Raw genomic sequence first — 57,671 nt, 5'->3', positions numbered from 1 at the left:
CTTTGTAAGTATTTTCTGCTTCAACAAGAGTGCGTTCACTTACGTTATTACTTCCTAGTTTTTTCGCTCGCTTCCAATTAGAAGAGGCAATTAAAAAGTCAGCTTGAGTTTGCGCCATTGTTTCGCTGAATAAAGTAACCAGCTTTTGTCCAGATTTTACGTGATCTCCTAAGCTCGCATGGCGATTAATCACCACAGAATCTGTACGAGGCGAAACAATATAACTCTTATAGCCGTTTGCTTTCACTTCTCCGGGAGCATAAACCGTGTTTAAGTATTTCTTTGGAAAAACAGCATCTGCTCCAATGCCTGCTACTTTAATTTTTTGAGTGCTTAAAGTAACCCCTTCTTCATGATCCTCTTCTTTAAAAGAGCTCTTGCTTTCTTGTTCTTCACCTTCTGAATGGTTATGTTCATGCGAAAGTTCATCGCGCTGTGTATTATTTTGACTTTTGTTAGCCAGTGCTGTGTTTATTGAAAACACAGCAAGAATGACTACTAACCCTACGCCAGTAGTTCGAAGAATATTGTTCATAATGACTCTTAACTTTTATTAAACCAAATTGTGTTTGCGCAAAAACGCACTTAATGGAGGAAAAGTTAAGCGATAGGTGGTCGATAGAGCCTAGTTGAAATACCCAAAGGCAACAAAGTTAATTTGTTGAATTTATGTGAATGATTTAAAGACAGGTTTGGAGTACTCGCTTCAACCAAAATCCAACTGGTATGATTGCCACTACAGTGACCGCAATGGTGGCAATCTTCCGTATCATGTTCGTTGTCACTATCTAAATGAAGAAAAAGATCTGCTTCGTGGTCGTGAATGGTTTGTAGATGCTCAACGTCTAACTGATGAGTTTCCATGCTTTCGGATACAGCGACGAAAGATTGCAAAACAATCAATATAATCAGCAGTATTTTTAAAGCTATGTTGGTGTTCAATATTCTATTCTCTTCGTTAGACGTAGCGAATATAACAAATCTCTGAGTACAAATCTAAGCAAGTTAACAGGTTATAATGTTACGCATATCGGCAAATTTCATTGGGAAATTCAAACTCAATGGTGGTATGCGACAAATCAAAACTGCGTAAGTCTTCAGAAATTACTTGTTTGAGTGATTGTAACTTAGGTACATCGTACAGAGCACTTAAAACAAGGTGCACCGTTAGCACATGACTCTCGCCATCTAAAGACCAATAGTGCAAGTGGTGCACTTCTCTCAATTCAGGTTTAGAAAGTAAGGCTTCAGTTATCTTAGCTTGTGTTTCTTTATCAGGTGACGCTTGTAAAAATAATGCCAACGTAGACCTTAAATTTTTTAGGACGTTGAACAGAATAAACAGCGTAAAAGCGATAGATAACAACGGATCTAAAATAGGCCAGTCCACAAACATTAAGATAATTGATACGATTAGGACAGCAACCCAGCCAAGAACATCTTCTAATAGATGCCACGTAAGTACTTTTTCGTTTAATGTGGTTCCCGCTTTAAGTTTATATACGGCATAACCGTTTACCGAAACCCCAAGTAACGCCAATCCTAACATTCCCTCTACCATTGGCATTTCTGGGTTAAGTAACCGAGGAATGGCCTCAACCAAAATAAAGATTGAGCCAGCAATTAAAACAACGCTATTTATTAAAGCACCAAACAGTGACAATCGCTTATAACCGTAGCTGTAAGTCGAAGATGCTTGTTTATCTGAAAAGTGACTCAACAACCAAGCAAAACCGATAGATATGCTGTCACCTAAATCATGGACTGCGTCAGCCATAATTGCTGTACTATTCGTTAGCCAGCCACCGATGAATTCAATGATGGTAAAAGTAATATTTAGAAAAAATGTCCAACCAATGCGTTCATTTTTATCGTGTGAATGGTGGTGACTATGATTGTGGCTGTGCATTTTCACCTCTACTTTGCTTGCTAGCATTTCTCAGGCGATTCACATTTATATTAATGAGATGTCGAATCACCGATTCATATAGCCAGCGTTTTACTCCTGACAAGTTAGTGCCTTTCTCGCTGTAAAATTCATCTGGAGAGTCGTATAAACCAAAGTCATCATGTATGCCTTCCTTCTGAATATAGGTATCTTTTCCAGTCCATTCTGTCTGAGGGTTATCCAAACAGGTTGTTGCGATACCATATCCACAGAAACTACCTTTATCCTTACTAAATTTAGCTTGAACTGAGTTCAGGTAATTGTGGTCGAGGATAAAACCTTCTAAGTTGATCCATTCACCATCAAACAAGACTTCAACCCAGCTATGAATAATATATTTAGGTGCAAGCCAAAACACGTAAACGGGAATAGCACCTCTTTGGAGCTGTTGGTCAATAGTGAACCCATGAAATCGACATTGAATACCGAGCGCCCGCAGTAGAGCCATTAACAAGTTACCCTTAGTATTGCACTGACCATAGCCATCAGCCAAAACTTTACTTGCTGCTATATCATCACTGCGATTATATCCGAACTGAATTTCATCTTTCACAAATGAGTATGCAGCACCTATCTTGTTGAAATCATCTAAAGCTTGCCAATTACGCTCATTAATCAATCGTTGGATAGCCTCATGATTGAAGTCTAGTATTGTTGTTTCAGATAGATAGCTCTCTTTCATAATATCGTCGCCTCACGCAGTTTGACTTTGTATAACACAACTATAAAGTCTATAGTTACTATAGGGTCAAGCGAGAATTGAAATTAATATGAAAATAGGCCAACTAGCCAAGGTATCAGATTGTTCAATACAAACGATAAGGTATTACGAGAGGGAAGGTTTATTGAGTCCGCCAAGCCGCAGCGGAGGAAATTTTCGACTATATGATGAAAAAGCGCTTAAAGAGTTAGAGTTCGTAAAGCTTTGTCGAAGCCTAGATATTTCTTTGTCAGATATCAAAACTTTACTTGAGCTTAAAAAAAGGCCTGAAGAAAGTTGTTCCTCAATAAATGATTTGATTGCAAGACAGCTCGATTTAGTCAACAAGCGCATTAAAGAATTGAAAGCATTAAAGTCTGAGCTTCAAATAATGAAGAAAGCTTGCTCGTCAGACAATACCGTTGAAAGTTGCGGGATTATTAAAACGCTAACAGTGTAATTATTAGCTTCTATTCTCGCTTTTAGTTCATTAGTGCCATTCATAGAGAAGGAATAGCTTCAACCGGAACATTTATCAGACACACCCTCTCATCATTTCAAACGCTCTTAGCATCCAATAATTTGAGCTTCTATACGTTAAGTCTGGTCGATTCAGAGAGCACAGTAACAGGTAGTTGAGTTTAGATAGACATTTTGACTCGTTAAGCTCTATTGATCGCGTTGAATTACAACCGTCATTCACAACAATTGCCTTGGCATCTAACTTAGCTTTGGGGAAGGTTGCCATAAAGTGATCCGCAATTCGCCAATGTGTAGTACACACTTTGTTATCTAGAAAGCCCCTCTTTGCAAGTATAAATGCACCCACGCAAGCAGACGCGAGCATTGCGCCATGTGACTGCATGGTTTTCATGTAGCCGATGAGAGGTGTGAAGTCATGTTTAAAAAATGTTTCGCTTATACTCGGTGGCAAGATGACAACATCAACCAATGCGTTTGAATTTAGCTGTTCCACTTTATAAATTTCAGCGTTGAAAGACACGCCAGCGTTGAGTTGCTCACACATAGTATTTGCCAAATCTAACATTTCAACAATGCCGTAAAGCGAAGATTGGCTTGCGGTAGCATAGTTTATTACGACTATTTTTACGTCTTTCATTGTTTCACTCTGCACCTTAAAAAGCTGTCGTAATTGACGTGCATTTTGTCATTATCGTCACTCTTTATTACACGTGGAAATCGGCAAAATAGTCAACATCTAGTGAACACTCCTGAAGTGTTGCTACGGGATAATTTCATAGAACACAGAGGGCAAGACAATGGCTAAACAAGCACTTATCGTTATAGATATTCAAAACGACTACTTTCCAGAGGGGAAGTACCCTTTGCATAAACCTGAGCTTGCGATGCAAGAAACACTTAAAGCCATGGCTATTGCACAGGAGAAACACATTCCGATAATTCACATACAGCACCATGTGCCTGTCGCCGCTGGAGAAGGGCTATTTTTCTACGAAGGCTCTCGTGGCGCTGAAATTCATAAAGATGTGATGGCCGCTGCCCTCGATGCTCCAATTATTACAAAACAACATGCCGATTGTTTTGAGAAAACCAATTTGGAAGAAACGCTACAATCATTGGGCGTGGAAGAAATTCTTATTGCCGGTATGATGACACACAACTGCGTAACTCACACAGCGTTATCGCCTTCGGCAGCCAAGTATACTCCCAAAGTTATTGAACCTTGCACCTGCACTCGCGACGCCATAGGCCACCTATTGGCACTGGATTCTATGCAAGTACGCGGTATTGAAATTGTGTCAATAGAAACGGCATTTTCTTAACACCATTTTATGGCGCTCATGAAATTTTGCCTTTCTTGATGAGCGCCAACATTTTTCTGAATGTCGTAAAATGGCCTCTACGCAAATCGCAACACTAGGGAAATAATAACGCCCGTCACGATTAACTGAACTAAGCAGAACCCCATAATGTCTTTTGCTTTAAGCCCTGCAATGGCAAGCACAGGCAGTGCCCAAAACGGCTGAATTAAGTTAGTCCATGCATCTCCCCATGCCACAGCCATTGCAACACGGTTAACTTCAGCACCTAGCTCGGCAGCTGCTGGTAATATTACTGGCGCTTGGACCGCCCACTGACCTCCCCCAGACGGTACGAAAATATTCACAATGCCTGCACTTATGAAACTCCACACGGGTAAAGAGTCGGCTGTTGCGAAACTAATAAGCCATTCGGACATTGTTTGCGCTAAACCAGATTGCACCATTACCGCCATTATTCCTGCGTAAAATGGAAACTGAATAACAATACCGCTTCCCCCTTGCACAGCCTGCTGCAGGCTATGTAATACATTTCGCGGCGTTCCATGGAGCACAATGGCAAGAAATAGGAATAGCGTGTTCACGATATTTAGGTTTAACCCACCGCCGGTTAAAAAGTAGTGCGTGAGGTAAGCCAAGCCCGCAAAGCCGACAAGTAAACCAAGCGTTTTGCTGTTTTCAAGTTTATCGGCAGGCCGCTCGTTGATAATTGAAGGCAGTTCATCGTCTTTTAACTTGGCACTATTAACGATGACGCTTTCAGACTTAGGCGGCAACATTAGTCTGTTAACAAGAGGAATGACGACAAACATTATAGCCAGCAGTAACAAGTTGAAACTGCTAAATATGGTATTTTCAGTGGTAATTACGCCAATTTGCGCCTCGGAAAAATGCCCTGGAGTAGCGATAGTCAATGGCACCGAGCCTGCTAACCCACCGTGCCACACGATAAAGCCCGAATAAGCACTGGCGACCAAAAGCCGATAATCTACCTTCACCTTCCGTGCCAAGGCTTTGGCAAATAGCGCCCCGACAACAAGCCCGAACCCCCAGTTTATCCAGCTTGCTATCAGCGATACCACGGTAACGAGTACGATGGCACTGCCAGGGCTTTTTGCTAAGCTCGCAAGTCGCTCAAGTAACGCTTTAACTAATGGCGTGCATGCCAACATAAACCCTGTTACAAGAACAAGCAGCATTTGCATTGAAAAGGTCAACAACCCCCAAAAACCGTCCCCCCACTGCTGCACTGTTGTTAAGGGCGATTGGTTTTGCACAATGCCCGCAAATAGAAAAGTTACGAGTGTAAGTAACAAAACGAAAATATAGGGATCGGGAAGGTATCGCTCGACAAGTTTTACGAAAGGTTTAGAAGCACGGCTTAGCATTAACGCCCTCACAACATGTTAAAAACTTGTTGCATATTAACGTATTTTTATAAGTAAGCGAGACTCTAGTTTGTTTTATTCACCCACTTTTGCAGCGTTGCATTCACTTTCTCAGGCTCAATTGGTTTAGTAAGAAAGTCACTCATTCCCGCTTTCATGCACTTTTCTTTATCACCTTGCATGGCATTTGCCGTCATGGCAATAATAGGCGCTTTCTGATAGTGGTCTCCCGCTGCCCCCTTGCGAATAAGCGCTGTCGCCTCAAACCCATCCATTTCAGGCATTTGACAATCCATCACTATCGCATCATAGCAATTTTGCTGCTCTGTATTTTTCAAAAGCGAAATAGCTTCAACGCCGTTGCTTGCAACATCTACCACATAACCTTCACTTTCAAGCACATTAGTTGCGACTATCTGATTGATGGCGTTGTCTTCTACTAACAAAATGCGCGCAGCATTCGAAGTAAATGATTTAGTTGGGCCTTCCCCCCTGCTTTCAGTGGGCACAGGCTTCGCTTGTACGTCACGCTTTTGAGATTGAATGTTGAAAGCAAAGCCACGAGAGCTTGAGCCGGCCTGCTCTAACGCATTCATCATATCTAACGTGGTAAGCGGTTTGGGAAAGCTTGCTGCAACACCTAGGTCGGCAACCTGTTCAGGGCTTGCCATGTCGCTTAGCTGGGTCATCATCACAACGTGGGTGTGGCGAGTCTTTTCATTGCTGAGAAGCTTTTTGCAAAAGTACGCGATGCGGTCGCTTTCTGTTTTTTTATCAAGAAACACAATATTGACCGATCGCGCGCTGGTGTTATTTGAATAATCGTCTAACTCTAGAATTGAGAGTGCATCGTCGATGGAAGACGCTGTTAGTGTTATTACTCCCCATCGCGAAAACTGCTTTTCCATTGCGCTTCTCGTAGAGGCGTTGTCGTCAATGATCAAACAGTACGAATTACTCTCGTCCACGTGTGGCTGATTCTTTTCATGTTCTTGTGAAAGGCCTACCAGTACGTTTACGTCAAAACAACTCCCCTTTCCAAGCTGCGTTGAGACACTAATATCGCCGCCCAGCAGTTGGCAAAGCTTTTTCGTAATACTTAACCCAAGACCCGTTCCACCGTAGCGCCGCGTGGTTGAGGCATCTACCTGAGTAAATGCTTGAAACAAGTGAGAGAGTTTAGATTCTGTGATACCTATTCCTGTATCAGAAACTGCTATGTGCAATTGCGCCGTTTCTTCGTTATCGCCAGGCATTAGCTCTGCAAAAACTCGTATCTCTCCATTCTCGGTAAATTTTACTGCGTTGCTTAACAGGTTAGACACGATTTGCTGAAGTCGACTTGGGTCTGAGTTTATTCGTGACACGTCTATATCAGATAAATCAAGAACAACCTCTAAGCCTTTTTCCTGTGCCGTGTGGGCAATGGATTGCGCTATCCCCTCAATTAAACCTCTTACATCAAAATCCACATACTCAATCTCAAGTTTACCTGCTTCAATCTTTGAAAAATCTAATATGTCATTTATCAGTACTAATAATGAACTTGCACTTGAGCTTGCAATATTGACTCGCTGAGCTTGCTCTACCGTCAGCTGACTTTTCTTTAATAGATTCAGCATACCAATCACGCCGTTCATCGGCGTGCGGATTTCATGACTCATATTAGCGAGAAAGTCTGATTTTAACTTTGTTGCTTCTTCTGCTTTTTCTAACGCATTTTTTAAATCGTTTGCTTGCGCTTTAAGTGACGCTGTTTTCTCTGAAACCTGATGCTCAAGGGCCTGCACAAATCTTTTTTGCCGTATAATTTCCGCTTGCTGAAAACGCGTTCTCAAATAAATAGCCATGAAAACAAGGCTTAGAATAACAATTCCATATATGCTGTAAGCCCACCACGTATTCCAAGGCGCAGACGCTACGTGCAAGTTTAGCGACAACGTTTCAGTACCCCAGGTTCCGCTGGGATTCTTCGCACGTATCAACAAGGTGTAAGTACCGCCATTTAAATTGGTGAATGAAACGTTGTTGAGGTTGCCAATGTCAATCCACTGTTCATCGTAACCTTCTAATTTGTAAGCGAAATGAGTTTGTTTAGGCGCTGAAAAATCCAAAAGCGCAAATTCAAGAGAAAAGAAGTAGTCTTCATAAGACAGATAGATATCATTTACATAAGATAATGGCTTAGTCAGGCGAACCGCCTTTCCCATTTTCTTAAAACCAGTAAGCACTAATTTCGAGTCGACGGCGTCAGTTAATCCTTCGCCATACTGAAAGTACTCAATCCCTCTTTGACTGCTAGTAAAGAACGTATTTTGCGAGGCTTTTAGCAGGCTATTCGAATAAAAATTTTTACCCGCCAATTCACTATCATTGTTGAAATTAACGGCGCTTTGAGATGCAGGGTCGAAAAGAAATATTCCTTTGTTTGTAGTAAGCCAAAGCTGCCCGTCATCACCATCAGCAATTGCCCTAACCAATGTGGCAGGTAAGCCTTTTCGCTCGTCGAACCTCTCGAATGTCCGTGTCTCTGGTGAATATCGGTTAAGTCCTCTTTGTGTGGCAATCCAAATTTGGCCATTCTGTGCTTCGTGAATGTCCTCGACAATATCGCCAAGCAAAGTTTTTTGTGGGTTGGCTTCAAAATCAAATTGATGGAAAGATTCGCTTTCAGGCGACCACAAATTTACCCCGCCGCCAGTGCCAACCCACATGTTTTCATTAGAATCTTTAACAATGACGTGTATTTCTGGGTGCGACAACCCATCACTCACTAATAAATGTCGAAAACTGCGTGTATTTTTGTTGTAGATATAAATGCCGTGTTTGTATGTCCCTATCCACACGTTACCTTTGTTGTCCAATTCAAGAGCCCTAAACTCTCCAAATTGGCGGAAATTACCGTCTAATTTTGGGTACGCTATGCGCTCAATTGTTCCATTATTGGTGTCTACCCGAGCAAGAAAATCGTCTTGCGCTACCCAAAGGGTACCATTTTCATCTGGTGCGACGACCGGTCGCTCAATCACCCCGCGGTCGGAATATGCTTTTAAATCAGAGAAAATAGACCCATGTAGACGGGTAAGTAGCTGCTCTTCAACTTTCCATGTGTAAATTTCAGCATTCGCCGTGACAATGAGAACGTCTCCGTTTTCATCGAGCTCTATTGCGTTTGGGGCTGAAAGCAAATCACTATTTATTTGCTTTATTTTACGACGAGGTGAAAGTTTGAATATGCCGTGAACTTCGCTGGTTATCCACTTCGTTCTTGTATGATCTTCATAAATAATACGAAGTCCATTGTCATAACCAAAGTCCATTTTTTCTACATAATTTTGCTCACCGGTGTGCCTGTAAAGCCCTTTATTGGTAACAAACCAAATACCGCCTTCATGATCTTCAATCATTGAATTGACTTGCCCTAACGCTTCACCGGCTCGCGTGGTTTGAGGCAGAAACACCCCTGTACTTGGGAAGAACAAAAACGGGCCATTCTGAGTAGCAACATAAAACTGGTTAGCGGATGTGCGAAGCAAGCTTCTTATCTCATTAGCACCTGTAGCGGTATTGTTGTTGGGGTTTGGAAAGAAATGTTGCGAGGTTAGTGTGCGCTTGTTGAATAAGTTCAAGCCAAAACTGGTTGCTACCCAAAGACTGTGTTCATCGTTATCAATAATGTCCCAAATTCTATTGTGAGATAAACCTTGCTCGTTGCGTGCTGATTTTTGAATTCTCTGGAATTGCCCCTCTCCTAGAAAACGATTCAAACCTTGGTCGTAAGAACCAAACCAATACTCTCCAGTCTGGTCATGGAAAAGTGACTGAATACGATTTGATGAGAGAGAGTTTTTGTCTAATGGGTCATTTAAGTAACGAGTAAGCTGGCCTGTTTTGGGGTTGTACTTGTTTACACCGCCACCCCATGTACCAACCCAAATATTGCCATTATTGTCTAGCATTAGGTTGCCAGCATCGTTATGAGAAAGGCCTTGGCCATATTCACCGCCAGACTCTAAAAGCGTGACTTTACTTCCGTCGTAGCGCATTACGCCATTTTCTGCAGTTCCAAACCACAAGAACCCTTGACGATCCTGAATAATGGAATAAATTTCTGACGACACAAAGCCATCATCTGAAGTTAAAAGCTCAATGGAATATTCATTCATGAGCTTGTCAGAACCCGCTGCTAGAGCACTCGGCAAAAAGAAAGAACTTACAAACGCAATCGCAAGCAAACGAAGATACAACAAAAGACAACAATTTATGTTCGGCAAAATAGCGTTCTTCAAGTATATGAAATGCAGAATTACTCTTTAATAACCATAGAGTATCTCTTATTGCTTATCTATTCTACCAAAGGCGCAATTGTCGTAAAAACAAGCATCTTCTCTTAAATCATGACGTTTCGATTTGCTTTGGACCTAGAGGTAACAGCTTAAAGCGCAGGCCGAAAAGGGGGAAGAGGCATAATTAATGCCTCCATAGAAGGGCAGCATGCCTTTAGTAAGTGGTCTAAAAAAGTGGAACGAAGTCGCAATTACATTGTGACTAAACGTGCCCAAAGCGCTTTTACTTGTTGAGCATCTTCACTTTCTAATTCGTTATTAGCGAAAGCGCTATCCAGGCTTTCCAGCATTTTCTGGTTCAATTTATCAACGGTAGCATCTTCTTGCATCTCCATTTGACGAGCTTCAACCGCAAAGTGGCCTTGCAGATAGCTAGCAATGAACAATTCATCGTCACTACCATGATTTACGACATCGTCTAACGACGTTTCAATTTTTGCGATAGCTGTCACGACTTCTTCTGATGCTGCAGCAGGTGGTAACACTTCATACTCCTTTCTAATTAAGGTTCTATTATCTTTAGTAAATTAAACCGAGTTTGGCTTCAAGCTATGCATTTAACTTGCTTAACTTTTTCAATTGTTCGGCGTCTTTGCGTAGCGTTTAGCGCGCATTACATAACACTTTGTCTTTATAACCGGTAATAACGGTGAATGCGCCAGCAAGCTCGGCATCAAGTGCGGCGTCACTGGTATCTAAACGCAGCGGCTTGCCTTGTAGTGCTTGAAGCTTTTGTTTGGTGGCAACGACTAACATGTTTTGTTTGCCAATTTGACGAATAAATTCAGGGCTAAGCTGCTGATTTCCGCGGCCCAAAATATGACCTTGCCCACCAATTACGGTCACTATCACTTTGGTGGGTTTGTCTTTGGTCAATGTAAGTAAATCCGGGGCTGTCACATCACTTGCCACCAGCTCGCCTTGCCTTACAACATCAACCCCTAACAAGGTATTTTCTAAACCAAGAAACTCCATCACCGCACCTACGGTGGAGCCCGAACCCATTACAAAATAGGTATCTGGTTCATCATCCATTAACTCACTGACGTACGCGGCTATATCGTCAAGCACCAAGGCTTCGTCTTCTTTACCGCCCATTTTTACGGCTTGTACGTAGGTTAATTCAGCAGGTACGCGCATTTCACCGTAATGCTTGGCAATAACTTTGCCTTCGCGAAAGGCATTTTCATCGATATCACGCACTTCAGCGTCCATTTCGCTTACCAATTCACCCGCAATCATCTGACTTACTACTTGCCCCGCTGCCGACGGTGAAACGCAATAAACACCAGAGTGAATTTTACAGCCGGCTGGCACACCTAGCACAGGAACCTGAGTGCCAACAACACTGCAAATGTTTCGTGCGGTGCCATCGCCGCCGGCGAATAGAAGTAAATCGACATTAGCTTCGACCATGGCTTTCGCAGCAGCTTCTGAGTCTTCGCCTTCGGTTTGCGTAGCCTTCGGGAAGTAAATAACTTCAAATGGAATACCGAGCGAATCACATACTGACGCGCCCATATCACCCGCCGCAGTTACCACGGTAAATTGACCAGACAGTGCTTCAAGAATACTTAACGCTTTGGCCATTTTTTCGTTCGCTTTCTTCTCTGCCCCCATAGCGAGTGCTTTCTCACGAATTTCTGCGCCATCGCTGCCTTTTAGCGCTAAAGCCCCGCCGATACCCGCAAAAGGGTTCACCACAATACCCAGCTTGAAAAGGGGGTTGTGATTGGCGTCCGATGGATGTTGGGTATCTATTTGAGTCATGCGGCATCTACTCCTGTTTCTTGAGGCGCCTTTTCTTCACCAAATGTGGACAACAACGCGGTTATAAAACGTTCAGCGCGGGGCGGAAAACCGTGTTCTCTAAAGCGTTCAAGCTGAGCGGCTACGTTACGAGTAAAGCCTTCTCTGTCTGGCTCTGCACCGTTCAAATTATCGGTACTAACCTGAAACTTTCTTCCCGCCGCTTCAGTGAACGCCCATTCAATGGCTTGAGGCTTGATTTCCACTTTCTCAAAATCGGCTTGTTGCAACTCGTCACGACCATCAGGACAATACCAATAGCCGTAATCTTCCAACAATCTGCGCTTTTCACCCGCAATGCACCAATGTGCAATCTCGTGAAGGGCACTGGAGAAGAAACCGTGGGCAAAAACAATTTGGTGGTAGCTTTTATCTGCACCCGCTGGAAGGTAAATGGGCTCATCATCGCCCAAAACCAAGCGGGTATTGAAATTTTCAAAGGTGCTATTAAAAAGTGTAATTAGCGTGGTTACCTCCGGATCTTTCTGGGCTTCTTTGTTTGTTTCTGTGTCATTCAAAGAAACCTCGTAGTGGCCTGCCATGTCGTCTTTCGCGATACTTTCAAGAGGAGTTTGACTACTTTGGGTATTCATTACGTCTAATAATATTTTAAAAAAGCGAGCTGAATTGATTGCGCGGCAGTATACCAGCAAAACTTTGTCTTCTCACTTGAAAGGCACGCTTGCATAGGTCAATCTAGGTTTACAACAGCGAATGAGTCATGCCGACTCAACGAGGAGTTTGTCATTTGGTGCAACAGATAATAAAACATATTCATCGGGTGAATGCCCTTCGTGATTTAGCCAATCAACTGGGCGTGATGCCCATTATCCACCAATTACAACATTGGCAGTGCGAACGGTTACTTATAACGCATGACGACTTAGCTCAGCAAAAGCGTTATAAAAAAGCCATGGCGTTTTTTGTAGATGAACTATACGGCCCCAAAGATTTTAGCCAGCGTGACGCCGACTTGGTAAGAGTTATCCCAAAACTTGCAAAAGTACTGCCCGAAAAAGCTATGAATGCCATGGACGATGCATTATCACTCAACGCACTGTCTTTTGATTTAGATATGGCAATGGCGCAGTACCTGAACACCCATTACCCTGATGAACCCATTAATAGGGATAGCTACGCCGAGGCCTATCGTCATGTTGGCCGAAAAGATGATCGTGAGCATCAAATTGACATCATTTCTCATCTGGGCGATCAGCTTGCCGACGTGATAAAAATTCGCGGTATTAGTATGTTAATTTCATTGTCTCGGCGCCCGGCAAAACTTGCTGGCCTACTTGCACTGCACGAATTTTTAGAGCGTGGATTTGATGCGTTCAAAGCTATTGGCGATGTTCAAAGCTTTATTCAGCCTGTGTTAGTGAGAGAAAAAGCGCTAATGCAGGTATTATTAAGCGAAGATTTAACGCTTCCTGAAGAAAACCCGCTCCCCGTTGTGTAACAAGTACTGCCAAGAACCCTTGGTTTGTGAAGGAATAAGGAAACGATTTGAGTAACCAGCCGCTTAATTGGATGTTAGATTCGCCCTATGTGCAGCAATGGCGTATTGACGAGACCCATATTGACCACTATCAACATGTAAACAATGTGGCGTACTTGTCTCAATTAGAAAGCCTTGCTTGGGCACATTCAAACGCACTAGGCTTACAATTTGCCGATTATCAAGCGCTAAATCGAGGCATGGTGATTAAACGACATGAGCTAAATTATCACCTTCCTACACATTTAGGAGACACCTTGGAGTGCGCTACTTGGATTGTATTTTGTGATAGCAAGCTTACCTTAAAGCGTCAGTTTCAGTTCATTTGCCCAAAACGAAATAAAACTGTTTTCGATGCAATAACAACGTTTGTGTGTGTAAGCCTTGATACAGGTGCACCCAAACGAATGCCACTACGCTTTGTAGACGTGTATGGCAAGGCCTGTTTATCGCAATGAAAATTGGTTTAGCTGTGGTGCTTTCACTTTGTTTATGTGTCTCATTGGGCATAAATGTTTATTTGTGGTTGAGCTTAAAGCAGTACAACAACCCAGCAAACGAGCAAATATCTACTAGCGAGCAGCTTTCACAAGGCGTCACTCAATCATTCTCCCATCGACATTCAGCAAGCTCGCCAAGCTCATCCTCAGAGGGAAAAGCAGTGAGCCTACCGTCAAACCCGCGAAATAATGCCACCGCGCTAAGTGAACCGTCCTTGGAAACTGCCAAGTTTCAAGCTAGCCAAAATGATATAGATGCGCTGGAAGCACTGCTTGAAAGTGGCCAATATTCGTTACTTGCCACTACGTTAACCAACTATTTAAAAAACGACCCATTTAATGAATCTTTATTGTTACTGGAAGGTGAGTTAATTGAACTTACAAATTAGCTGAACTTCCCCTTTCACGAGAAACGCGCTCGCTCATCGACACAAAAATAGCCACTTTGTATACGAAGGCGCAAACACAGTTGCGAGGAGATGAGCAGTGGGAATTAGTTGCAAGATTGAATGAGCCACTGTTTCAGCGCATACCTGATTCAGGACGCCCTGATGCAAGGCACTACGCGCTTAACCTCGCCGAAGCTTATGCCTATCAGCAAAAACTAACGCTCATGGAAGATGTACTAGCCGCGCTTCCTGCAAGCGATACAGATGCTAACGCTATTCGCGATAAGGCTTACGAAATGCGCGCTATTACCAACGAAGACAACACGTCAAACGAAAGTCAATTGCAGCAAGAGAACGCTAATAATGAGCGTAATCAGACCCGTGTTGCGCTTGAGCGCATTGGCGATCAATATCGAATTACAGCTAAAGCACTTAACCAAAATGCAATCATGATTTTAGATACGGGCGCGAGTACAACCGCAATATCCTCTGAACTTTTCACCCGTCTAGGGCGCATGCGGAGTCTAACATTTATTGGGAACTTCAATGTAAGAACCGCGTCGGGGACAATTGAAGCTCCGCTGGTACAAATCCCTCGTTTTTACTTTGCTGGTTACGAATTTAGCAACGTTTCAGCCATTGTTCTTCCTGAAGAAGCGCTTCCCGATGCCGACGGCTTGCTTGGTATGAATATATTGGGTGAATTCGACTTTTCGATACTGCCTCAGTCTAGTGAGTTACTTTTGAGTGAGCGCAATTAAATGTGGAACAAGAACAAAAAAGCGCTTCACTTAATCACAGTGAAGCGCTTTTGTTTATTTCTAAGTGGTTGTTTAGCGTTCGCTTAACCGGCGCTTAAACCGCAGCGCACACCCGTGTTCCTTGGTCGATAGCACGTTTTGCATCAAGTTCAAGTGCTTCATCAGCACCTCCAATTAGGTGATACGGCATTTTCAAACCTTCAACAATATCGCGCATAGGCTCTTGGCCTGCACAAATGATGATGTTATCTACAGGCAGTACTTGGCTGTTGCCCTCTACGGTAATATGTAGGCCTTCGTCATCAATTTTGTCGTAGCTAACCCCAGGGATCATTGTTACGCCTTTTGCTAATAGGCCTACTCTGTGCGCCCAACCCGTGGTCTTGCCTAAGCCAGCACCCACTTTAGTGGTTTTACGCTGCAGCAAGAAAATCTCACGAGGCGATGGCTCTGGCTGTGGTTTAACCCCTTCAATTCCCGCGCGCGCCGAGAAGGTCATATCGATGCCCCACTCTTTCATAAACGCTGGAATATCTTGGCTTGGCGTTTCCTTACCATGAGATAAATACTCAGCCGTATCAAAGCCAATGCCACCCGCCCCGATGATAGCGACTTTGTTACCCACTGGCTTTTTCTCTTTCAGTACTTCAATGTAAGTCAGTACTTTTTCATGCTCAATACCTTCAATGGCTGGTGTACGCGGCTTAATGCCTGTTGCAATCATAACCTCATCGAAACCTTCGTCGTTCAGTGCAGCAGCATCAACGTAGGTGTTCAGTTTAAGCGTAATATTTTTGTGAAGCTCAATTTGGCGTTTGAAATAGCGCAGTGTTTCGTAAAACTCCTCTTTTCCAGGAATTTGTTTTGCAATATTAAATTGACCACCAATTTCGCTAGACGCATCGTAAATCACCACATCGTGACCGCGCTGGGCAGACGTTACTGCCGCCGCTAATCCGGCTGGGCCAGCCCCCACAACTGCAACGCGCTTTTTGGTTTCAGCAGGTTTTACGTTAATTTCCAGTTCGTGACAGGCACGAGGGTTAACTAGGCAGCTGGTCATCTTCCCGTTAAATACATGGTCAAGACACGCTTGGTTACAGCCAATGCAGGTGTTAATTTCATCAGCTTTGTTTTGCTGCGCTTTGCGCACAAAATCTGGGTCAGCCAAAAATGGACGCGCCATCGACACCATGTCTGCATCACCACGAGAAAGCACTTCCTCGGCCACTTCAGGCGTATTAATGCGGTTTGACGTAATAACCGGAATTGAAAGCGCCTCGCGGAATTTCGCGGTTACCCAAGTAAATGCGGCGCGCGGAACCTTGGTAGCAATAGTAGGAATACGTGCTTCGTGCCAACCAATCCCTGTATTGATGATAGTGGCACCGGCTTTTTCAATTTCTTTACCAAGTTGCACTACTTCATCATACGTCGAGCCACCTTCTACAAGGTCGAGCATAGACAAACGATAAATGATGATGAAATTTTTGCCTACGGCTTCGCGCACTCGGCGCACTACTTCAATTGGCAAGCGAATTCGGTTTTCATACTCACCGCCCCATTCGTCGTCGCGGTGGTTGGTACGCTTGGCAATAAATTGATTTAAGAAATACCCTTCAGATCCCATTATTTCAACGCCATCGTACCCTGCGCGTTGCGCTTGGGTAGACGCGGTAATGAAATCTTGAACCTGCTTTTCAATTTCTTGGGCTTCTAGCGCTTTAGGCTTAAAGGGGTTAATTGGTGCTTGAACCGCTGATGGTGCTACCAGTTTAGGGCTGTAAGCATAGCGACCTGTATGCAGTATTTGCATACAAATTTTACCACCTGCAATATGCACCGCGTCTGTCACTTCTTTGTGATTATTAACCGCTTCGTCTGTGTCTAAACGAAAGGTAGACGGATGGGTAGCACCTTCCTCGTTCGGCCCAATACCGCCTGTTACGATAAGGCCTACACCGCCTCTGGCGCGCTCGCCATAAAAAGCCGCCATGCGTTTATGGCCGTCTGGTAATTCTTCCAAACCCGTATGCATTGAGCCCATCAGCACGCGGTTTTTAAGGGTGGTAAAGCCTAAATCTAGAGGCCTAAATAGATGAGGATATACGGGATGATCGGTAACGGTCTGATTCATGATACATTCCTGGAATACGTAGTGGCTGGGTAAAGCCGTTAAAATGCCTGTTCATGTGTTTTTGAGTAATACTTTACGAAACACTGTTTTCTTTTAAATTTTAATTCTTACGTTTCACCTGCGTGCGCGCTCTCAATTTGCTTTGCCCCAATACAGCAATTGCTTTTAAACGTGCACACGCTTAAACGTAAGCATATGAATTCATTTTCTTAATAGCTGGGTGCAAAGGTGGATAGTCTGGCAGCGATTTTGTTTTCTGCGCTTCCATAGCTTTAAACACGTCTTCCATTTGGAACATGCCCGCTTGCCATGTCGCCATGAAATTCAAGCTTTCCCCCACCGTATGTTCTACCGCGTAATTAATCATAGTCTTGGTGCCTGAAACCGCTAGCGGCGAATTCATCGAAATCTGCTGGGCTATTTTCATAACGGCGTCCAGCATTGAAGCTTGGTCATCGAATACCTGGTTCACGAAACCAAGCTGCTGCGCTTCTTGTGCACCAAAATTACGACCCGTATACGCAAGCTCTTTCACAATGCCAATAGGTATAAGCTTTGGCAGTCGCTGTAGTGTACCCACGTCGGCTGTCATACCCAGTTGGGTTTCTTTAATCGTGAAAAAGGCATCTTGTGTGCAGTAACGCATGTCGCACGCACTAAGTAGGTCAACCGCACCGCCTATCGCACCACCTTGTACGGCACCAATAACAGGCATACGCGCCTGCTCAATTGCCGTAAAGCTGTCTTGCAGCAGCATTACCATGCGGCGCATGCGTTCAGCTCTGCGCGATGGGTCGCCTTTGAAATCTTCTTTCATGTTCAAAAACACCGATAAATCCATACCGGCTGAGAAATGCTTACCCGTTGACGAGATAACGATAACCCGTGCTTTGGCTTCATCATCTATTTCACGGATGGCCGCTGGCAGCTCCGTCCAAAATTCTGGGATCATGCTGTTCATTGCATCAGGGCGATTAAGTACTACGTGAGCTATGTGCCCCTCTTGTTTTACTTCTAATGTAGAGTACTTCATGGTTTGCGCTGTCTCCTTGGGCTGTTCCTGTTAACAAATTTGCAAACTAGACAGCGTCAAGATAAAAGGCTATGTTGACACTGTCAAGATAAAACGTAATCTATTCATCTCAATTGTGAAAACGGAAACCTTCGGTATATGGCTAATGCAGTACAAAGCTATCATCACGGCGACTTGCGCAGTGCGCTTATAGAAGCGGCGACCGCACGCTTATCTGAGCATGGCGTTGATAGTTTATCCCTTCGAAAGCTGGCGGAAGACGCTGGTGTATCACGTACCGCGCCGTACCATCACTTTAAGGATAAGAGTGCACTGTTAAGCGCAATAGCAGCGAAGGGGTTTAGCGATTGGCATACCACAGCAAGGCGTATCTTTGAGCAAGAAGAAAAAACACCGCAGGCGCGTTTTCGTGAGTTCGTGCACGAATACATTGGTTACGCCGCCGACAACCCAGAAATGTACGAATTGATGTTCGGTCGCACCATTTGGCAAAACCAAGCGGCTACTAACGACCTAAAAGACGTTGCATTCCCCTGCTTCCAGTTTCAAGTCACTATGACGCGCTATTGGCAAACAAAAGGACTGCTGCCCAACAATCAAGACGCCCTTCGACTAGCGCAAGTTACGTGGGGCACGCTACACGGCATTGCCAGATTACTTATAGATGGTATTTACGCCGACAGCAGCCACATTGAAGAAATGTGCGACTGTGCGGCAGACTTATTCATGCAAAAGCAGGCTTAAAGAAAAATTACTCAAACGTGAGAGCAAAGACGTGCATAAAAAAGCGAGACTACGTCTCGCTAACTATCTAGGTATGTCTAACTAAGCTTCTCTAACTTAAGCTACGCTGATGCAGCATTCGCTACTGAAACAGGCTGCCCTTCGTGAGAGGCTTTAATAAATTCCGCAGCACGCTCTGCAATCATAACGGTAGGTGCGTTGGTGTTGCCACCGATTAAGCTTGGCATTACTGAGGCATCTACCACTCGAAGCCCTGCGATACCTCTTACGCGTAGTTGATTATCAACCACCGCCATTTCGTCATCATCACTGCCCATTTTGCATGTACCAATGGGGTGATAGATGGTTTCAGCGCGTTCGCGCAGAAACTCGAGTATTTCCTCGTCAGTTTGTGCGTCTTCTCCAGGGTATAACTCACTGCCTTCAAACTTATTAAAGTCAGGGGCTGAGAGTAATTTGCGGGCAATACGCACCCCTTCAATCATAACTTGTTGGTCTTCTTCTGCTGACAGATAATTAGGGTCAATCAACGCCTGATCAGCAGGATGGTTACTTTGAAGCGTTATTGTGCCTCGGCTTTTCGGATACAAACAGCAAACGTGTAGGCCATAACCGTAACCAAAAGCAAGCTGTCTTCCATGGTCGTTAAGAATTGCGGGAAGAAAGTGGAACTGAATATCTGGGCCGTGCTTCGCTAGACTAGAACTAACAAAACCGCCTGCTTCGGCAATATTGGATGAAAAAATGCCTTTACGCTTAAACGCATAATCTGCCGTTGCTTTGATATACGAAGGCAGAGCGCCAAATGCCACCGCATAACCTTCTCTTGCTTTACACGTAAACTGCACTATTGCATCAAGGTGGTCTTGCAAATTTTGACCTACACCCGGTAAGTCCTGCTGAACAAAAATACCCTTCTCTTCTAGTTCAGCCCTAGGGCCAATTCCCGAAAGCATAAGCAGTTGAGGAGAGTTTATTGCACCACCACACAGAATGACTTCGCTTTTTGCGAAATACCGATTTACCGTGCCTTTTTCTCGCACCTGAACGCCTATGGCGCGCCCCTCTTTCAGCAACACTTTTTCCGCAGCGACTTTTGTAAGTACGGTTAAATTATTCCGATGTTTGGCCTGCGTTAAATACCCTTTTGCGGTTGAGCAGCGCTGCCCGTTAGCCTGAGTAACATGGTAGTAACCAAGCCCTTCTCTTTCGTCTCGATTAAAGTCGTCAAGCTGTTGATAGCCAGCGAAGGATGCGGAGTTAACAAATGCTTCAGAGAGCACGCTAGTATGCCTTAACTTACTAACATTTAGCGGGCCGCCAGTGCCGTGGTATTCATCGGCCCCTTCTTCGAAATTCTCTGCCCGTTTAAAGTAGGGCAGCACGTCGTCAAACGACCAACCTTCAGCGCCTTCTTCATTTGCCCATCGATCATAGTCTTCTTTTTGCCCGCGAATGTAGCACATCGCGTTTACCGAACTGCTTCCGCCAAGGGTTTTGCCACGAGGCCAAAACAGCTCCCTGTCGTACATTTCCTTTTGGGGGGCGGTGTGATACCCCCAACCTATGCCTTCAAATCGACTGAGCAATGACAACCCAAATGGAATGTGGATAAGCGGGTTTGTATCCTTAGAGCCAGCTTCTAAAAGCAAAATATCTAACGCTGGGTTTTCGGATAGGCGTGTAGCAAGCACAGCACCGGCCGAACCACCACCTACAATGATGTAATCATATTTGCTGAGTACTTCGCTCATTTCGCCAACTCCTTAAGGAAAAACAATCTAAATGTTAATAAAACGTTGTGGTATGACCAGATTACCAAACAAATCTTCAATGAGAAAAGACTTAAATTGTAAGATTTAAAAAATCTAATAATCCTGATAACTTAAGTCACATGTTAGTATAACTTTTACCTTAAATAGATAACAGCGAGCCACCGCCTAAAACCGTTTAGGCTAAGAATAAATTGTGCGCAATAACCTATCATTTAAAGACAAATGCAAAATCTACCTAGCACAATGGCTTGTGAAGTGGGGCAAGCTAACGCATGACGATTTTACACGGCAAGAATTGCAGAGCCTGATAAAAGATAGCTTTCCTTACACATTTACCTTTGAGATTCCCGTGGGAACGGGAACAGTAACCGTTCTGGAAGGTAACATTACCCTAGACAGTGAAAACAACTGTATTGGACTACAGTGCCTTGCTTCGCTTAACATTGAAGTAGCAGCCACCACCATTTATCGTGCCCATGTTGTCTTTAACTTAACCGCATCGCCTTACTACGATAAAAATACGAGCACGCTTTATTTAACGAAGTTATCGACAGAAAGCGTGACGCTAGTTAACGATGATTATGCGTTAATTAAAGATACCCAGTTTTTACTCACTCGATTTTTCCCTAAAAGCGTAAACTCTTTATTTGGCGGCCCGCTTAAATCTGCGCTATCACTATTTAGCGCGGGTACATCTGATATCGCCGCAGACTACTTGAAACTATATCTTTCGGGTTCAAAGCAAGCTGTTTTGGACTATCACACACCGCAAATTCATAACGCGATAAAAAAACAAATCACTCAAGAGGATTTAAGCCACACCATGCGCCAAGACCAGTGGCGCGAGGCGCTTTTCTCACAAATTGGCCAGAACGTGCGCGTAGAAGAAGACGTTCTGCGCTTTTATCTTCGCGAGTAATACGTTGGCCTTTAATAGCATTAAAAGCCAACGGGGACTTTTAATGGTCTGAAACAATAGACACAGGAACGGTATCCACCTGCTCACCAATATCTTCGATATTTAACCTTGGGTCATCGACACTGGCCTCTAGCATATCAAACGCCTCTTTAACGTATCTTGCTAACGGCTGCAGCGACTCAATATTTTTGTTACAGCACACTAACCCCACATTAGCCGTACCGGCATAAGTCATTAGCGTAATATTTACGCCCCCGCCCGGTGTCATTGTAGAGATGGGATAACAGGCTAGTAATTCAGCATCTTTTAAATAACGGGTATCTTTTGGTCCAGGTACGTTAGAAATAAGTATGTTGGCAATTGGCTTTACTACACTAGATAGTCTCAACCATTCGAAGACTAAAGCGAGAGATTGAATAACAATGGTGTAGCCACTAAACGCTGCGGGTCGAGCATGCTGTGCTGCGTGCTTTACAATACGGTGGTTCACCACAATTTGACGCAAGCGAAGATAAGGGTCAGTTTCGCCGTGAGCCAGTTGCACAGGCACTATGGCAATTTTATTGCCGGTCGTTTTCTCGCCTGGCTTGCGCAAGTTTATTGGCATGTTTGTAAACAATGCCTTCTTAAAAACTTGGCCGTGATTTTGAAGTAGCTTGTGTACACCTATATCAAACGCACAAAGCAAAACTTCATTGGCGGTAGAACGTGTACGTCGCGCTAACGCTTTTACACGTGTGAAGTCTAAATCCATGGTAGCAACCGCCCTGCCCGCTTTCACTTGCCCGGTCAGTACGGTTTTTGTGCCAGTGAAAGGTATGGGCATATAATGCGGGTTAACGCGCAAAATCTTCATAAAAATACGAACAAAGATGACCAGCAAATCAAATGCCGTCTTTAGCGCGTAACCCACGCCTACCAAGCGTTTATAGAAGCTGACAGGTTCTGACCGCTTATTTCTCAGGCGCTTCACCGCCCAAACAGGCGTAAATTTCGTTTCGTGTGAATGCGGCACATAGCCCGCTTGAAACCACCGCACTAAGGTCGCGCCGTCTCCGTACATATGATGCACCCGCGCGTATATCGCAAACGTATCGCTCATGTCATCGAATATAAAGTGGTATTGCCACAAAGGCTTGTCGGGATCTAGACGCGACGCATGAAGCCGCGCCACAAAAGCGTCCAATGCCTCTCGGTTGGTGACATCAGCAACGCGGTGAATTTGTACGTGATAGTCCATATTAAGCTTTTTAACAGGTACAAACCCCACCGGGTAACCCAACACTGTTTTAACCGCACAATTAAAAGGCGATGTCGCACGTGCAAAACTTCTTATTTCCTTAAACAAGTCGGGCACATAGTTAGTGCTTTTAGCCCCTTTGGGTATAGCAAGCAGCTGTAAACAGGCAACGTGTTTCGGGTTTTCATCTGATTCTGTTATCCAAAATGACTTATCTAAGAAACTGAGCGTTTTTGCCATTTTTATTCCTTTAAGCGAAGTCGAGGGGTGATTGGGATGAGACTTCTCTCACAAAATCGTGAGAGTGCAGCATTTGTTCTAATTGTTGTTTCTGTTCATCGGACAGCGCCAATCTAGGAAGCACACTTACCATCATAAGCGACAGCGCATGATAGCGCTGCATAGCGCTATCCATATGACTGTTTAATTCATCGAACTGACAAGATTGCGTAATTATTAACGATATTAAATCGACCAAAAGCGCCCTATCCGCTTTTTCAGCAACAAGAATCTCTCGTTGCGACAATGAGTCGAAAAGGAAGGCTAATTGTTTATTAAGGCTAGAGAGAATATTCTGCCTTGGACGCACTATATTCGGATACTTTTCTGCCAAATCTGCGGGGCTGCGGTAGAAAAATCGAAAAATGTGAATACTATCGATTAGCAAGTACAAGTAATACATGATTTCTTCTGGATGAAGCGTATCGAGCTTTTCTCTATTCAGCAACTTTTGCATTTGCTGCTCGTGCATTTTCATTAACGCGCTAACAAGGCTATCTTTGCCTTTGAAGTGGTAGTATAGATTACCAGGGCTAATATCTAGCTCAACCGCAATATCAACACTGGTTACCGTGTTTTCTCCGTGTTCGTTGAACAATGTGAGCGCTGTTAGTAATATTTTTTGCGCGGTTTTCATAATGTAGTCCAATCCTTTGTCTATGGTGTGCAATGCTAGCTTTGCTTTTTTAACACTTCTACATAAACACCAAATAGAGCTGGGTTATACCTGCTACCATACCTAAAATAGCGCCCGTAACGATGAGCTTCCACTCATCCTGCTGATAAGCTGGGCGCAACACGCCTTCAAACTCTTCAACACTCAGCGCCTGCATTCTCTCGCTTAAGTCATGCCCAATCTGCAGCGCATTATTGGCATAATCAAATGCATACAGCAGGTATTTGTCTGAATTATCGAAAATTTGACGAACTGCAAGGGCTTTCATCTTATGGTAATTTTCTGACCCCACGCCCAATGCAAAGTACGGCTGGGCAATAGCCACATAACGCTCTATGGCGTCGTTAACATGGAGTTCTATTAATTCTAATAGCTGTGCTGAGCCTGAGCCGTGCAAGATAACGTGGGTAATGTTTTTGGGCGTGATCAACTTCTCTTCGATGATATTCGAATATACCTCGGACACTTCCTTTTGCCGCTTTAAAAACATTCCCTGAACCGTAATGGGGCCCAGTTTTCTAGGGCGTTTAGGCTCAAAAATGATTTTGATTGCAATCCAGTTGGTTGCATACCCAACAAGTAATCCGCCCAGTGGCAGTATCCACCACACTTGGTAGAAGTACCAAAACAGCATAGTGGGTAGGCCAAATAAGAACCCGAAATAAAAGCCTGAACGAACAATAAATGGGAATTCTTTGCTACCAGCCGTCAGAAATATTTCGTTTATGAGCTCTGGCGAATTGACCAGCTGCTCTACCACTAGTTCTTTGATATCTAAGATTTCAGAGACGTTATGTTGGAAGTCATCCACCATTTTGTGAACAACGTTGGGAATGTCGTTTTCTATGCGCTGATAAACCAAGTTCTTCCCCTGAACGGGAAGTGCTGCCCACAGCTGCGGTGCAGACTCTGCCATAACATCGTTAACTACTTTGCGAACAACTTGGCCTAAACGCCGCTCTATTGCTTTAGTTAACTCGTCAGCATCCAGACGTTGAGCTAATTCCTCTACACTAAGCAACTTGCCCAAAACCAGCTCCACCTCAATTTCAGCCATTTGGCGGCGCTTCGCAGGAATAAGCCCCTGCCATCCAAGGAAAGGTTTAATACCAACAAATTCAATAGGGTAAAACATCATTTTCACCGCCAGATAGTTGGTTAGCCATCCAACAATAGCGCTGATCAAAGGAATTGATAGCAGACTTAGCGTTTCAAAGTTCCATTCCATACTACAAGCAAGGGGTCCTAATTATTATTTTCTTACTCAGGCTACTGAGTGCTTATGAAATGGTCAATGTAAAAATGACATTACTGCTAATTATTGATTGAAAACAATCAAATGAAAATTTAGACGTGAGAGAATATTACTGTGTTATATGAATCCAAGTGTAGTGGTTTGAAAGTATTAGGTAGTGAATTCTAAATTTAACTCATACACTCATTTTTAGTATGGGATGTTTTTTCGACTTGATCATATCTAAGCAAAACGTCGGCAGTACGAGCGTTACAGTGTAGCGAATAAATTCAGGGCTTGTTCTGCATGTAAAGAACAAGCAGCTCTCAGGCAATCAAAGTGGGTAATCGTCATGGCAGTATTCGATTTGCGGTTAAAAAAGCTTGAACATGATATTCAGCATGCAAGTAATTATGATGAATATGAAGCGGCATGTTTAGCACACGACGTAATCTCAGGAGCTGAAGAGTGGAAAGCAAACGATGTTAGCGACGACTACGACTACAAATTGATTCGCAAACGTGTTCAACGCATGCAAATTGCTAGGGGAAAAGGCGACCTGCATGCTCTCATGTCGATATTGCACGAAGGCCTGCACGGTAATTTAGGTAATATTGCAAACCCCGTTTTGCAACTTCAATGTAAAATTGGGACCAAGTATTTAATAGAACAGTTTATTGATGAAGTTATTCTAGCGTTAGAGCAAATTTACCACGCGGACGAGCAAAACGTAGACTTTTACGAAAAGTTGTCGTTTTTTGAAGAAACTGCCCATGCGTTCGGTCGCAGTTGCCTCATGCTATCCGGCGGCGCAGGCTTAGGTTTTTTCCATGCAGGGGTTGTAAAGTCGCTGAATGAAAAGAAACTGCTACCTACTGTTGTCTCTGGCTCAAGCGCAGGGTCAATTATTGCTGCCATGCTAGGCACACGCAATCACGACCAATTGCTTGAGGCCCTAAGCGCTGAATTTATTTACGAAACCTTTAAACACTGGCGTAGTTTTGCAGGGCTAGGAAAAAAAGGGCTGTTCGATAGCTCTGTACTCGAAAATGCCCTTATTGAGCTGTTCGACCTGACCACCTTTGAAGAAGCTTTCAAGAAAACGGGTCGCCATATAACCGTAACCGTTTCACCGGCCGATTTGCATCAGCATTCTCGTTTGCTAAATGCCAAGACGTCTCCTAATGCCATTATTACACAGGCTGTTCGCGCTTCATGTGCAGTACCTGTTATTTTTAGTCCAGTACAATTACGAGCGAAAACGCCTGCTGGCGAAGTGGTCCCCTATATTCCTAACCGTCGATTTGCTGATGGTTCGTTAATGGCCGACTTACCTTTCGATCGATTGGCTAGGCTTTATGGCGTTAACCACAGCATCGTAAGCCAAACTAACCCCTTAGCCGTGCCCTTTATTTCATCGAATCGAACTGACCCTAATTCGATATGGGACATGTCGGCACGACACTTGGGTCAGTTGGCTAAATCTAACAGTATATTCGCCTTCGATATCATTGAACGTTTAACGGGAAACAAAAGCGCCAAGCTAGCTATTCACAAGGTACGTTCTATCATTGATCAGCAATACGTGGGTAACATTAATATCTTACCTGAGCGCCAAATCAGAAATTTGTCGCAGGTGTTGTCAAACCCAACCCAAAACAGCATTGAAAAGTTAATTAATAGTGGCGAGCGGGCATCATGGCCCCAATTAGACGTTATAAAAAGAAATACCAAAATTAGTGAAAAATTGCGGTATCATTTAGGCCAATTGAAAAAACGTGAGGCAATTGAGCTAGGCCACGTTGTCGGATAGCGTGTGCAGCTTAGTTTGTCTCGAATTGCTAAAATCAATCTAAAAGCAATTCGCAGCATCATTTGAAAGGATAACGGTGAGCTCACAAAGCCAAAACCCCGATAGCATTTACACGCAGCAAGTAAAAAATCTCATTAACATGATATATCCTCAAGAATCTGGCTATGGTTCGGTTTTTGAGGATGCAAGTCACTATTTTTCTCTTACACCTTCTCTTGAGAAACACACTGAAGACTTAAAGGTTCAGCTTAAAAAAATTGAAGGGAAAAAGAATAAGGAAACCCTTGCTGAACAACTTGCCAAGCAAATAAAAAATAATAAAGAAAAGCTTGAAGAAGAGCGGCTTGCAAGGCTTGAGCGTCTTGATGCAGTAAGTACAAAAATAATCGAACTTTGCGAAGGCGAAAACTGGCAGGAAACGCAGCATCTAAGTGCAAAACTGTTAGGTACGATAATGCTGCTTACACGAGGACCCGAAGGTAATTTCGCCCGTGTACACACACGATTTAAACCGTTGTATAAAGCCGTTCTTACCTTACGCTTGGTTGATCGATTGCTACAGCATGACACCATCGCCCACAAATACTTGTCAAAGTATCGCGAGGCGGCATCGCGTTTTCGCGGTAACCGTTATTGGCGAGAGAAATGGAAAATGGAGCTAGGGCGTCCCCTGATTACTGCCGCACTTCTCCAAGATATTGGCTTACAGAGCCCTGCAGCAATTACTATCTTGCGTGGTGAGAACGGCGATTTAGATGAGTTTCGATTACTTGAGGTGTCTCAACGAAAAGACCTACTTAAGCTTAACTATCATTTTACGCTGAAGTATATGTCAGATGGTCTCGGTATACCGAACTACATTGGTAACAATAAAGAAGAAAGAGACAGATTTGTGCAAGCGCACAAAGAAGCCAGTGCGTTTTTACAACAGTTGGTGAAGGATGCGTTTATTTCAAAAACTGGGTTAGGAGAAATTTTAAAAATTCCTCAGATCTACGTGTCTATTGTGCTTTCCACAAAATCAGACTACTCGCGAATTAGCTTACCCAAAGGGTATATGTTGATTGAACAACTTGCGAAAAAAGGCAGTTTAAACAAACAGCTGGCACAAGACTTTATTGATTTAGTGGGGTATTTTCCGCAAGGGTTTGGCATCACATTTATTCCAGTCAATGAAAAAGGTCAGGAAAAAGATCAGTTTGAGTGCGCAATCGTATCAGGGCTTAATCCAACGAATCCAGCAGAGCCACTGTGCAAAATAGTAACTAGAAATCAAAAGTATATTAGCAGTGGCGTTCAGGAAGTTATTCCAAAAAGTCGAAACCTCTATTTTCCAGCGAACAGAAAGAAATTAATGCGTATTGGTAGAGAAAGGCTTACTGAAATCATGAGCCAGCTCTCGAGCAACTTTACACCCGATGCCCTTGACGAATTGGTACCGAGTTTCTGGGAACCGTTCGACTTCTTTGGCTTTAAAAAGCACCAGAACTTATGGACTAAGAACAAATAAAGAAAAGGCAAGCCATAGGCTTGCCTTTTTACTTCTGTTCCAGCGTATTCTTTATTCTAACGTGCGTTTAATCGTCTTTTTTGTTTGAGGTTGACGTCTTCGCGCTTGAGCCACTGTCATCTTTCACTGCTGACGCCTTAGCTGTCGATGTTTTTCTTGTCGAAGTTTTTGTACTGGCACTTTGTCCAGCCTTGCTCGCGGTGCTTTGCTTGGTAGCACTACTCGTTTTTGAAGCGGCAGACTGAGCGTTAGTTTTCGCTGTGCTGGCTTTGCGAGTGCGAGTAGCGGTAGTGCGCTTCACAGCAGGCTTCACATCTTCTTTGGTTGCTGCGCCTTTTGCCTCGGGATCGCCGGCTTTAGCTTTATTCGCCGCATTTTTTTCCGCTGTTTTACTTGCTTCAGCCGCTTTTTGGGCCGCTTCTTTTGCAGCTAACAATGCAACTTGTTCAACTAGTAAGTCTACTTTCGCATTCAACACTTCAAGCTGATGTTCTTTTTGCTGGCGCTTTTGGCCACCTGAAAGAAGGGAAAAAAGCGGTGTTGAAGTCACTAATTTCTGCGCCGTATCAACAATAGCAAAAGGATTAAGCGTGCGTCTTAACTCGCCCTCAACTTCTAAGCCTTTGACCTGCATTGCGTTAATGGTTTCATGAGTTTCATCAATCTTCTGGCTTACTACACCAGCGGCATGATCTAACTTTGCAGACAGTAAATCAGAGCCAGCATACAACCAACCAAACAATGGTGATGATTTAAGTGTGGAGGATTTAGTACCATTTAGCACTGAAGCGTCGCTGTTAAGTGTAGAAACAGGCTCGGTATTAGGAATATTTTTGTTGCTCATAACGCCTCCAGTAAGGAGATTTACAAAGTATGACAGTATTACAGACCACAACGTATCGCCTGTAGGTCCTTGCTAGAAACAGCTCTACTGTCACTCAAATGCACTGTCGTTTTTACCTATCTCTGTCGAGGTAAAGCAAAAAATGCGCATTGGGCACCAAATCGGTGCCCGGCGGGAGCAGTGTTTTATTTGCTAGCAGCTAGCTTAGCCACGGCTTCTGTCAATGCATCGATTTTAGCTGAAAGCTCTTCAATGCGCTGATCTGCTGGCTCTGAATCAAGACCAAGCTTTTTACGCACGTCAGCCACACGATTTTCAACATCGTTTGTCGTAGATTTAAACTTGCTCTTTGCATCATCTTCAAGGGTTTCGCCTTTAGTCACTAGCTCGTCGAACATCTTGTTCGCTTCTTCGCTTAGCTTTTCGTAACGACCCTGTGCCTCTTCAACGCTTTTACCATAAGCGCCTAGGCCTGCTAACCAAATTTTACGTGCCATTTCTTCAGCTTCGTTTATTTTGCCTTTAATAGTGTCTTTAGTCGTCATGTTCAGCTCCTATGAATTGCTAATTTAAAGTGTATTTCAACACCATGACTACACTTTACGCCTAACAATTAGAAACCGCATACTAAAAACACAAAAAAATAAAAAGCCCGGGTAATTGCTTATTACTCGAGCTTAAATAGCGTGCACTTTTTTCGCGTTTAAGTAGCTTCAGTTACAGCGGAACTCCCGCTAAGTGAAACACAAACGCGTATTCAAGCGCAGTAGACTCGAAACGCTTGAAGCGGCCTGAAGCCCCACCATGACCCGCTTCCATATCTGTCTTAAATAAAAGCAGGTTGTCATTAGTCTTGTATTCTCTTAGCTTTGCTACCCACTTCATCGGCTCAAAATACTGAACTTGAGAATCGTGAAGGCCTGTTGTAACTAACATATGCGGGTAGTCTTTTGCTTCTATTTGGTCGTAAGGCGAATAGGAAAGCATGTATTCAAACTCAGCTTTGTTTGCCGGGTTGCCCCACTCAGTGTACTCTCCGGTGGTTAATGGAATAGACGCATCGCTCATTGTAGTAACAACATCAACAAAAGGGACATGAGCACTTACGCCCTGATAAAGTTCAGGCGCCATGTTAACCACTGCCCCCATCAGTAAGCCCCCTGCACTGCCGCCCATAGCGAAAACTCGATCTTCATCAGCGTACTGTTTGGCAACTAGGCCTTTCGATACATCGATAAAGTCGGTAAAGGTGTTTACTTTCTGGTGCATTTTGCCGTTTTCGTACCATTCACGGCCTAACATTTGACCACCGCGGATATGTGCAATTGCAACGACGAACCCTCTATCTATTAATGAAAGCCAACTACTTCTAAACGTGGGTTCTATTGTTGCTCCGTATGAACCATAGGCGTATTGGTAAAGCGGGTTTGTTCCGTCTTTCTTGAACTTATCTTTGCGGTATACCAAGGATACCGGCACCATGGTACCGTCTCGCGCTTCAATCATAACGCGCTCAGATTCGTAAGCTGAAGAATCGAACGTGTCAGACACGCGAGTTTGTTTCATCACTTCACTTTCAAGGGTATCTAAATTGATATCTACGATAGAGCCTGGCGTAGTCAACGAGCTGTAGTAAATTCTAAGCTTATTTGTATCCATTTCTGGATTGGCGGTAAAATAGGCACCGTAAATAGGATCTTGAGTTGGTATAACTTTCTCTTCATTCGAGGTTAGGTTGTGAACCACCATACGCAGCATGCCGTTTTCTTTTTCTTTTACCACTAGATGATTTTTCATCACCTCTATGCTTTGAAGAAAAACGTCAGGACGATGCGGAACGACTTCTTGCCATTTAGATACATCGTTAGTGGCATCTAGCGGCGCTTTCATCACTCTAAAGTTTTTAGCATCAATGTTGGTTAAGACAAAATAACCATCTTGTGCTTTCGCCACACTATATTCTTGGCCGTCTTCAATCGGCAGAAAAACATTGGTTGGCGATGTAGGGTTGTTAGCATCAATTAACGTAACGCCCGTTTTTTCTGTGTTGTTGTGGTGAATGTAAATTACGCTGTCATCTTTACTTTTACTAATGTAAGTATAAAAAGTAGGGTCGCTTTCTTCGTAAACAAGCACGTCATCGCTTTGCGAAGTGCCAAGCTTGTGGCGATAAACTTGATAGCCTAACAATGTTTGCGGGTCTTTCTTTACATAAAATAAATGCGTATTGTCATTCGCCCACACCACTCTTCCCGACGTGCCTTCTAATACATCGCCAAGTTTCTCTTCATTCTCAAGATTTTTAACGTAAATAGTATAAATGCGTCGACTTAAGGTATCTTCTGAATACGCAAGCAACGTGTTGTCGCTACTTACCGCATAGCTACCGATACTGAAATAATCGTGTCCTTCAGACATGAGGTTTGCATCAAGTAACACTTGTGGTTCTGCGTCAAGCGCAGGCTTTCTTAAATAAATTGGATATTCATTTTCGCCTGAGTAACTTGTGTAATACCAGTAGCCATTGTCTAGCACAGGTACTGTAGAATCATCTTTCTCAATTCGAGACACCAGTTCTTCAAAAAGTGATTCTCGGGTGCTCTTAAGAGGGGCAAGCACAGTTTCCACGTAGCTGTTTTCTTGCTCCAAGTGGGCCAAAATCTCTTTGTCGGTACGAGAGTCGTCGCGCATCCAGTAATAGTTGTCGTTACGGGTAACACCATGGGCCGTCATTTTATACGGCACTTTTTTCGCCTCTGGAGCGTTTGTTTGAGTATTTAGCATAATAGATGATGCAGCACTTTTGGCTACTTCTTGAGGAGTTTCGGTTTTGTTTTCGACGCTACAGCCAGACACAAGGCCACCTGCTGCAAGTGCTATCCATAAATATTTCATTATTTTTCCCAATTTTTGCACTTTTATTAATGCGTTAAAAAAGCATCAGTTCGTTCGCCAAAAAGGATTCTCACAAACGTCTGAGATGAATAACGCGGTGCTTACTAGAATATTGAGTATATCTAATTGAAAGTTGGGGTCTAGCGCTTGCCGCTAAGTAACGTGAACGCTATAGCCTAAAAAGTGTTACAAGTTATGTGATGATTGAGTCTTTGCGTAAAGGTAACTACGCCCAGCGAGCGGACATAAAAAACGCCGCACTCATTTATATGAGCGCGGCGTTTTATTTGATTCGTTTGATGTCGCTGTTAGGTAACCAATGAAAAAGCTAGTCTACTAAATCTTTAGGCATTTCATCGCGAATAGCCTGCCACACCTTTCCACTCTCTATACCGTATTTTCTGACAACAACAGGAACGCGGTCGTATTCCCCTTTTTCTGCTACGTCGAGTAAGTCGGCATAATACTTATTTGCAACATCTCTAGCTTGTTGATGCGAGAAGAAATACCCACCAATACGAGAGTAAAGGCCGCGGAAACCGTTCATCATTAAAACAAAAACATTGTTGTTAGAGGCTAATGCTAAATCGTGCGACATTTGGTAGTCGAACTGCGCAAACGCCATGCCTTCCTGTTCCACATCTTTATATCGAGCAATAATTGCAGCAGATTCTTGAGGATTGTTTCGAATCGCGCCTCGAATGAAAACCGCACTTAGGTTTGTGCGCGCTGCTAGCAAGTTATCGACAAGTTCTGGAATACCCTCTTGGTCGAGGCGAGCAAGAGTTTCTAAGATATTCAACCCGCACGTTTCCCAGAAATTATTTACTTTGGTCGGCTTGCCGTGTTGAATGGTTAACCAGCCATCACGGGCTAAGCGCTGAAGCACTTCACGTAATGTGGTTCGCGTAACACCAATTAACTCAGAAAGCTCTCTTTCTGCAGGCAAAATGGTGCCAGGTGGAAATCGTCCACTCCAAATAGATTCAACAATATATTCTTCGGCGAATCCAGCTGGACTCTGTGCCTTATAAATCATAACTTATCGCCTGCACGTTATTGTTATTCTGCAACTGATTGTACCAGATGCTGTTTTATTATCACAATGAAATATGCCTCGTCCACCCAAGCTTTTAACAACTTGTTAAAAATTAAGTATTATTTCAAACACTCTTTTAGACCTAGTTGTGCATTTTATGCTCGATATGGAGGGCTTTTCCTAATTTAATGATAACTATCACAAAAAAAGTGATAAATATTCAGTGACTTTCATATGGTGGGGTCTGTGAATTGCTTTCTCAAGACGTTAATATCATGTACGCTTAATTTCCGACTATAATGACATCAGTATAACAACGGTTAGGCGAATTTAATCGCATAACACCAGCTGTTTAAGTATGCAATTACCGGAACTACACAGTATAAAGATGCGCAAGAATGCGTGCTTTGTTGTAAAAGGAACAGGAACTCATGCAAACCTCAATGATCGCGGCGATCTATAAGAACTTCCTGGGACACGCGCCCGACTGGTATAAAAAAACCATTATTGCCTTTCTCATTGTTAATCCCATCATCTTTATGGTGGATCCATACATTGCTGGTTGGACACTTGTTATCCAATTCATCTTTACCTTAGCCATGGCACTGAAGTGTTATCCACTTCAACCGGGCGGTCTTCTTCTTATAGAAGCGATGTTTATTGGGATGACATCTCCCGGTCATATGATGCATGAAATTGAAGTTAATCTAGAGGTACTTCTACTGCTTGTGTTCATGGTTGCGGGTATCTATTTTATGAAAGACCTGCTCATGTACTTATTCACGAAGCTCGTGATAAAGGTGCGAAACAAGTTAATTCTTTCACTTTCGTTTATCTTCGCTTCCGCGTTCTTGTCTGCATTCCTCGATGCTTTAACAGTGGTAGCAGTTATCATTAGCGTGGGTTTGGGTTTCTACTCTATTTATCACAAAGTAGCATCAGGTAAAGAATTTCACTCTGACCATGACCACACAAGCGACGATGAACTAGGTAGCCACGATTTAGAAGATTTCAGAGCCTTCTTAAGAAACCTTATGATGCATTCAGCTGTAGGTACTGCATTAGGTGGCGTTATGACCATGGTAGGTGAACCACAGAACCTTATCATTGCCGATAAAGCTGGATGGGATTTTGTCGAATTCTTTATTCGTATGGCTCCCGTATCAATACCGGTTTTCATATTTGGTTTACTAACCACTGTGATTTTAGAAAAAACCGGAATGTTCTCGTACGGCGCGAAATTACCCTCTGCGGTAAGACAAATTCTAGTCGATTACAACGAACATATGGACAAGGGCCGCAGCAAGCGTGAAACCGCTAAACTTGTGGTTCAAGCCCTTATTGGAATTTGGTTGATTGTAGGCCTTGCTACACATATGGCGTCAGTTGGCCTAATTGGCTTGTCTGTTATTGTACTTGCAACGTCAATGAGTGGTGTAATTGAAGAGCACGCGCTTGGGAAAGCATTTGAAGAAGCACTGCCATTTACCGCACTACTTTGCGTATTCTTTGGTGTAGTAGCCGTCATCATTGACCAAGGCCTATTCCAACCCGTTATCCATTGGGTATTGTCTTTTGAAGGCGAAACACAAATGGTTATGTTCTATCTAGCGAACGGCGTGCTTTCCATGGTGAGTGACAACGTATTCGTTGGCTCGGTATACATCACAGAAGTGACTGCGGCGCTTCAGGCTGGTCAAATTACCCGTGAGCAATACGACATGCTTGCGGTAGCAATTAATACAGGTACGAACTTACCTAGTGTTGCAACGCCAAATGGTCAAGCAGCGTTCTTGTTCTTACTTACCTCAGCTATTGCTCCGCTACTACGCTTGTCTTACGGGCGCATGGTCATGATGGCTCTGCCTTACACGGTAGTGCTTACCATTGTTGGTCTGCTAGCAACTTATTTAGGCCTTGCCGATGCAACTCAGATTTTGTACGACATGCACCTAATTGAGCACCACACCGCTGTTGAAGTGGGTACACAAGCTTTAGGCCACTAGTATATGCGCAACATTATTCACGGCATTAGCCAGTGGGCAGAGCACAAGTCTTCGTGGCTTGTGCTTTTTGCTACGTCTTTGGCCCTTGAAATTGCTGCTTTATACTTTCAGTACGGCATGGGTTTAAAGCCATGCATAATGTGCATATATCAGCGAACCGCCATGTATGGCATTGTTTTATCTGCCCTGATTGTTATGATTAAAAACAACGGCTTCACTCGAATGATTGGCTTTGCAGGCTGGGCTGTATCTGCGGGTTGGGGGTTCCTCATAGCCAAAGAACATGTGGGCATTCTAAACGCTGCAAACCCGTTTTTTGCAAGCTGTGAAATAGTGCCTAACTTCCCCTCGTGGCTACAGCTTCATGAGTGGCTACCTGCTATTTTCGCCGCTGAGGGCGACTGTTTGGAAGACTCTTGGCAGTTTATGTCAATGGGAATGGCTGAGTGGATGCAAATTATTTTTGCTGCTTACTTCGCTGTATTCGCAATTGTATTTGCCTGTCGATTGTTAGATAAGAAACCCTTTTGATCGACTTATCCATTTTACCCTCTCGCCTTCCTCCTATTCATACCGAGCAAGGCCCTATTTCTATTCAGCGCATTGCAGATAAACACTGTAATGCGCTGTGTGAAGCGGGTCAGCAATCTATTCATCATGTAAAACCTTGGTTTGGTTCATCGGTGTGCCCTGTTACTCCTGCTTTAGCAAAGCAATGTATAACCAGCATGGAAAAGGCGCGGGAAACGGGCTATGGCTTAACCTACTTGCTCATTCACAACGATAAATGCCTTGGCATGGGAATTATCAATTACATCCACCACACGCATTTAACGGCGAATCTTGGCTATTGGCTAAGGCCAGATGCATGCGGCAAAGGTTTAGCAACCGCAATATGTGAAGCATTAAAAAAGCTCGCTTTTTCACAGATGAATTTGCATAGACTAGAGTGTTTTGTTGAGCCTAATAATAAGGCGAGCATACGAGTAGCAGAAAGAATAGGTGGGCTTAAAGAAGGCCTATGCCGCAAACGCGTATTTGGGCGCGACGCTTTGCTCTACGCCATTGTAAGTGAAGTTTAACGCACAATTAGTGCGTTAATCTAAATCTTCTAAAGGCCAAAGGGCAATATAATCTTCAAAATTGTTGAGATCGACATCGGTCTCAAATACGGTTTTGTTTCGCACCGACATCCCTTTTGCATGCATAACATGCTTTTTCCCTTTGTTGAGCAAAGGGTGCCACGACGGTATCCCCCTTCCCTCGTATAGGCGTCGATATGTGCAGCTGTTTGGCATAAAGAAAATATCTTTAAGGTTCTCTTTGGTCAGCTTTACGCAGTCAGGAACTAGCTCTGTGCGTCTTTCATATTGCGTACACTCACACTTTTTCGTGTTTAAATACGAACACACAATATTGGTGTAGTGAATTTTCTCGTTGTCGTTAATGTGGTCAGTAACTTCGTACTCTTCAACTGCATCATCATCGATAAATTTCTGCAAACAGCATTTGCCGCAGCCATCACAAAGTGACTCCCATTCCTTTTGGGTCATTTCCTCCAAGGATTTAGTTTCCCAAAATGCAACTGTCATTGTGCAACAACCTCTGTATTCACGTCTAAATGAGTGTCTAGCGACGCTACAACCGTGTCACCAGGACATAACTCACCTACCCCTTTCGGCGTACCCGTTAAGACTACATCACCGCTATCTAACGTAAATATAGATGACATATGAGCAATAAGTGGAATGATTTTGTGCAGCATGAGCTCTGTATGCCCTTGCTGCCTTACCTTGCCGTTAATGCTAAGAGTAAAGTGCAAGTCTTCAAGGTCTTCCACCGTTTCAATAGGTACAAAACCTGAAAGCGGTGCACTGTTATCGAAAGACTTAGCTCTTTCCCACGGTTGGCCTTGTTTTTTAAGCGCAGCTTGCACGTCACGAAGCGTCAGATCAAGCCCCAAACCAATGCCCCATATTGCCGATTTCACCTCGTCCACACTGGCATTTTTCAATGAGGATTTAAGCAATACAGATACTTCGAGTTCGTTATGACACTCACCTTTGTCAGTAGGCACAGCAATTGGTTCGTGCATGTGACATATTGCTGCCGCTGGCTTCATAAACAGTAAAGGCGCTTCAGACACTGTGGCGTTCATTTCTTGAATATGGTCAAGGTAATTACGACCAATGCATACCACTTTGCTTACAGGCAGTGGTATGACATTTCCTTGCATATCAACATGACGATATGTCATTAGTGACCTCTCTTTATACGCTCTGACAAATAGCCTACCGAAACACCAAAATACGAGGATCGGTTCCACTTCATCAGCGTGTGAAAATTGTTATAAACTAAGTAAATACGGCCTTTCTCGCCATCAGGCATAATCAGCGATGCTTTCACATCAACATTGGGTAAATCGCTGCCGTTGTAACGTTTTACGCCGTTGGAATGCCAGAACGACAGTGGATTCATATTGGCCTTTGAAAGGCCTGAAACTGGCACGGTTTGCGTAAGAATGACTTGCCGCCCCCACGTGCCTTCACTATCCCAGCCTTCAGATGACAAGTAGTTCGCAATGGAAGCAAAGACGTCGGCTTTTGTGCCCCAAATGTCTTTTCGCCCATCGCCATCATGATCTACGGCATAGTTAAGAAAAGAAATGGGCATGAACTGGGTTTGCCCCATGGCACCAGCCCATGAGCCTTTTAATGCATCAACGCTGGTGTGGCCTTCGTCTAATATTTGAAGTGCGGCAAAGAAGTTGTCTTTGAATAGCTTTTCCCTTCGTCCTTCGTAGGCCAACGATGCAAGCGCAGATAACACGCTAAAATTGCCCTGAATTTTTCCAAAGTTAGACTCGTTGCCCCAAAGCGCCACAATAAATCTAGCCTGAACACCATATTCCTTTGCGATTTCTTCCAGCAGTGTTTTGTGCTCGTTGTATTGTGCAACCGCTTGTTTAACCTTCCAATCGGGTACGCGAGTGGCAAGGTAGTCATCAAGCGTTATTTTTTTCTCAGGCTGATTTTTATCCGACTTCACCACGGTAGGTCTAAACGTAATATCTGCAAAAGCTTTATCAAGTTTGCCTTTGTCTAAACCCTTTTCAATCGCCTCTTTTTTAAGCCTTACCACGTAGGCGTTAAACCCTTCTTCGGATAACGCGGTATCTGTATCGCCTTGTGCACTAGCGTACTGAGATAGTGAAAACGCCAATGCAACATTTGCAAGTATCACTATAATTCGGCGTTTGCTGACCACTGAAACTCGGTTTAAAACGCAATTAACTGCATGTAAAAACATAAAAATTTAGAACTTTTTATCAGGTGTTTTGGAAAGTCCAAGAGACTCTCGATGCTGTTCAAGCAAATTGTCTTCCTTTGGAGGCATCTGAAGGTAGAAACCTTTTTCGTTTAATTCATCAATTAGCTTTTGCTTATCGACTAACCCAAGACGTTCGCGCTTTTCAAGTGCGATAATGGTAACCAACTCTGGACGGCCAAATTTAGCCATTAGTGGCTCTGGCACATCATCGAAGTGGTCTTTTTTGGGTACATATAAATACATACCTTCTTTTTTTCGCGTTTTATAAACTGCGCATAACATAGTTCTTTACTCTATTCGTTGTGTACTTAACGTGCATGAACACGTTTCGCGTCTTAAATATTGTGTTGGAATAACCTTGTATATAGGTTTTATTGCGCGGGCACATCGCCCAACAGGCGTACCACGTGAGGGTAAAACAAAGGCTCCCTCCACGTTGACAAGACATCAGGTTTTAAACCCTGCACGCGGGTTTCATCTACCGAAAACCAGTACCATTTTAACAATTGATTGAGCTGTTTTTTAGAGGCAATAACATCGCTATTAACGCCATTGTCCTTTGCTATTTGTTCACTGATAGCTTTCAGTTCTGCAAGCGTCTTCTTGTATTTAGCAACATCAATGAGCCTTAACACCATTGGCAGTCTTAGCTTTTCAGGCGTTTGTGCATACTTCGCTCGTGCCTCTTCAATTAAGGTGATAATAGTGTCACCGTAGCGTCTAATGGACTGATGATTCACACCATTAATGCGAGACAAACCTGACTTACTATCTATAAGTCGCTGTGCAGCTTCAAACAAATGCCCTTCTTTAAACACAAAGTTCAATGCCAAGTCTTTCTCACGCGCCGTATTTAAGCGCCATGCGGCAAGTGCCTGCAGAACAGTTAGCTGTTCACTGTTCAAGCGCCAGTTATTTTTAATGCTCAAATAAGCAAAGTCTTCAGGCATTTGTGCGCGTTTTTTATCAACAAGTAAGGCAATTTCTTGGTAAATCCAATGTACCTTGCCCGCCTCCTGCACTCTGCTTACTAGCTGTTGATAACACGGCAACAGATACAACACATCATTCGCCGCATAACTGAGCTGTGATTCTCTAAGGGGGCGCGCTAGCCAATCGGTGCGTGACTCGCCTTTATCTAGGCTAATATCGCACATTATCTCAACCAACTTTGCATACCCTAGCGAGGGGCCCATGTCTAAAATGCTGCCAGCTATCTGGGTGTCAAATACAGGTGTTGGTACTGTACCGAACGCAGTTAAGAATGCTTCGATATCTTCAGAGCAAGAGTGCAGTACTTTTACCACTTCCGTATTTTCCATAAGCGCAATAAAAGGCTGCATATTGTCTATGACTAAAGGATCGATAAGTACCAATTGATGGCCATCGTAAAGCTGAATAAGGCCAAGATGAGGGGTAAGGGTCTTCGTTCTTACAAATTCGGTGTCTAAAGCCACTGCTTCTTGACGTTGCGCTGCAGTGCACACCTTTTCTAATTGTTCAAATGTTGTAATTAATTGATATTGCATATTTTTGCACAGTAATAAAAAAGCCGGCTTACGCCGGCTTTCAAAAAACTATTTCAAAGAAATTAGTCTCGAAGCTCCCGACGCAGTATTTTACCTACATTGGTTTTTGGTAAGTCGTCTTTGAAAACAACTTGCTTAGGCACTTTGTAGCCCGTTAAGTGGCTACGGCAATGCGCAATAACGTCTTTTTCGGTAAGTGAGTCGTTGTTGCGTACTACGAACAACTTCACTACTTCGCCACTCACTTCGTGAGGAACCCCAACTGCTGCAGCTTCAACAATGTTTTCATGCATTGCAGCCACTTCTTCAATTTCGTTAGGAAACACGTTAAAGCCTGAAACTAGGATCATATCCTTTTTACGGTCAACAATATAGAAGTAACCTTCATCATCTACCGTTGCAATGTCACCCGTGGCCAACCAGCCATCCTTCAGAATTTCTTCTGTCGCTTCTGGGCGATTCAAATAACCTTTCATCACCTGTGGACCTTTGACCCACATTTCGCCAGGCTCGCCTTTTTCAACTGGGTTACCGTCATCATCAAGTAACTTGATGTCTGTTGAAGGAACCGGCATACCAATTGCGCCTTTGTAGGCTTCAATTTGAGGTGGATTTACTGCCACAACAGGTGAACACTCGGTTAAGCCGTAACCTTCGAGCAATACGGTACCTGTCACCTTTTCCCATTTTTCTGCAACAGGGCGCTGAACAGCCATTCCACCACCTAGACCGAATTTAAACTTGCTAAAATCAAGTTCATTAAACCCAGGTGTGTTTAGCAAACCATTAAACAGCGTATTTACACCAGGTAAAATGGTAAACGGGTATTTACTAAGTTCGTTAACAAAAGCAGGCATGTCTCGAGGGTTTGTAATTAGCAAATTACGGCAGCCGTACTTAACGAACATTAGGCAGTTCGCCAGTAGTGCGAATATGTGATACAGCGGAAGTGCGGTAACTACAAAGTCTTCGCCCTCTTCAATTACGGTTTCTAGTATACCTGATACCTGCTCAAGGTTTGCCACCATGTTGCGGTGAGTCAGCATCGCGCCTTTAGACACGCCCGTTGTTCCACCTGTATATTGCAGGAATGCTAAGTCGCTACTGTCAAGTTCTGGGCGCTTGTATTCAAGAGACTGACCTTTCTTAACCGCCGACATAAATGAGGTGGTTTCAGGCAAGTTGAATGAAGGCACCATCTTCTTCACGTATTTAACTACCGCATTCACAATCCAACGCTTAGGCGCAGGAAGCATGTCACCTAATGCAGTTAAGAAAACTTCTTGAAGATTTGTATCAGCGATAACTTCTTCAAGCGTACATGCAAAGTTCTCTACAATAACAATTGCTTTCGCGTTGGCGTCGTTTAACTGATGCTTTAATTCACGAGCTGTATAGAGAGGGTTTACATTCACCACAACCATTCCTGCTCGCAAAATGCCAAACATAGCGACAGGATATTGAAGAAGGTTGGGCATCATGATTGCCACTGCATCACCGCGTTTGAGCCCGCTTGCCTGCAAATAAGCAGCAAACTGAGCTGATAAAGTATCTAGCTCTTCAAACGTAATTGAATGCCCCATGTTTATGAAGGCTTCTTTATTTTTAAACTTCTTAACCGACTGCTCGAAAATGTCTACTACAGATGTGTAACGATCGGCATCGATTTCTGCGGAAACGCGAGGGTCGTAATGCTTAAGCCAGGTTTTTTCCACCAAAACCTCCTCTACTTTATTCTTATACTATTTTCATGCGAGCACGGAAGCTACGCGCATATAACTGGTCTGATAACTTGCGAATAGTATAGGAAGTGTAAAAAAAAATAAACGGCACAATTTACAATTGCTCAACAAAATCACGAATTAGTAGCCCTACATCGTGAGTATTTTCCATGTGAATGTGGTGGCCGCCTACTAAACGTTCATATTGTGCATTTTTAAACCACGAGTCTCGTGAAGGGTAAACCGTATCCAATTTTTTAAAACTGTTTGTTGCACCAATAAATAATATGGGGCATTCAATGTTACGCATTAGGTTTTCGGCTTGTTTATCGGTAAGGCGCAACACTGATTTTGTTCTCAATCTTGGGTCGGACGACCAAAAGCAATGACCACCTGCATCTTGTGTTAAGTTTCGACTCAAGATTGTACGTGCATATTCAGCGCTTAAGTCTGAAACTTTGCACCGCGCCTTTACCGCTTCGTCTAAATCGACGGTACGTAGCCGATTTCGGCGTTTCGAATGGCGGCTTAAAACCGCATCTCGCATTTGCTGGGCGGTAGTGCTTTCTTCTTGAGTTAGAGGGCCGCATGCGTCGATGCTAATGACAGCTTTCACTTTTTCAGGGAATAAGGCGGCAAACTGCGTGGCAAGTATCCCGCCTAACGAATGCCCAAGTAGGATGACAGAGTCCCAAGACTGCTCTTCTATTAGCGCGTACAAATCTTGAAGAAAGTCTGCTTGATTATACTGCGCGCCTATGGGCCGATGCTGCGACTTACCATGCCCTGCCAAATCAATGGCAACAAAGCGGCAAGACTGAAGATACGGTGACAACGGGCGCAAACTCTCGGCATTATCTAAATAGCCGTGAATGCCAATGACTATTGGCCCTGCTCCTTGATTATCTAACGCCGCTAGTTGCAATGTTCCTGCATTTAACTCTGTTTCAATCATCCTTTGTCCCTTGCGGCAAAAATTAGCCCCTTAAGTTAACCTTTACTACCGTTCAAAACAAAAAGGCGGCAATTAAATGCCGCCTTCATTATCATTAATTTGCGTTTTGCTTTGTGTGATTATCTCTGCGAACACCAAGGCTACCAGCCGGAGGACTGATCTTTCGTGAACTAGGTTTTGAGCGTGGCATTGCAGAACGGCTTGGTGCATTACTATAACGAATTATGCGTGTGTGATTAAACCCAGGATGTCCCCATCCCCAATTTCTCCACCCCCAAGGGTGGTAAAATGGCCCGACGCCTCCCCAAAAAGGAGAGTACCAGCCAGAGAAGTTGTTAAAAGCGAATGTATCCATGTGGTATACGTCTCTATCACGCCACATATGATAGTCATCAGCGATAATTGTTGGATAAATATAAGGTTGTTCTCCTACCATCCCTGCAGTTGGAGCGGTGACCGAGCCCAAGAATGTTGCCGAGCGGCCTTCCTCAAAAACGATGGGATCAACGAAACCGTCAATTTGCACTTTGAATCGACCTATAGTTTCGCCACTGGTTGAGGGCTTGCCGTAATGGTTAAGAGGAAAGTGGGCCAATTCTATCAAGGTTTTATTAGGCTTATTTTCAACGCCTACAATCAAACCACCCCAGCGGGCTTTTTGGCCCTCTGCACTAGCAGATGACGTCACTGCATTAGAATAGCTGACCAGTTGTGTTCCGTCTGGTACCTCAATGCTGTCTGGGACGATGCTACATCCCGCAAATAAAAATACGGTAAATAAAACTAAATAACGAGACATCAAAGTGCTCCTCTGAACCCTTAAAAAAGCTGCAACTAAATGGAATATTGGTAAACATAAACCGTGAAAGTAAAGATTGCGCCCCAAGGGCGATGAGTCACAAACTCACAGATATTTACTGGTATATCTTTATGCCAAAAAGAAAATCCAAAAGTAAGCTTAGTAAACATTAGCATTTATACGACGGGACAACCACTGCCGTTCAATCACAATTTAGTGTAAATATAATGCATTGGACTAGTCTAATAATTCTTAGAGGTGCACTGAGCCTTTTTGTTCATTCAGCTGTGGGATTTTTAACAATTTGTTAGAACTTCATAGGGCGACGAACGACTCTTTTCACGCTTAAACGTTAGGCGTAAATGTCTACTCCAAACATCGACTGAATTGATTCACGCTGCTGTTGCTTTTCAAAGCTTGTGTACGAAGCAATGGCGTTTTGAGAATATGAGTTGCTGTCTTCGCGAACGAACTGCTGGTACGCTTTCGCATTGTTCGCCCCTTGTTCATCGGGCGCGACAACGATCGCCTTAGCAGACGATTCGCTTTGCCCCTTACTTTGCTGTTCGGGGTCTTTGTTTACCTTAGCGACACGACCTTGAGAGGGTTCGGAAGACGGTACAGCGAAATTATTATTAATAATCATACATCATGACGAAGGCAAAAATCGTACCAGTAGAGGCGGACTTCGGTAACGAAACCCGCGCGTATGCATTTCCTAATTCAGTTTCACTGCCTCGTTATTCTCTGCCCGGCAACTTTTTCCACGTAACCTTATCACGAAGGTAAACAGGCTCTACATTCACGGCTTCAGAAACGTTGCCATTTTCAAAGGCATTCATGGCCTGCGAAAGCATGTACTGGGCATTGGGAAGTGTGACTTCACATGGCGCTTCTTCGCCAGCATTTAAGCGCCACTCGTCTAGCTTCTGATATGCCGCCCAACCAGTGCCAACTGCAACAATCGCAGCGTTTGTTTCCTTGCTAATGTTATTTAACTGTTCTATCGCTACCTCAGGCGGACATACCTGTTCTTCTATTTGAAGGGTAACGCCGTTTTCTAATTGCGCATAAACTGCAAAGTAAACTTCATCCATGCGTGCATCTGACGCAACGGCAATTAAAGCACTCTTGTTTTCAATTTTTAAAGACGCCTCAATAGCCATAGCTTCTAGCGTACTCACACCAGCAACTTTTAGCCCTGTTCCCAACGCTAAACCTTGAATCATACCTGTAGCTATACGAACGCCTGTAAAACTGCCTGGGCCTCGACCAAAGGCAAGCAAATCTAAATCACTTAAGGTAACGTTCGCTTCCTTTAGCACATCGTCGACCATTGGAAGTAAACGCTGACTGTGTTGCTGAGGACAGATTTCAAAACGTGTAACAAGGGTGTTGTTGTACTGCAAGGCAACCGAACATGCTTCGGTTGCAGTGTCTATCGCTAGAATATTCATGTTTGTCTCTTTTAATGTATCACCCGAATGTGGCTTTGGTGATAGTTAACACCGTTAGCCACAAGTCAGGACTTTAACTTAGGCTTCATCAATGCCGGCTAAAAATTTCTCTACTTCGTCTAAGCTTCTTGTGCGTTTCATGTCCGGTAAGCTTCCAACAAAAGTTTTTGCGTAGGGTTTCGTCACCAATCGATTATCGCAAATCACCAGTACGCCTTTATCCGATGGGTCGCGAATTAAGCGCCCCGCTCCCTGCTTTAATGTAATGACCGCTTGAGGAATTTGAATAACTCCAAACGGATTCGCCCCCCGTTTTTTCACGTCTTCCATACGAGCCTGCAGCAGTGGGTCATCAGGAGACGCGAAAGGTAACTTATCAATCATAACGCAAACAAGGTCGTTGCCTCTCACGTCCACCCCCTCCCAGAACGCGCCCGTTCCCATAAGTACGGCTTTTTCGTCTGCAAGGTAAGCATCTAGCAGCGCTTGCTTAGTTGTGGTGCCTTGCACCAGTAATGGGTTGTCTACCTCGTCTTCTAGCTTCTGCGCTATTTCTCTTAACATTGCATGGCTGGTAAAGAGTAAAAAACAGCGACCGCGGCTTGCTTTTATCAGCCTTTTAGCGGTTTCGAGCAGAGTCTCGCGCATGGCGTAACTATTTGGTTCGGGTAAATAACGTGGTACACAAAGCATGGCCTGCTCTGGATAGTTAAACGGGCTATCTAGACCTAACGTCTCTGCGTCTTCTAATCCCATCCGGCGCTGAAAATGTTCAAACCCGCCGTTCACCATCAATGTGGCAGATGTGAAGATCCACCCGCGTGGCGGTGATGATACAAATCGTCTGAACTTAGCTGCAATAGATAATGGCGTTAAATGCATAATTAGATGACGCTGTGTGGTTTCATACCACAAGCTCACATTCTCTTGCTGATTATCGCTTAATGCATCTAGCTGCTCTCTTGCGGCAACTACACGTTCATACATATTGTCTAAGTCTTTATCACGGCCAATATGTAACTTACATACTTCATGTAATACACCAAGCGCTTCGGCTAGTTTACCGACTTGCATGCGAACGTCGTCTCTATCTAATGCTTCAGCCCAGCTTCCGCGTTCTGCGGTATCAGGAAACAATAGGCGCAAATCAGACGCAATCATTCTGCACTTATCAGCCGCTTTATCTAACTGCCCCGCGTCTTTTAAAACGGTTCTAAACAACAAAGTAATATCTTTGGCAATATCGTAAATTTGGCGTGTAGAAAGCGACTCACCGAAATAATCGCTGGCAATATCAGGAATTTGGTGGGCTTCATCAAAAATAATGGCGTCGGCCTCTGGAATAAGCTCGCCGAACCCTGTGTCTTTTAGTGCCATATCTGCAAAGAACAGGTGGTGATTAACCACGATAATGTCTGCATCTAGCGCCTTTCTGCGCGCTTTAACCAAGTAACAATCTTCGTAGTCTGGGCAGTCGCGCCCTAAACAATTGTCGACGGTCGAGGTGACAAGCGGCAGAACGCGTGCGTCTTCTGGGAGGGTTTTAAGTTCTCCCATATCTCCCGTTTTGGTTGTTGTTGACCAGCGTTTTACTTCCGAAAGCTGGCCTAGCACGTCTTTTTCAACCAAGGTGGAATTGCCGCCATGCTGAGCAAGACGGTGGAGACAAAGATAGTTTGCACGCCCTTTTAACAGCGCAGTTTTTCGCTTACTACCTAAAGCCTTTTTTACTAACGGCAGGTCGCGGTGAAACAACTGCTCTTGCAGGTTTTTTGTTCCCGTTGAAACAATGGCTTTGCCGTCGCTTAATAATGCAGGAGCCAGATAAGCAAAGGTTTTCCCTGTTCCCGTCCCCGCTTCAACAATTAAGCTACCTGTGGTGTCGATTGCACGCTTAACCGCCTTTGCCATTTCAGTTTGCGCCTCGCGGGGAACAAACCCTTTGATGGTACTAGCAAGAAGACCATCTGAAGAAAATACATTGTTTATAGTGGGCATGGTTTAAGCGCTGTCATTACTTTTCTACTTTAAGCCGCGCATTATGCCAAAAAGCCTTCAGAATGCCCATCAAAGGTTTTTGTTTAACACTCGGGCAGCGGCAGCGGTTTTCTCATCAAAGTAATAACGAGTAATGTCGCGCAATTCGCGGCTTCTCTCCCCCTTCTTAAACGTCAAAATAGTTTTTCAAATTTTGATGAAAAGAATTTGTCTTCTAGGTCAAAAAAATTAGCTTTTTAATATGAAGACTCAAGCGCAATATCAGCCCGTAAATATTTACACTTAACTATTAAACGAGGTAATTATGAAGAGTTTAAGCTTTTTAGGTTTAGGCTTGATTGGTTTAAGCGCATTAGCATTCTCGGTAACAGCAAGAGCATCTGAAAAAGCCCCTGCGGAACTGGTTGCTGAGTTAGTTCAATTCTGTAAAGAAGTGGCCGAAGAAGAAGGAACAAAAGGTAAACCAGAAGACGCATTCCTTCTAGAATGTGTTAATGAAGAACTTGAAGCAGAAGGCTACCAACCACTGAAGTCTTTGAACTAATCAGAAGGCTTGATTTGCATGAGGCCTTGGCGTTGATGTCGAGGCCTTTTCTTTTTTATCTTTTTTTTCTCTTTGTCTTCACATTTATACAAGAATTTTGATCTGGTGATTAGCGTTACTGTTTTTCTTAAAGCGAATTCATTCTAAACATTTATTGCCTGACTAAACTCAGCACCTTGCTTCAGCACTCCAACTGCTATACTTGGGTAATCTTTACAGCTCACTATTTAAGTGCAATTATTGTAAAGCATCGTTAAAAAATATTTAACATTTAAAAAAAGTTATGAATTTTACTAGTGTTTCTATCTCGGACATCCCTGTATACATCGTTGAAGAGGAAGCTAGGGAGTTACCCTGTGAAGGTTGTCGAAACGGGGAAATACTTGATTTCAATTTCACAATGGCGTTTCAACCACTTATTGACCTTTCTAGCAAACGGGTTTTCGGTTATGAAGGCTTAGTTCGGGGTATGAACAATGAGTCTGCTTCTTCAGTTATCAAAAAGGTTACAGCTCAGAATATCTATAAATTTGATCAAACTTGCCGCATCAAAGCCATTGCTTTGGCAGCTGAAGCGCAAATATCAGAGCGGCTTAGTATCAATTTCATGCCTGGCGCAATTTACAAACCCGACATTTGTATACGTACAACGCTAGCTGCCGCTGATAAGTATGGCTTCCCAAGAGAACAAATTACTTTTGAAGTGGTGGAAGCAGAAAACATTATTGACACGTTACACCTTCAAAATATTATCAACTACTATAAAGAAATTGGATTTAAGGTAGCTATTGATGACTTTGGCACTGGCTACGCCAATTTAGACTGGCTTGCTAAACTTGCTCCTGACAGCATCAAAATTGATATGAGCCTAATAAGAAATATTAACAAAAATGCTCGGCAGATAGTTATTGTAAAAGCACTTGCTCAGCTATGTTCAGAACTACACATCGACATCCTTGCTGAAGGCGTTGAGACGAAAGCGGAGCGCGATACATTAGCTGAGCTGGATATTATGAAACAGCAAGGGTTTCTTTATTCTACTCCGCAATTTGAAGCCTTTCCCAAAGTTCCAGAGGAAAAATTTTATTAAGGTTGTCGTATAGCTTTGCGTATCGAGATTTACTTAAATGCCCTAGTTAGCTCTCGCTGAACGCTAGCCTATCGCTCGAAAAATGCATCGACCAAATCAGCAAGCGTCTCTTCTAACTGCTCTTCAAACACATCAATGTCGATGTCAAAACTTGCCAAGTATTTCGCTGCATTATCACGAGAAATCACCGCATTTTTTATCTGAAATTCCAGCTCGGGCAATGATTTGTCGTAGCGCGGTTTAATTGTCCAGCGCAAACAATTACCGTGTTTGTCTTTAAGCTGCTTTTTAGCAAAAACACAAAACTCCTCTACGTATTCAGTGCCTTGCGGCCCCAAACAACCTGGCTCAATGCGATACATCACTAGCAATTTTTTATAAAGAGGGAGTCGAGATTCCATTACATCTTCAAATAATTCAAAGAATTGATTATCGGAAAATTTTAATGAATTTGCCAGTTTGGTTTCACGGCGGTCGCACTAACTTTAGTGCAGCCGCCCTGTTATTCTGCAAGCTCGGGATCTTTGATGAATAAAATATCCATGATGATTGCTGGATCCCACTCTCGCATTTCTGCCTCGCACTTGAGCCTTATTTCATCTAACTCACTAATGGTGGCAATCGAGAATGCATCGTCCACTATGATATGAACGAGTAAATAAACATCTCTACCCCGCTTGCTTATACGCACTTCAACGTGCTCGTAAGGTACGTCGGCCAATGTCTTTTTAAATTTCTTTTCAATAACAGCAGAGATAGCCTCTGGTGGCGCTTTATTAATCACCTCATTTAAGCTTTCGCGCAATATTTTAAACGGCACGGGCAGCATCGCAGAGCCGAGTATAATAAGTAGCACAGGGTCTACGTATGGCGCCAACGTTTTATACTCTGTAAGCTCTAACGCGTACGCTAATATAAAAGCAAAGAGAATAGATGCGCTTAGTACACCGTCAATCATCCAAGTGTGGGAGTCAACTTTTACCAAATCTGACAATAAGTGCTTACCCTTTAATCGCATATAAAAAGAGATGCTAAAACACCCCACCGTTGCCACTACGCCGTAAAACATACCTATGCCATATTCTGCAGCATGCCCACCTTCTAATAAGCTTTGAACAGAACTCGCCACTGCATACACACAAGTAGCAATAATTATCAGCGATTTAAACATGTTCAACGTGGGTTCAATCGCTGTGTAACCGAAATGAAAACGGTCGTCGTCAGGACGTTGAACAAGACTTGCAACTTTCAGCGTAAGCATAGACATAACAAACGCGATTAGCGAGTACGCGGCGTCGAATAAAATCGCGCCAGAGCTTGTTGCAATAGCAAAACCAAGCGCAACAACAACGAATGCGCCAGCAATGTAAAAAGAAAGCGTTAATAGGCGCTTTTCTTCAAGGTGATGGAAGCCAATGTCCATGTAAATCACTACAAATTTGAGGTGCGCGGATTCTACTCCTATAGTTAAAAAAAAATAGTGGTTTCACAAAAAAAATTGCTATTTTTTTGTTCAATTCAATGATACACAGCGCATTATAATTTTTGATCACGCTTTATGCGTTTTAGGCTCATTTTTAGCAATGAATCAGACCACTTACCCTTCAATTAAAAGCTACTTTGACCCCGACGTTAGTAAACGAGAAATTGACCAAGCGTTTTCAAACGGACTGTCATATGCAGGCCACTCTCTAATGGTGCCTGAAAAATATAGTTATCAAGTATTGCCGAACTTCAACGACCGTTTTGCACTGTTCAATCAAGGGGATAGCTACGAGTTAATCTCGAATGTGTGTTTGCATCGACAAGCTAAACTTCTTGAAGGGCAAGGACGAGCTCGCAGCATTGTGTGTAAGCTGCATTGCTGGGGATATGACAATTCAGGGCTGTTAAAAGGTACACCGCACTTCAAAGAAGCCGTTAATGGCCAGCTGAAAAAGGAAACACTTTCATCGTGGAATGGTTTACTGTTTCGCGGACGAACGCCACAAATGGATCTTGCTGCGCTGGGGCTCACTGGATACTTGGATTTTACCAATTATTTCTATGCTGGCTCAGAAACGGCGGAATATCAGTTTAACTGGAAAACATTTATCGAAATCTACCTTGAAAACTATCATGTGTACTCGATGCATCCCGGGCTTCGACAATTTGTAAAACCTGATGATTTAGAGTGGTCATTTGGAGAAGATTTTTCAGTGCAAAAAGTGGGACTGGGCGAACAACTTACCAAGCGCACTACAGATCGTTACCGCGAGTTTCAAGATGCATTACTTGCACGCTATGGGCAGTCACTGCCTAGATACGGAGCTATTTGGTGCTTCTTGTATCCCAATATCATGATTGAATGGTACCCAGATATTATTGTAGTGAGCACGATTTATCCAAAAGGCGCCGGAGCGTGCGTAAACCATGTTGAGTTTTATTACCCTACTGCGCTCTATCAAGAAATACCCGACTATTTCGTTCTAGAAAAAAAGGCGTATATGGAAACCGCATTAGAAGACGAAGACGCATGCCTTTTACTAGAAAAAGGTCGAAGAGCACTGTTTTTACAAGGTGAAGAAGAACATGGCCCCATTGAACCATTTTTAGAGGCCGGGGTAGCCCATTTTTACAACTGGTTATCTGACAAAAAAAGTAACGTATAAGATATTTATAATAAGATAAATGGTTGGGCAGCTTCAAAGCTATGTTTTTTTTTGTTTTTTTGTTTTTTTGTTTTTTTATAGGATTTGGGTTACATCTTGTCCAAGGTATTTTCAACAAGTCGGTTATCAGATAGATTAAGTTCGCCCGTTTTGCTGGCGTTATATAAAAGTTAGCAACGAGCGAACGGGTATAATAAGAAATTAATTTAGCCCACTTTGAGGGTTAAAGCGCAATTATACTGCTATGCCCCTCAACACCACGTTAATGCTCAGGAAGAAAATTGAAGTTCTTAATTACTATTGCTGTATCGCTTTTTACAACCTTGAATGCCTTCGGCACTGAGTATGTTCTAGATGAAGCGAGATCTCGCAGCATACCAATAGATATTTCTCATCCCACTCATAGTGAAAGATGCACTTTGAAGGCTCGATGCTCAGTCGCCTTTATAAGCGCTGGTTACGGCGTTCCTCACGATAAATATGAATTTTTGGTTGATACTTTTAACAAATTAGGCTTTTTATCAGTCGCTATCGCACACGAATTACCTCAAGACCCGGAGCTATCTAGGGAAGGTAATTTATACGAAACGAGAAGCGAGAATTGGATTCGGGGGGCAGCCACTCTAGATTTCCTACTGCACAACCTCAAAGGTAAATTTACTGAGTACGACTTCGACTCAATTGTGCTAGTTGGCCATTCAAATGGTGGCGACATTTCTTCTTGGCTTGCGAACGAAAATCCGTCTTTTATAGCTTCTGTTATCACTTTGGACAACAGAAGGGTTCCATTACCGCGCAATGAAAACATTAAAGTATTTTCTATTCGAGGTAGTGATTTTCCGGCAGATAGAGGTGTCTTGCCATCAGAACGAGAAGTTTCAGAGTACGATATTTGTGTTGTTAAAATACCACAATCTAAACATAACGACATGTCAGACTTCGGTCCACATTGGTTAAAGAAAAAAATATCGAAGTTAGTAGAACGATACATAAAAGACGCAGCTTGTGCTTCGCTTAAACACGATGCCTAACAGCACAATTAATGCGTTCACTTAGATTACGCTGCACCAACCTACTGTAAGTGCTGCCTCCTTTAAGTTGAAAATTAAATATATCGGAAATATTTGTTTTAAAGGGCTGATTAAATGGAAAAAGAAAAATGGTATCGCAACCCAGAAATGTTGATTGCCTTAACTGCGCTATTTATCGCCATTCTTACAGCCAGTATATCGGTTTATTCTGCATATATAGATAGAGCCTATGCTAAAACCACGGTTTGGCCGAACGTGGAAATCTTCCTAAGCCATAGTGAAAGTCGTTTTAGTTATGGAGTAGCAAACAAAGGTACAGGCTCTGCCATATTAAGGTACGCTAAGGTCAACGTAGAGAACCAATAATTTGTGAACTGGCTAGTGTCGCTAAGACTTGAAATTTGTGCGCTAGCTCACTTAACGTTAACGGCTGTTCGTTAACTTTGCGTTTGGGCAATTGGGTAAGGTCTGAGACAATAAACAAAAACTATGCGAACACGTGACTTACTGCGTTAGATTGAACACATAAGATCGGTTAGCTTGTTTGCTAATGCGGCAAAAACGTTTCGCCGTAATACAATAAAAAATTTTTGAATAGTAGGATTATTAATGAGTGATAGTTGGGACGATTATGCTGAAGGTTGGGATTCAAACGCAGACGTAATCGAATATGCAAAAAACGCTTTTGAGGCTCTTTGCGACTACACAAGCTTAAAAGGTTTACGTGTTTTAGATTTTGGTTGTGGTACTGGGCTGTTAAGCGAAAAAATAGCAAAAGTAGCAGAATCAGTTGTTGCGGTAGACTCATCGCCCAAAATGATTGACGTACTAGATAAAAAAAAGATTGCTAATGTAAGTACGTTATCATGCGAAATATCGAAAGACTCGGAAAATGAACACCCCATTTTAAAAGGGGGTTTCGACTTAATAGTTGCATCTTCTGTTTGTGCTTTTGTCCCTGATTTTGAGAAAACATTGTCTGACCTTAGGCTTTTATTAAAAGAGGAAGGAGCGTTTGTTCAATGGGATTGGAAAAGAACGAATGAGGGTGGTGATTTTGGGTTTACTGAAGACATGATTAAAAATGCCTATTTAAATGTTGGTCTTTCAACTGTGCGCGTTACCGAAGCGTTTTCGCTGACAAGTCAGAAAAGCACAATGCAGGTATTAATGGGAATAGCTACCCGAAAAGAAGAAGGCTGATTGTTATTTAGCACTAATTAACGTAAAAATAAGAGCAGCAAATTAGCTCATCGGGGCGCTTATGAGTACAAAGCATAGTCCTTTCCCTCTCATTTGCGCTCTTCATAAGTAATGTAGGTTTAACACAAGGAAGGTTTTATGTTTAAGAAATACCTATTTATATTATTCACATTTGTTTCTACATCGGCAATGTCCGAAACTTATCAGGCTGACAATTTCACCGTTGAGTACGATGACAATGTTCCCCTTTCTATCGTCGAAAAACTCGCTACCGTTGTTAGTGCTAATACAAAAGTTGTAAAAACGTACCTTGCGCAATCTGCGCAGTACAAAGGCACCCCAATTAAAGAAGACTTAGTCGTTTTCATCTCGAAGAAGCGTCGGACGCCCTATCAGGATTGGAACACAATCCACATCCCAGAAAAACGAGTTATTGCCGCTTTCTCTGAAGATAAATCAAAGAACAATAGTGGTATGGCTGTAATTCACGAACTCACCCATGTTTACGCGGTCAGTGATTTTCGCAAAAAGAAAAAGCACGGCTATGAAGACCGCTTTTACGATGATGGGCTTGCAGTATTTTTACAGCACAGATTTGGCCAAGTTCCTGAATATCCTGATTTTGGACAAGACTTATACAGAGCTGTTGCAGACGCCTCGCTTAATTATGGAGGCTTAATTTCATTAAAAGACGCAGAAAACGTTAGACACTCAGCGAAGACTGGCTTAGGTAGAAAGCTTGCATACCTTCAAGAGGGAGCTTTCACGCAGTTCTTGATTGAAAATTATGGACTTGATGCCTACCTAAAAATTTATGCTGGAGAAAGCACCGAGTCTGTTACTGGAAAAACGTTCAATCAATTAGAAAGTGATTGGACGTCAGTAATTGGAAGTTTTGCGCCCATACAAGGCACTTAACACGCCTAGGTTTGGAACCAATCAATGAATCATACCGTTATCGGGCGCAAAGGAGACGCAATGCACCTTGCTCAAATCAATATCGGAAAAGTTAGATTCGATTTAGAATCTCCTGAAATGGCAGATTTCGTAAACAACTTAGACCCTATCAACGCTATTGCTGAGAAGAGCCCAGGCTTTATCTGGCGTTTAAAAGATGAAACTGGTGATGCCACAAATGTCAAAGTTGAGGATAACCCAGATATTATTGTAAACATGTCAGTATGGGAAAACGTGGAGTCGCTCAAAGATTTCATGTTCAAAACACATCACATCGATTTTCTTAAACGTAAAAAAGAATGGTTTGTTCCACTCAAAGAGGCATCTTATGCCTTGTGGTGGATTCCTGAAGGCCATATACCCACAGTTCAAGAGGCAATTAACAAACTTGAGTATTTGCGAAAATATGGGGAATCTCAGGAAGCTTTTAGCTTTAAAACTCATTATGCGAAACTAGAACTGGCGAGTGGATAAAAAGTTAAACCAAGGGCTCAGCCAGTTCTTGTTGTCTTACTACACTTACTATGCGCATCTTATTACTTGGGCCACACGTTTGTGCACTTTAACTGAGACGTAATGGCCTAAAACATTTTAGTGACTTGCCAACATCTAAGATTTAACTGAGTCAGTCTGGCGGACGATGTAAGGTCTCTTCAACCTCGTCCGACTCCTCGTCCCCCTCTTGCTCTATATCGCCGGACGATTGTAAAGAGGAAGCCACCATGAGTGACAAAATTGACCAGAACACGCCAACTGTCCAACCAGCTAGCACATCAGAGGGCCAATGCACCCCCAGGTAGACTCTACTAATACCAATACTCACCGTGAGTAGCGCGGCCATCGACAATAGAAAGATTTTAACACGCTTGCGTTTTTCGACTCGTGAAAGCAAGGTCGCTAATGTGAAGTACACCAAGGCTGACATTAGCGAGTGTCCGCTAGGGAAGCTATGTGTATAAACATAGCTGCCGTGAGGAACGAGGTCTGGCCGTGGTCGATCAAAGCCATATTTAAGTGCAAAGCTTAATAACGTCCCCGACACTATCGCAACAACAATAAACAGCGCCATTTTAGGCTTTTTGATCAATAACATATAAACAGCCGATGCGAGCGTAAAGAACGTTAAAATGCCTACGCCCCCCAACCCAGTAATATCCCGCATTAACTCCTCGACCCAATGCGCACCTATAGGATCAGAAAGGTCTTGTGTTGTTCGAAATAGCAATAACAACTTTTCGTCTACCGCTGCTGTGCCACCGCTTGTGACCATGCCAGCTATTTCGAGAAAACCCCAAAGGCATCCAGCCAAGGCTAATCCACCAAGCACCAAAATAAAATCTGAGCGTGTGATATTTTTCACATTCACTTTTTTCTCCTTATGCAGACTGCGAATCGGCATTCTGTTTCTTCTTGGTATGCCTATACGCAACAATCGTCACTATTAAGCTGACAAGCAATCCCCCACCCAAAATAGCCCATTGATAAGTTTGAGGGTGGGATTCAGTATTAAGCATTGAATTCCCGCCGACCCAACCAAGATAAGTATAAAGGCTTACTAGAGGAAGCTGCCCTACCAGCGTTGACCATGCATAGTGTTTAAATGGTATATCTGTGATACCAAAACCATAGCTTTTTATCACCGCGGGAATGAAAGGATTGAGCCTGAGTAATATAACTAGGCGCCACTCGCTATCTTTTGCCAAGGCTAGAATTCTCTTACTGCCCTCATAACGCTCGAGCTTATGCTCTACATGTTCCTTCAAAAAGTACCTAGCAATTAAAAAGGTAATACAAGCACCGCTAAAAGCGGCAAGTATTGAAACACTTAAAGCAGCAAAAAGACCGAACAATATGCCTGATGCTATATTCAAAATAGTAGATGGGAAAGAGAGGGCAACTAAAGTCGTGTAAAGTATAAAATAGACAATAACTGCCCATACACCGAAAGAGCGAATATATGCTACGGTTTCTACTACCTGCTCACGCGATATCACGTACTTCCATAGCAAAATAACCGCAACCACAAAAAGAGCAAGCATAACGCCTTTAACAATCCATCGATTCTTTTTTTTCATTAACCCACTCCTGTTGGGGCTAGACGTAAACACTTATTATTTTACGCCTTTCAACTTTACCTCGTTGATAACTTGCTACGGAATGAATGAATAAACGATTACAAATATTTTAAGAAAAATGCAATCACTGGCTTTTCAAAACAGGACACTAACGTAGAAAGTAAAAGGAGTGGCCACCTTCTTTTTGGTTTTCAGAACGAGATAACGAGCCTTAATTTTTATAATATTTGTTAAGGCATGCCGAGTAACATTTGCAGAAAACTCTATAGATCTCACAATTAAAAATCAGTCGCATCACCGTCAAATTCTCACAAGCCTATGTTTTAAATGCAATTTACTCAAGTGGCATGTGCTATGAATAACCTTTGAAGAATTCTCTCCTCCGTTTTAAAGCAGTATGGAGGCCGAAAAACAAAGGAGTTAGAAATGAAAAAGTTAACAATTGCCACTTTGATTAGTGCAGCCCTTTCTGCAGGTGCATTTGCAGGCAACGGGTTGGAAAAAATCGACACGACATTTGCAGATTTAGATAACGATGATAATGGATACATTTCACGCGAAGAAGCCGATGATGACGAGATTTTCGCACATTTTTCTAAAATTGATGCCAACTCAGATATGAAGCTCTCTATCAAAGAATTTAACGCCCACGTAATGAAATATCCACATCATTTTGACGGTGAGGTAGTGGCTTCTGCTAAGGCTATGAAAAAGAGCATGAATGACGGCACGATAGAAACTGAGGTTGTCATTGATTCTGACCTTGATGAGCACGTTGCATCAGTGAAAGACAAGAAAATGACGCACGAATTGCGTGCTGAAACTAAGTCTGAAACAGGCGAAAAAGTTCTTAAGAAACAAGTAGCAGTAACCACTGAAAAAACGGTTATTGCGAAAAGTGAGTTCGAGATGATGGATGCTAATAATGACGGTGAGCTTACTAAAGCCGAAGCGTCAAGAAGTGGCGTTACGAGAGACTTTGATAAAATTGACGTAAACGATGATGAGTTAATTACGCGCAATGAATATGCTCGTTACCAGCAGTT

General features: G+C 43.2%; 55 protein-coding genes and 1 pseudogene (2 of these 56 cut by a window edge). 21 read left to right on the top strand and 35 right to left on the bottom strand.

Translation table 11 applies throughout. The features are described from left to right. From ACHUFN_RS15075 to ACHUFN_RS15060, 4 genes are all read right to left on the bottom strand, one after another. A protein-coding gene (locus ACHUFN_RS15075; RefSeq protein ID WP_463424084.1) for an efflux RND transporter periplasmic adaptor subunit crosses the window boundary here: on the bottom strand, positions 1 to 484 show its start. The gene continues 659 nt to the left of window position 1, outside the view; only the first 484 of its 1,143 coding nucleotides appear in the window; its start codon is at positions 482 to 484; the stop codon falls past the left edge of the window. 116 nt (positions 485 to 600) lie between these two features. Further along, on the bottom strand, positions 601 to 864 hold the full coding sequence (locus ACHUFN_RS15070; protein WP_394223257.1) for a hypothetical protein: 264 nt from the start codon (positions 862 to 864) through the stop codon (positions 601 to 603). Between the two features lie 157 nt (positions 865 to 1,021). Beyond that, a complete protein-coding gene (locus ACHUFN_RS15065) occupies positions 1,022 to 1,909 on the bottom strand; it encodes a cation diffusion facilitator family transporter (protein ID WP_394223256.1) in 888 nt (295 codons plus the stop codon). Next, positions 1,890 to 2,630: a transglutaminase-like domain-containing protein gene (locus ACHUFN_RS15060; protein WP_394223255.1), complete on the bottom strand. Its 741-nt coding sequence runs from the start codon at positions 2,628 to 2,630 to the stop codon at positions 1,890 to 1,892. The genes ACHUFN_RS15065 and ACHUFN_RS15060 overlap by 20 nt, the downstream gene beginning before the upstream one ends. A gap of 88 nt (positions 2,631 to 2,718) precedes the next feature. On the opposite strand from ACHUFN_RS15060, the gene ACHUFN_RS15055 reads away from it, so the two are divergent. Continuing rightward, positions 2,719 to 3,108 carry a Cd(II)/Pb(II)-responsive transcriptional regulator gene (locus tag ACHUFN_RS15055; protein ID WP_394223254.1) on the top strand — a complete coding sequence of 130 codons (390 nt, stop codon included), beginning with the start codon at positions 2,719 to 2,721 and terminating at the stop codon, positions 3,106 to 3,108. 75 nt (positions 3,109 to 3,183) lie between these two features. Here ACHUFN_RS15055 and ACHUFN_RS15050 read toward each other — a convergent pair whose 3' ends face one another. Further along, on the bottom strand, positions 3,184 to 3,768 hold the full coding sequence (locus tag ACHUFN_RS15050) for a DJ-1/PfpI family protein (RefSeq protein ID WP_394223253.1): 585 nt from the start codon (positions 3,766 to 3,768) through the stop codon (positions 3,184 to 3,186). Between the two features lie 160 nt (positions 3,769 to 3,928). On the opposite strand from ACHUFN_RS15050, the gene ACHUFN_RS15045 reads away from it, so the two are divergent. Beyond that, the gene (locus ACHUFN_RS15045) at positions 3,929 to 4,453 is read left to right on the top strand and encodes a cysteine hydrolase family protein (protein ID WP_394223252.1); all 525 of its coding nucleotides are present in this window, start codon (positions 3,929 to 3,931) and stop codon (positions 4,451 to 4,453) included. Between the two features lie 77 nt (positions 4,454 to 4,530). Here ACHUFN_RS15045 and ACHUFN_RS15040 read toward each other — a convergent pair whose 3' ends face one another. From ACHUFN_RS15040 to ACHUFN_RS15020, 5 genes are all read right to left on the bottom strand, one after another. Next, on the bottom strand, positions 4,531 to 5,838 hold the full coding sequence (locus ACHUFN_RS15040) for a short-chain fatty acid transporter (RefSeq protein ID WP_394223251.1): 1,308 nt from the start codon (positions 5,836 to 5,838) through the stop codon (positions 4,531 to 4,533). Between the two features lie 65 nt (positions 5,839 to 5,903). Further along, positions 5,904 to 10,004, bottom strand: coding sequence for a hybrid sensor histidine kinase/response regulator (locus ACHUFN_RS15035; RefSeq protein ID WP_394223250.1), 4,101 nt, complete (start codon positions 10,002 to 10,004; stop codon positions 5,904 to 5,906). Between the two features lie 371 nt (positions 10,005 to 10,375). Continuing rightward, positions 10,376 to 10,669 (bottom strand): YfcL family protein, encoded by a 294-nt coding sequence (locus ACHUFN_RS15030; RefSeq protein ID WP_394223249.1) that lies wholly within the window; start codon positions 10,667 to 10,669, stop codon positions 10,376 to 10,378. A gap of 118 nt (positions 10,670 to 10,787) precedes the next feature. Continuing rightward, a complete protein-coding gene (locus ACHUFN_RS15025) occupies positions 10,788 to 11,954 on the bottom strand; it encodes an ATP-NAD kinase family protein (RefSeq protein WP_394223248.1) in 1,167 nt (388 codons plus the stop codon). After that, positions 11,951 to 12,586: an elongation factor P hydroxylase gene (locus ACHUFN_RS15020; RefSeq protein ID WP_394223247.1), complete on the bottom strand. Its 636-nt coding sequence runs from the start codon at positions 12,584 to 12,586 to the stop codon at positions 11,951 to 11,953. Before ACHUFN_RS15020 ends, ACHUFN_RS15025 begins: the two co-directional genes overlap by 4 nt. A gap of 155 nt (positions 12,587 to 12,741) precedes the next feature. Between ACHUFN_RS15020 and ACHUFN_RS15015 the strand changes: the two genes are divergently transcribed. The 3 genes and pseudogenes from ACHUFN_RS15015 (at position 12,742) to ACHUFN_RS15005 (ending at position 15,141) form a co-directional block, all read left to right on the top strand. Further along, on the top strand, positions 12,742 to 13,452 hold the full coding sequence (locus ACHUFN_RS15015; protein WP_394223246.1) for an FFLEELY motif protein: 711 nt from the start codon (positions 12,742 to 12,744) through the stop codon (positions 13,450 to 13,452). A 47-nt stretch (positions 13,453 to 13,499) separates the two neighbouring features. Beyond that, positions 13,500 to 13,949, top strand: a complete 450-nt coding sequence (locus ACHUFN_RS15010; protein ID WP_394223245.1) for an acyl-CoA thioesterase — start codon at positions 13,500 to 13,502, stop codon at positions 13,947 to 13,949. Beyond that, positions 13,946 to 15,141, top strand: a pseudogene (locus ACHUFN_RS15005) (retropepsin-like aspartic protease family protein). The gene ACHUFN_RS15010 and the pseudogene ACHUFN_RS15005 overlap by 4 nt, the downstream one beginning before the upstream one ends. A gap of 94 nt (positions 15,142 to 15,235) precedes the next feature. On the opposite strand, the gene ACHUFN_RS15000 reads toward ACHUFN_RS15005, so the two are convergent. Together ACHUFN_RS15000 and ACHUFN_RS14995 are read right to left on the bottom strand one after the other, a co-directional pair. After that, positions 15,236 to 17,278, bottom strand: coding sequence for an oxidoreductase (locus ACHUFN_RS15000; RefSeq protein ID WP_394223244.1), 2,043 nt, complete (start codon positions 17,276 to 17,278; stop codon positions 15,236 to 15,238). Between the two features lie 181 nt (positions 17,279 to 17,459). Further along, positions 17,460 to 18,311 carry a crotonase/enoyl-CoA hydratase family protein gene (locus ACHUFN_RS14995; RefSeq protein ID WP_394223243.1) on the bottom strand — a complete coding sequence of 284 codons (852 nt, stop codon included), beginning with the start codon at positions 18,309 to 18,311 and terminating at the stop codon, positions 17,460 to 17,462. A gap of 138 nt (positions 18,312 to 18,449) precedes the next feature. Here ACHUFN_RS14995 and ACHUFN_RS14990 point away from each other — a divergent pair, with 138 nt between their 5' ends. Further along, positions 18,450 to 19,055: a TetR/AcrR family transcriptional regulator gene (locus tag ACHUFN_RS14990; RefSeq protein WP_394223242.1), complete on the top strand. Its 606-nt coding sequence runs from the start codon at positions 18,450 to 18,452 to the stop codon at positions 19,053 to 19,055. A gap of 101 nt (positions 19,056 to 19,156) precedes the next feature. On the opposite strand, the gene ACHUFN_RS14985 is transcribed toward ACHUFN_RS14990, so the two are convergent. Next, positions 19,157 to 20,809 (bottom strand): GMC family oxidoreductase, encoded by a 1,653-nt coding sequence (locus ACHUFN_RS14985; RefSeq protein ID WP_394223240.1) that lies wholly within the window; start codon positions 20,807 to 20,809, stop codon positions 19,157 to 19,159. A gap of 214 nt (positions 20,810 to 21,023) precedes the next feature. On the opposite strand from ACHUFN_RS14985, the gene ACHUFN_RS14980 reads away from it, so the two are divergent. After that, a complete protein-coding gene (locus ACHUFN_RS14980; RefSeq protein WP_394223239.1) occupies positions 21,024 to 21,749 on the top strand; it encodes a DUF1439 domain-containing protein in 726 nt (241 codons plus the stop codon). Between the two features lie 40 nt (positions 21,750 to 21,789). Here ACHUFN_RS14980 and ACHUFN_RS14975 read toward each other — a convergent pair whose 3' ends face one another. The 3 genes from ACHUFN_RS14975 to ACHUFN_RS14965 are packed head-to-tail and all read right to left on the bottom strand — an operon-like array spanning position 21,790 to position 25,172. After that, positions 21,790 to 23,229, bottom strand: coding sequence for a wax ester/triacylglycerol synthase domain-containing protein (locus ACHUFN_RS14975; protein ID WP_394223238.1), 1,440 nt, complete (start codon positions 23,227 to 23,229; stop codon positions 21,790 to 21,792). A gap of 10 nt (positions 23,230 to 23,239) precedes the next feature. After that, positions 23,240 to 23,905 (bottom strand): TetR/AcrR family transcriptional regulator, encoded by a 666-nt coding sequence (locus ACHUFN_RS14970; RefSeq protein ID WP_394223237.1) that lies wholly within the window; start codon positions 23,903 to 23,905, stop codon positions 23,240 to 23,242. 58 nt (positions 23,906 to 23,963) lie between these two features. After that, complete coding sequence (locus tag ACHUFN_RS14965) at positions 23,964 to 25,172, bottom strand: DUF445 domain-containing protein (RefSeq protein WP_394223236.1); 1,209 nt, start codon at positions 25,170 to 25,172, stop codon at positions 23,964 to 23,966. A 358-nt stretch (positions 25,173 to 25,530) separates the two neighbouring features. Between ACHUFN_RS14965 and ACHUFN_RS14960 the strand changes: the two genes are divergently transcribed. After that, a complete protein-coding gene (locus ACHUFN_RS14960) occupies positions 25,531 to 26,991 on the top strand; it encodes a DUF3336 domain-containing protein (RefSeq protein ID WP_394223235.1) in 1,461 nt (486 codons plus the stop codon). A gap of 76 nt (positions 26,992 to 27,067) precedes the next feature. Then, positions 27,068 to 28,501: a hypothetical protein gene (locus ACHUFN_RS14955; RefSeq protein WP_394223234.1), complete on the top strand. Its 1,434-nt coding sequence runs from the start codon at positions 27,068 to 27,070 to the stop codon at positions 28,499 to 28,501. A 67-nt stretch (positions 28,502 to 28,568) separates the two neighbouring features. On the opposite strand, the gene ACHUFN_RS14950 is transcribed toward ACHUFN_RS14955, so the two are convergent. The 4 genes from ACHUFN_RS14950 to fadR all read right to left on the bottom strand — a co-directional run bounded on the left by ACHUFN_RS14950 (position 28,569) and on the right by fadR (position 33,279). Next, positions 28,569 to 29,345, bottom strand: a complete 777-nt coding sequence (locus tag ACHUFN_RS14950) for a hypothetical protein (protein ID WP_394223233.1) — start codon at positions 29,343 to 29,345, stop codon at positions 28,569 to 28,571. 185 nt (positions 29,346 to 29,530) lie between these two features. Further along, positions 29,531 to 29,890 (bottom strand): phasin-related domain-containing protein, encoded by a 360-nt coding sequence (locus ACHUFN_RS14945; RefSeq protein ID WP_394223232.1) that lies wholly within the window; start codon positions 29,888 to 29,890, stop codon positions 29,531 to 29,533. Positions 29,891 to 30,062: 172 nt separating this feature from the next. Continuing rightward, a complete protein-coding gene (locus ACHUFN_RS14940; RefSeq protein WP_394223231.1) occupies positions 30,063 to 32,240 on the bottom strand; it encodes a S9 family peptidase in 2,178 nt (725 codons plus the stop codon). 328 nt (positions 32,241 to 32,568) lie between these two features. Further along, positions 32,569 to 33,279 carry a fatty acid metabolism transcriptional regulator FadR gene (gene fadR / locus ACHUFN_RS14935; RefSeq protein WP_394223230.1) on the bottom strand — a complete coding sequence of 237 codons (711 nt, stop codon included), beginning with the start codon at positions 33,277 to 33,279 and terminating at the stop codon, positions 32,569 to 32,571. 431 nt (positions 33,280 to 33,710) lie between these two features. On the opposite strand from fadR, the gene nhaB reads away from it, so the two are divergent. From nhaB to ACHUFN_RS14920, 3 genes are read left to right on the top strand one after another with little or no spacing between them, the layout of a single operon-like run. Continuing rightward, on the top strand, positions 33,711 to 35,285 hold the full coding sequence (nhaB, locus tag ACHUFN_RS14930; RefSeq protein ID WP_394223229.1) for a sodium/proton antiporter NhaB: 1,575 nt from the start codon (positions 33,711 to 33,713) through the stop codon (positions 35,283 to 35,285). A 3-nt stretch (positions 35,286 to 35,288) separates the two neighbouring features. Further along, positions 35,289 to 35,816: a disulfide bond formation protein DsbB gene (gene dsbB, locus ACHUFN_RS14925; protein ID WP_394223228.1), complete on the top strand. Its 528-nt coding sequence runs from the start codon at positions 35,289 to 35,291 to the stop codon at positions 35,814 to 35,816. Then, a complete protein-coding gene (locus ACHUFN_RS14920; protein WP_394223227.1) occupies positions 35,813 to 36,367 on the top strand; it encodes a GNAT family N-acetyltransferase in 555 nt (184 codons plus the stop codon). The genes dsbB and ACHUFN_RS14920 overlap by 4 nt, the downstream gene beginning before the upstream one ends. Before the next feature lie 15 nt (positions 36,368 to 36,382). On the opposite strand, the gene ACHUFN_RS14915 is transcribed toward ACHUFN_RS14920, so the two are convergent. The 11 genes from ACHUFN_RS14915 to ACHUFN_RS14865 all read right to left on the bottom strand — a co-directional run bounded on the left by ACHUFN_RS14915 (position 36,383) and on the right by ACHUFN_RS14865 (position 47,074). Next, entirely contained in the window at positions 36,383 to 36,877 is a 495-nt protein-coding gene (locus ACHUFN_RS14915; RefSeq protein ID WP_394223226.1) for a YcgN family cysteine cluster protein, read from the bottom strand. Continuing rightward, on the bottom strand, positions 36,874 to 37,542 hold the full coding sequence (locus ACHUFN_RS14910) for a fumarylacetoacetate hydrolase family protein (protein ID WP_394223225.1): 669 nt from the start codon (positions 37,540 to 37,542) through the stop codon (positions 36,874 to 36,876). The genes ACHUFN_RS14915 and ACHUFN_RS14910 overlap by 4 nt, the downstream gene beginning before the upstream one ends. Then, positions 37,542 to 38,528 (bottom strand): lytic murein transglycosylase, encoded by a 987-nt coding sequence (locus ACHUFN_RS14905; protein ID WP_394223224.1) that lies wholly within the window; start codon positions 38,526 to 38,528, stop codon positions 37,542 to 37,544. Before ACHUFN_RS14905 ends, ACHUFN_RS14910 begins: the two co-directional genes overlap by 1 nt. 72 nt (positions 38,529 to 38,600) lie before the next feature. Then, the gene (locus ACHUFN_RS14900; RefSeq protein WP_394223223.1) at positions 38,601 to 38,897 is read right to left on the bottom strand and encodes a YcgL domain-containing protein; all 297 of its coding nucleotides are present in this window, start codon (positions 38,895 to 38,897) and stop codon (positions 38,601 to 38,603) included. Positions 38,898 to 38,986: 89 nt separating this feature from the next. Next, positions 38,987 to 40,144 carry a ribonuclease D gene (gene rnd / locus ACHUFN_RS14895; RefSeq protein ID WP_394223222.1) on the bottom strand — a complete coding sequence of 386 codons (1,158 nt, stop codon included), beginning with the start codon at positions 40,142 to 40,144 and terminating at the stop codon, positions 38,987 to 38,989. Positions 40,145 to 40,206: 62 nt separating this feature from the next. Beyond that, complete coding sequence (gene fadD / locus ACHUFN_RS14890; RefSeq protein WP_394223221.1) at positions 40,207 to 41,859, bottom strand: long-chain-fatty-acid--CoA ligase FadD; 1,653 nt, start codon at positions 41,857 to 41,859, stop codon at positions 40,207 to 40,209. A gap of 121 nt (positions 41,860 to 41,980) precedes the next feature. Continuing rightward, complete coding sequence (locus ACHUFN_RS14885; RefSeq protein ID WP_394223220.1) at positions 41,981 to 42,820, bottom strand: alpha/beta fold hydrolase; 840 nt, start codon at positions 42,818 to 42,820, stop codon at positions 41,981 to 41,983. A gap of 94 nt (positions 42,821 to 42,914) precedes the next feature. Next, positions 42,915 to 43,619, bottom strand: coding sequence for a Slp family lipoprotein (locus tag ACHUFN_RS14880; RefSeq protein WP_394223219.1), 705 nt, complete (start codon positions 43,617 to 43,619; stop codon positions 42,915 to 42,917). Between the two features lie 352 nt (positions 43,620 to 43,971). After that, the gene (locus ACHUFN_RS14875; RefSeq protein ID WP_394223218.1) at positions 43,972 to 44,265 is read right to left on the bottom strand and encodes a hypothetical protein; all 294 of its coding nucleotides are present in this window, start codon (positions 44,263 to 44,265) and stop codon (positions 43,972 to 43,974) included. 94 nt (positions 44,266 to 44,359) lie between these two features. Continuing rightward, on the bottom strand, positions 44,360 to 45,076 hold the full coding sequence (gene tsaB / locus ACHUFN_RS14870; RefSeq protein WP_394223217.1) for a tRNA (adenosine(37)-N6)-threonylcarbamoyltransferase complex dimerization subunit type 1 TsaB: 717 nt from the start codon (positions 45,074 to 45,076) through the stop codon (positions 44,360 to 44,362). Between the two features lie 78 nt (positions 45,077 to 45,154). Next, positions 45,155 to 47,074 carry an ATP-dependent DNA helicase gene (locus ACHUFN_RS14865; RefSeq protein WP_394223215.1) on the bottom strand — a complete coding sequence of 640 codons (1,920 nt, stop codon included), beginning with the start codon at positions 47,072 to 47,074 and terminating at the stop codon, positions 45,155 to 45,157. 304 nt (positions 47,075 to 47,378) lie between these two features. On the opposite strand from ACHUFN_RS14865, the gene ACHUFN_RS14860 reads away from it, so the two are divergent. Both ACHUFN_RS14860 and ACHUFN_RS14855 read left to right on the top strand, forming a co-directional pair. After that, positions 47,379 to 47,618: a hypothetical protein gene (locus ACHUFN_RS14860; RefSeq protein ID WP_394223214.1), complete on the top strand. Its 240-nt coding sequence runs from the start codon at positions 47,379 to 47,381 to the stop codon at positions 47,616 to 47,618. Positions 47,619 to 47,922: 304 nt separating this feature from the next. Beyond that, a complete protein-coding gene (locus ACHUFN_RS14855) occupies positions 47,923 to 48,708 on the top strand; it encodes an EAL domain-containing protein (RefSeq protein ID WP_394223322.1) in 786 nt (261 codons plus the stop codon). A gap of 68 nt (positions 48,709 to 48,776) precedes the next feature. Here the strand turns inward: ACHUFN_RS14855 and ACHUFN_RS14850 are convergent, their stop codons facing one another. Both ACHUFN_RS14850 and ACHUFN_RS14845 read right to left on the bottom strand, forming a co-directional pair. After that, a complete protein-coding gene (locus tag ACHUFN_RS14850; protein ID WP_394223213.1) occupies positions 48,777 to 49,109 on the bottom strand; it encodes a hypothetical protein in 333 nt (110 codons plus the stop codon). A gap of 101 nt (positions 49,110 to 49,210) precedes the next feature. Next, entirely contained in the window at positions 49,211 to 50,131 is a 921-nt protein-coding gene (locus tag ACHUFN_RS14845; RefSeq protein ID WP_394223212.1) for a cation diffusion facilitator family transporter, read from the bottom strand. Positions 50,132 to 50,291: 160 nt separating this feature from the next. Here ACHUFN_RS14845 and ACHUFN_RS14840 point away from each other — a divergent pair, with 160 nt between their 5' ends. The 6 genes from ACHUFN_RS14840 to ACHUFN_RS14815 all read left to right on the top strand — a co-directional run bounded on the left by ACHUFN_RS14840 (position 50,292) and on the right by ACHUFN_RS14815 (position 55,024). Further along, entirely contained in the window at positions 50,292 to 51,359 is a 1,068-nt protein-coding gene (locus ACHUFN_RS14840) for an aromatic ring-hydroxylating oxygenase subunit alpha (RefSeq protein ID WP_394223211.1), read from the top strand. Positions 51,360 to 51,640: 281 nt separating this feature from the next. Beyond that, positions 51,641 to 52,390 (top strand): alpha/beta hydrolase, encoded by a 750-nt coding sequence (locus ACHUFN_RS14835; RefSeq protein ID WP_394223210.1) that lies wholly within the window; start codon positions 51,641 to 51,643, stop codon positions 52,388 to 52,390. Between the two features lie 114 nt (positions 52,391 to 52,504). Then, positions 52,505 to 52,756: a hypothetical protein gene (locus ACHUFN_RS14830; protein ID WP_394223209.1), complete on the top strand. Its 252-nt coding sequence runs from the start codon at positions 52,505 to 52,507 to the stop codon at positions 52,754 to 52,756. Positions 52,757 to 52,999: 243 nt separating this feature from the next. Then, positions 53,000 to 53,593, top strand: a complete 594-nt coding sequence (locus ACHUFN_RS14825) for a class I SAM-dependent DNA methyltransferase (protein ID WP_394223208.1) — start codon at positions 53,000 to 53,002, stop codon at positions 53,591 to 53,593. 138 nt (positions 53,594 to 53,731) lie between these two features. Beyond that, positions 53,732 to 54,511, top strand: coding sequence for a hypothetical protein (locus ACHUFN_RS14820; protein WP_394223207.1), 780 nt, complete (start codon positions 53,732 to 53,734; stop codon positions 54,509 to 54,511). A 60-nt stretch (positions 54,512 to 54,571) separates the two neighbouring features. Then, positions 54,572 to 55,024, top strand: coding sequence for a DUF3291 domain-containing protein (locus ACHUFN_RS14815; RefSeq protein ID WP_394223321.1), 453 nt, complete (start codon positions 54,572 to 54,574; stop codon positions 55,022 to 55,024). Positions 55,025 to 55,175: 151 nt separating this feature from the next. Here ACHUFN_RS14815 and ACHUFN_RS14810 read toward each other — a convergent pair whose 3' ends face one another. Next, positions 55,176 to 55,910, bottom strand: coding sequence for a phosphatase PAP2 family protein (locus ACHUFN_RS14810; protein ID WP_394223206.1), 735 nt, complete (start codon positions 55,908 to 55,910; stop codon positions 55,176 to 55,178). Positions 55,911 to 55,926: 16 nt separating this feature from the next. Beyond that, positions 55,927 to 56,625 (bottom strand): TVP38/TMEM64 family protein, encoded by a 699-nt coding sequence (locus tag ACHUFN_RS14805; protein ID WP_394223205.1) that lies wholly within the window; start codon positions 56,623 to 56,625, stop codon positions 55,927 to 55,929. Between the two features lie 426 nt (positions 56,626 to 57,051). Here ACHUFN_RS14805 and ACHUFN_RS14800 point away from each other — a divergent pair, with 426 nt between their 5' ends. Then, on the top strand, positions 57,052 to 57,671 hold the 5' portion of the coding sequence (locus ACHUFN_RS14800; protein ID WP_394223204.1) for an EF-hand domain-containing protein. Its footprint extends 25 nt past the window's final position; 620 of the gene's 645 nt are visible here — the first part of the coding sequence; it begins with the start codon at positions 57,052 to 57,054; its stop codon lies off the right edge, out of view.

Source organism: Alteromonas gracilis (genome assembly GCF_043642145.1).
GTDB lineage: Bacteria > Pseudomonadota > Gammaproteobacteria > Enterobacterales > Alteromonadaceae > Alteromonas > Alteromonas gracilis_B.
Note: the sequence above shows the minus strand (reverse complement) of the source record. Positions and strands in the feature narration are given on the sequence as shown.

Coding starts and splice junctions, on each gene's coding strand:
- ACHUFN_RS15070 (WP_394223257.1), bottom strand. CDS start 864: ATGGAAACTCATCAGTTAGACGTTGAGCATCTACAAACCATTCACGAC.
- ACHUFN_RS15065 (WP_394223256.1), bottom strand. CDS start 1,909: ATGCACAGCCACAATCATAGTCACCACCATTCACACGATAAAAATGAA.
- ACHUFN_RS15060 (WP_394223255.1), bottom strand. CDS start 2,630: ATGAAAGAGAGCTATCTATCTGAAACAACAATACTAGACTTCAATCAT.
- ACHUFN_RS15055 (WP_394223254.1), top strand. CDS start 2,719: ATGAAAATAGGCCAACTAGCCAAGGTATCAGATTGTTCAATACAAACG.
- ACHUFN_RS15050 (WP_394223253.1), bottom strand. CDS start 3,768: ATGAAAGACGTAAAAATAGTCGTAATAAACTATGCTACCGCAAGCCAA.
- ACHUFN_RS15045 (WP_394223252.1), top strand. CDS start 3,929: ATGGCTAAACAAGCACTTATCGTTATAGATATTCAAAACGACTACTTT.
- ACHUFN_RS15040 (WP_394223251.1), bottom strand. CDS start 5,838: ATGCTAAGCCGTGCTTCTAAACCTTTCGTAAAACTTGTCGAGCGATAC.
- ACHUFN_RS15035 (WP_394223250.1), bottom strand. CDS start 10,004: ATGAATGAATATTCCATTGAGCTTTTAACTTCAGATGATGGCTTTGTG.
- ACHUFN_RS15025 (WP_394223248.1), bottom strand. CDS start 11,954: ATGACTCAAATAGATACCCAACATCCATCGGACGCCAATCACAACCCC.
- ACHUFN_RS15020 (WP_394223247.1), bottom strand. CDS start 12,586: ATGAATACCCAAAGTAGTCAAACTCCTCTTGAAAGTATCGCGAAAGAC.
- ACHUFN_RS15000 (WP_394223244.1), bottom strand. CDS start 17,278: ATGAATCAGACCGTTACCGATCATCCCGTATATCCTCATCTATTTAGG.
- ACHUFN_RS14995 (WP_394223243.1), bottom strand. CDS start 18,311: ATGAAGTACTCTACATTAGAAGTAAAACAAGAGGGGCACATAGCTCAC.
- ACHUFN_RS14990 (WP_394223242.1), top strand. CDS start 18,450: ATGGCTAATGCAGTACAAAGCTATCATCACGGCGACTTGCGCAGTGCG.
- ACHUFN_RS14985 (WP_394223240.1), bottom strand. CDS start 20,809: ATGAGCGAAGTACTCAGCAAATATGATTACATCATTGTAGGTGGTGGT.
- ACHUFN_RS14975 (WP_394223238.1), bottom strand. CDS start 23,229: ATGGCAAAAACGCTCAGTTTCTTAGATAAGTCATTTTGGATAACAGAA.
- ACHUFN_RS14970 (WP_394223237.1), bottom strand. CDS start 23,905: ATGAAAACCGCGCAAAAAATATTACTAACAGCGCTCACATTGTTCAAC.
- ACHUFN_RS14965 (WP_394223236.1), bottom strand. CDS start 25,172: ATGGAATGGAACTTTGAAACGCTAAGTCTGCTATCAATTCCTTTGATC.
- ACHUFN_RS14960 (WP_394223235.1), top strand. CDS start 25,531: ATGGCAGTATTCGATTTGCGGTTAAAAAAGCTTGAACATGATATTCAG.
- ACHUFN_RS14950 (WP_394223233.1), bottom strand. CDS start 29,345: ATGAGCAACAAAAATATTCCTAATACCGAGCCTGTTTCTACACTTAAC.
- ACHUFN_RS14945 (WP_394223232.1), bottom strand. CDS start 29,890: ATGACGACTAAAGACACTATTAAAGGCAAAATAAACGAAGCTGAAGAA.
- ACHUFN_RS14940 (WP_394223231.1), bottom strand. CDS start 32,240: ATGAAATATTTATGGATAGCACTTGCAGCAGGTGGCCTTGTGTCTGGC.
- fadR (WP_394223230.1), bottom strand. CDS start 33,279: ATGATTTATAAGGCACAGAGTCCAGCTGGATTCGCCGAAGAATATATT.
- nhaB (WP_394223229.1), top strand. CDS start 33,711: ATGCAAACCTCAATGATCGCGGCGATCTATAAGAACTTCCTGGGACAC.
- dsbB (WP_394223228.1), top strand. CDS start 35,289: ATGCGCAACATTATTCACGGCATTAGCCAGTGGGCAGAGCACAAGTCT.
- ACHUFN_RS14915 (WP_394223226.1), bottom strand. CDS start 36,877: ATGACAGTTGCATTTTGGGAAACTAAATCCTTGGAGGAAATGACCCAA.
- ACHUFN_RS14910 (WP_394223225.1), bottom strand. CDS start 37,542: ATGACATATCGTCATGTTGATATGCAAGGAAATGTCATACCACTGCCT.
- ACHUFN_RS14900 (WP_394223223.1), bottom strand. CDS start 38,897: ATGTTATGCGCAGTTTATAAAACGCGAAAAAAAGAAGGTATGTATTTA.
- rnd (WP_394223222.1), bottom strand. CDS start 40,144: ATGCAATATCAATTAATTACAACATTTGAACAATTAGAAAAGGTGTGC.
- ACHUFN_RS14885 (WP_394223220.1), bottom strand. CDS start 42,820: ATGATTGAAACAGAGTTAAATGCAGGAACATTGCAACTAGCGGCGTTA.
- ACHUFN_RS14880 (WP_394223219.1), bottom strand. CDS start 43,619: ATGTCTCGTTATTTAGTTTTATTTACCGTATTTTTATTTGCGGGATGT.
- ACHUFN_RS14875 (WP_394223218.1), bottom strand. CDS start 44,265: ATGATTATTAATAATAATTTCGCTGTACCGTCTTCCGAACCCTCTCAA.
- tsaB (WP_394223217.1), bottom strand. CDS start 45,076: ATGAATATTCTAGCGATAGACACTGCAACCGAAGCATGTTCGGTTGCC.
- ACHUFN_RS14865 (WP_394223215.1), bottom strand. CDS start 47,074: ATGCCCACTATAAACAATGTATTTTCTTCAGATGGTCTTCTTGCTAGT.
- ACHUFN_RS14860 (WP_394223214.1), top strand. CDS start 47,379: ATGAAGAGTTTAAGCTTTTTAGGTTTAGGCTTGATTGGTTTAAGCGCA.
- ACHUFN_RS14850 (WP_394223213.1), bottom strand. CDS start 49,109: ATGGAATCTCGACTCCCTCTTTATAAAAAATTGCTAGTGATGTATCGC.
- ACHUFN_RS14845 (WP_394223212.1), bottom strand. CDS start 50,131: ATGGACATTGGCTTCCATCACCTTGAAGAAAAGCGCCTATTAACGCTT.
- ACHUFN_RS14840 (WP_394223211.1), top strand. CDS start 50,292: ATGAATCAGACCACTTACCCTTCAATTAAAAGCTACTTTGACCCCGAC.
- ACHUFN_RS14830 (WP_394223209.1), top strand. CDS start 52,505: ATGGAAAAAGAAAAATGGTATCGCAACCCAGAAATGTTGATTGCCTTA.
- ACHUFN_RS14825 (WP_394223208.1), top strand. CDS start 53,000: ATGAGTGATAGTTGGGACGATTATGCTGAAGGTTGGGATTCAAACGCA.
- ACHUFN_RS14820 (WP_394223207.1), top strand. CDS start 53,732: ATGTTTAAGAAATACCTATTTATATTATTCACATTTGTTTCTACATCG.
- ACHUFN_RS14815 (WP_394223321.1), top strand. CDS start 54,572: ATGCACCTTGCTCAAATCAATATCGGAAAAGTTAGATTCGATTTAGAA.
- ACHUFN_RS14805 (WP_394223205.1), bottom strand. CDS start 56,625: ATGAAAAAAAAGAATCGATGGATTGTTAAAGGCGTTATGCTTGCTCTT.